Below are 57494 nucleotides of genomic sequence, written 5' to 3'. Positions count from 1 at the left end.
TGTCTCTCCTGTCGACAAACACCCCAGCGAACTGTCCTAACAGAATACTAGGAATCGCGTACATCACAGGAATGAGGGCGATCACGATTGGATCCGCCTTCCACGTATACCGAAACAAAATAAGGACTGCGACAAAATCAAACCAGTTCCCAAAGTTCGAAAGCATATTCGCAGTAAAAAACCTTACAAAATTTCCGTCTTTCCATAGCGATTTCTTCATATGAAAACCTCCTAAGTAACGTTCACTTAGGAGTATAACGAGTGATTATCAGAGGAATATCAGAGGGACGAAAGATGATCATCCAACAGCTTTCTGATTTTCGGTTCAAGATCAGAAAGCTTGTATTCATCCGCATACGCTTCCCACATGTTCTCGAATTGCTCTAACGCTTCAACTTGAAAAACATCTCTAAAATACCGAATTGTCATTAAGCTGATAAAGATTCCAGGCACATATTTCGCCTCTTTAAAAAGCTGAATACCCTCAAGAAAATGACTTTCTGCTTCCTCACCAAAAGCAAGACAATGAACCCCTTTTAAGATCGAAAAGCTCGCTCGTTCTCTTGAAAAAGGATACCTAAGAAGGAGCTCCTCCATCTCATGGATCTTCTTCTGTATTACTGAACGTTCTTGCTTTTTTACAAGAGCGAGATAGCTTTCCGTTAACGCAATCAACGGAATGAACCCTTCTAGCTTCTTTTCATGCACTTCTTTTTTCGATGTGATGAGCAGTTCTTCGGCTTCATCATGTTGTCCTGTAAAAAGAAGGAGTGACAGACGGTTCAAGAGTCGAATTTCTAAACGGTGATGCTCAGGTAAGGCTTTTGCCTTCAACGCTTTTGTAAAGAACTCGAGGCTCTTCTTCTTGTCACGCGTCGTGTAAGAATAAATATGTAGAAGGTAATAACATTTTTCCCAGAATGGATCTTCCTGCGTTTGGAACGACTGAAACTCCCCCTTCATAAACCGCAGATACAGCTTGCTTTGAAGATCGAGTTCGAAGCCAAACACCGCCTGATTTTCCTCAAGCAGCTTCAGCGCATCTCCCTGTCCATAAAGATGGTACTTATGAAAAAGCGTCTTCACATTCGAAGACACTTCTTCATCCTTAAGCAAAGGGCTATGCATTTCTTTATGAACCTTCAACCGGTATCCCTGTCCCCTAACCGTTTCGATGGTGAAAACGGAGGACAGCGGAGTAAGTTTTTTTCTCAACCGATACACGTGATCATCGACGGTCCGGTCTGTTGGTGCTTCCATCGCCCACACCGCATCAAGGAGTTCGTCTCTACTAAACACTCGGTTCTCACGTTCGTATAAGTAGCGGAATAGCTGATACTCTTTTGGCAGCAGGGTAACCTCTTCAGACCCATACCTCACTTTCAGATCACCTTTTTGTAACTGTATGTTTCCCATCCTCTCACCTTCGCTTAGTTGTTTTCACTCCACATATAATAAACAAAATTCATCTTTTCTCCGTTCATGCTAAAGCTTTCATCGTCGAAACCAACACATCTGAATCCATTCTTCTCTAACACTTTTTGTGATGCAATGTTGTTTGACGTCGTTTTCGCATGAATTCGTTTTACCCCCGTCCCTTTCACTTCTTCCATCAATGCTTTCAACGCTTGTTTTGCTACTCCCTTAGCGTAATCACGACCAATTCGGTATCCAAGATCGCCATGCATCTTTTCATCGACCGAGATGTTCATTCGCCCTACAATGTGTCCTTCTTGATTTCTTACTAAGTAAAAAGTAGCATCCCCTCTACTTTGTTCCGATAGGAGCGCTTCATGCCTTGTTAGAAAACCATCAAACTTGTAATAATCCTCTCCTCGAGTCGGGACCATTTCTTCAAAATAAGCTCGGTTTTCTATTTCAAAGCGAAACAAATCCTCTGCATCTCTTTCGGTCAATTTCGTTAGAGCAATTTCCATTACTCTTCTACACCTTCATAGAAAATAATCCGGTTTGAAAATGGATCGACGACTGTCATCTCGATTGTGCCCCACGGTTTCTTCTCTACCTTTGGGTTAGAGAAAGGATAGTCCTTGCTGTGGAGTAGCGCATGATAGCTTTCAAGATCACTCTTTTTCACCCGGACCGCTCCACCCGGCGAAGCGTCTCCGTAATGCTCGGATAAATGAATCGCCGCGTCGTCCATCGACACCTGCACGTATAGAGGCATATTGTCCGCAAATCGATGCTCCCAGTCCACTTGAAAACCTAGAAAGTCTACATAGAAGGCATACGCTTTTTCACTATCAAAAATTCGAAAGATCGGTGTGATCATATTGAATCATCCTTTCTACCAATTTTTTATACAGCCTGCTTCACCTCGGCTATCTCCCTACGCTTATCGAGAGCTGGGGTAATGAGATGATAGATTAGTGTTCCTAGTAATCCGATACCAAGTATGGTCCAAGCCATCACAACGGATGGGAGGATTGCCCCGAGTGTCACGGTCAATGAAGCGATCAACATCGATAGGTTAAATTTCAACCCGTTGAACGACATGTATGAGCTCCTCGCATCGTCTGGTGGGATGGAAGCCATATACGACTGTTCCACAGGCACTCGAAATACTTCCCCAATTGTCAAAATCGCCATCATCACAAACAAGATTACGAGGTTGTTTGAATAAGCGAGTGCACCGTACCCCGCCGTAAACATCAAGCAGCTCAATACGAGAACGGATTTGTCTTGAAGTTTGTGAGGGATACGCGTGACGAACAACATCAACACGACGACGAGGATCGTATTTTCACTCCGAAGAAACCCCATCGTTTTTACACCGTCAACTTCCCATAGAAGAAACTGCTGCGTCTCCATTTCTTCACTGAGTCGAATGCCGATATAGTTCGTAAGTTGAAATTCTAGCGAGAGGATTAAAACTCCTGCAATCGTGAAGAGGACGAACAACTTATCGCTCAGTACACTTTTATAAGTAGCGAACAGCTGAAGGATATGCTGATGCGGCTTCACGTTAGAAGCCGTCGGGACATAACTTTCATCGATGAAAAATGCGATCATGATGACGACGATCGCCGCTGAAACGCTCAGTCCCATGAATAACTGAAACAAGTAATCTTTGAAAAGGAACGCTCCAATAATCCCGCCGATCGCGATGGACAAGTTGTTTGCCCAGTACGTGATGGAATACATTAATTTTCGTTGCGGCGGCGTACTCACATCGATCAACATCGCCTGGTTAGCAGGACCTGCTAGTCCCCAGCTGATGCTGTTTACCGTCATCATCGCAAACGTGATCGTAGGTGACTCAAACCATGGTGAATTACAAACCATCATCGTTGTAAACGCAAAGAACCTGAGCGTTTCCGCAATGAGCATGATCCTCTTCCGACCGAATTGATCGCCGAAGTAGCCCCCTACAAACGTGATGCCAATTCCGACGAACACGTTGATTAATAGCAGCATTCCCGCAATCTTCGCACCGAAGTGAAATGCCAAATAGATCGACATAAACGGAAAGATCATACTGCCGATAAAACGACTAATAAACGATTCGATGATCCGAATCTTAATGTTCTTATGAAAATCTCTAAACCTCATCTTAACCTTCTTTCTACTTCTTCAAATCTTGCGGTCTCTCCACTGGAAAAAGTTGATAATTGTAGTTTACCAAACTTTTAGACTATTAAAAGTAGTAAAAAATAAAAAGAGCTTCGAAGCACACTGCTTCAAAGCTCTTTGACCTTACCCAACAGAAGGCATAGGCTCAATGAATTTCTTCCCTTTTTCATAGATAACACTCTTAGGGTGTTCGGAGACCGCCCGCTTCATCGGTTTGTTTCCGTTCGTTACTTGTACGAGGATCTCTTCGTCCGCTTCGAGCTCTTCACAAACCCGTTCGATAAACGCGCTTCGTTTTCTATTCGTGAGATAAGATTCTTCTAGCTCAATCGTTAACACGTACACTTTTTGATCAGGGAAGTGCGTGACTACTTTTTCAAGTAAGTGAGCGACTTTTACCTGTGGAAACATTCGAAGGTACTGTGAGAGCATTCGGATGACCTCACTTTTCACAACTGGCAGACGATACGCATCATCAGGTCTCACTTCGCTCCGTTCCTCGTCCGCTTTCTCGACGAGGTCGCTCCATTCCGCTGCACGTTGATCAAGTGATTCGATCTCACTATAAAGCCCTTTCGATTCATAGTACCTAGCCATGAGGGAAAGCGCATCAAAGCCGACACGATAGTCTCGTTTGATCGCTTCCTCTAACCATTCTAAGCATTTCACGTTTTCATCTTCGCAGTAAGCGTTCCCTAACCCCATCAAAACCGATACGTTCGACTTCGTCTCAGGGTACGTTTCCAACAATTGTTCATAGATCGGCACAGCCTTTTTCGTTCCATACACATCTTCAAAAAGCGTCGCTCGTTTGATCGCGTCGTCTACTGAGAGTGTCGGGTTAGACCCTAACTCTTCTAACTCAAGCTTGAGCTGCTGTTTCTCATACTTACGCTCTTTCCAATCTTCTTTCTCCACTCGAACAAAAACATCATCAAAGTACTCAATAAAATGGTCCTTACCTTCTAAATAAAGCTCAGCTGCCGGATAGGTGACGATCGGAACCTGACTCACCACGACTTCTAACTTGTTGAGCCGCTCAGAAAGGGATGGATGCGTATCATTGATCGAGGCCACACGCTTCATCGCCTTCATCAACACACTCTCTTGCCGAACCGGATCGTGATGATCCAACACGTCTTGCACCCGAGCGAACGGACGTGGACACTCTTTTTCTTCTAAGCCTTTGTCATATAACGTCTCCCAGAACTCATCGTATCGCTCTGCTTTGATTTCTGTGATCACTAACGCTTCAGCAACGGCATGTGGATCCGTATAGTGACTCGAAAAGCAGTCAGCTTCATGCTCTTCTTGTTTCGCTAATGCATGAGAGTAAGCATCGAACCGTGGGACAAACCAGCGAAAGAACCATCTGAATAAAAAACCGCCCCACACTTCGGATTCTTCGAACTTATCCAAAAGGGTGATCCACGTTTCACGCACCCGATACAACCATGTTCCGAACTGTCCATCCTTATTCGCCAGATGGCCCATCTCATGAGCGATGATGGCATCGAGATGTTCGCGTGACAGTGCTTGCATGAGCGGTAGTCCGAGGACGAGATAATTCTTGTACCAGCCGAAAATACCGAGACGCGGATGCTGCACAACGCTTGCGTTATAGTGATTGGTCAACAGCACTTCATGAACCTGTTTCGTTTTGTATTTGTATTGAATCTCATTAATCGTCTTAAATAGTTCAGGCGCATCTTCCTCTGATAGCGTGACGCCTTCAGGATGATCGAATCGAACCCACAGCGCTCGGGCCATGATGATACCTACAACCAATGTGATGATGCCAACTTTTATTCCGCCAAACGTAAAAGAGCCGCTAATAAAATTCACGATCGCAATCGAAAACAAACTAAGGATGATTCCAAACACCAAAAGGAGGTAACCGTACCCAATCAATGAAAATGCTGCTACCTTCCTCCTGTATGCACTCGGATTTTGTTTCGCTTCGATCTCCTTCTCTTTAACGAGCTTTTCAAATTCCACATTCGTCATTCCGCTATCTCCCTCACCTTAATTGAGCTAATTATATCAGGAGATTTTGGGAAAAAGATGGGCACTTTTACCCAACTCTATCGGGCGAAAACGAACTTTTTTAATCCTCGTCTTCAAGCGTCAGTCCCTCAACAAACTTACGATTCATCACCTTCTTCGTTTTTCGATATTCCTTGGACTTAAAGATGATATCAAAGTCATAATCCTCTGGGTAAAGATCGTTTGCCGAGATGTGCAGACGAAGCCGTTTATGATTATACGTTTTTTTCTCCCCCTGAACCTGTACGATGTAGTTGCCAAGATCATCGGGACCTTTATACACGATTCCCATTTCATCACTTGCTTGAACAATCACGTTGTCTCCTTGCTCAAACAACGTCACTTCCGCTTTTTCTTCTTTTTTCGCCGTTTTCCTGCCATACCGATTCACCGTTACCTGCTGCTTGTAATCACTCGTCGAAAGCACATCTTTTTCTACTGTAAAATCCTGTTCTTCGTTATACGTGATCTTGCTCGCATGCTTTAAGATATCAGGATGAAGCCCGAGCTTATGCGCGATCGCAAAGGCCTGGCTCTTTCCAGTCGTGTCGAGGAGTAATTGATACGTCGGCTTCAAGGTTTGGAGATCGAATTCCATTGCACCGTTGATAAACCCTTCCTTCTCTTTCGCATACTGCTTCATCTCACTATAGTGCGTCGTCGCAAAAATCGTTGCACCTTTGGCTGCGAGCTGATCAAGGATTGCAGTTGCGAGTCCCATTCCTTCACCAGGGTCCGTACCAGAGCCGATTTCGTCTAGTAATAGAAGCGAGTGGTCATTTGCTTTTCGTAAGATATCGATCAGGTTCACCATGCGCGAACTGAACGTGCTCAAGTTCTCTTCAAGACTCTGACCATCTCCAATATCAACGAAGATCTGCTGGTAGATCGGCAGCGCAGACGGTTCTTTCGTCGGAATCGGAATTCCGCACTGTGCCATCATGCAGAGCAGGCCGACCGTTTTCAACGTGACCGTCTTTCCACCCGTATTTGGTCCTGTAATGAGAAGCGCTTGTTCACCTTCAGTCATTTTTAGCGATAGTGGAACAGCTTTTTCACCTAAAAGTGGATGTTTTGCTGCTTTGATATCGATTGTGAAATCACTTGAGAATACTGGTGTCTTTCCATCGATTCTCCGGCTATACTTCGCTTTTGCAAAAATGATGTCGTACTGATGCATCGTTTCTAATGCGATGTTGATCTCACGCTCATAAGCGAGCACTTCACCAGTCAATCCGTAAAGGATCTGCTCGACTTCCTGCTCCTCCTGGAGAGCTAAGAGCTGCAGTTCATCATGGATCGCAGAAAGCTCATTCGGCTCGATGAAAAGCGTTGCACCTGATGACGATTGATCGATTACAGTGCCGGCTACCTTCTTACGATACTCTCGTTTGATCGGTAACGTCTGGCGACCGTTTTTCTCAACAGGACGTGCTTCTTGCATCCACTTTGCATATTTTTTCGCAAGCGTTTCAAGCCGTTCCTTCAGCTTCTCTTTCTTCACACTATGCTGCTTCCTGATTTTCAGCAAATTTTTAGATGCATGATCATCGACTTGGCCATGCTTGATCACCGCATGAATTTGTTCTTCTAGAGAACTTAGATCCTCGATTGAATCAGCATACAAGCTAATCGTAGGTGCGACTGTACCTTTATCCTTCATGAACCTCTTCAGCTTCGTACAGTGCTCTAGAAATGAAACGACTTCTGTGAATTGAATCGCTCGAATGAAAAGTCCTTTTTTCCCCTGCTCGATCAAGAGCCCTATGTCGTTCAAGCTATGAAGCGGCACACTTCCACTCACGTTTAAAATCGCGACGCCTTCTTCAACCTCTTCTAGCCATCTTTCGATGATGCTCTGGTTAATTGATGGCTTCAAGTGACGGATCGATTCTTTTCCTCTATTCGTTAAGGCGAATGTGCTGATCGCTTCGATGATTTCGTTGAATTCTAATGTTTCAAATGTTTGTGTATTCATGTTCTCCTCCTATAAAAAAAGCCACGACAAGCTTGTTAGCTCATCGTGGCTTATGATAAACAGATGGATTCCATACGAATCCCCTTTTTACCGCCCGAGACATCAAAAAAGCTATGACTGAATAAGCCAGTCATAGCGTTCTATGATGAAGTTCAGCTATGCTTATGCTTGTTCTTAACTGCCCTGTTGATTCCATAACGAAGTAAACGTCCCTCAGGCACGTTTTTTCTTCATTACAACAGGTGCTATCCAATTTGTGGATTAGTTAAGAACAACCACACTCATACATCATTCTCCTATTCTTGTTTAGGCGGTAAAAAGTTCTGTTACTGACAATCATATGCGACACCAGTTCGTTTGTCAATTTGACGAGAGGAAGTAAACCTCTGCCACATGCCAAACGAACTGAATCCCAAGCCTTAAGAAAAGAATAACGCCTCCAAAAAGAAAGATGTTGAACGCCCTCTTCCCTTCTTCCCTTTTCAAGGCATGTTCGATCCCAAACATCGTAAACAAAGAGGCTAACAACAGCGTCTTAATGGTCATACTTATGTTTAGTCTATCAATAAACAAATCATACATCCCAGCACTCATTGCAACGATTGCGAGAATGAGATTAACAGTTTTTAATACTAGAATGGTTATTCCCCCTCGGTAATTGGACTAACGCATCCTTACCTCAATTACTTCTTTCGTCTCAACATTTAACGTGAATTCCATCGTGTGAGGCGCCTCTCCATACGTATGCTCAACCGTTACATGCCAAATGGAATCATCTCTTTCAATCTCGACCCTCGGATTTTCTTTTAACGCTTCAACATATTCCCTTTCTGACACCTCTATTGTTTCACCGTCTCTTTTTAAAAAGTACTCCCCGTTCGTTTCGTGGGCGATCTGAAATCCACGATGCGCGTTCAACCATTCATGAACATCAGAGGACGTTTCTCTCGCGACGCCAAGGACTGTTTCTTCCGTGACATCGTGGTATCTTTCTAACACGTCAAAAAGGTAATGTTCATAAACGTCGCAATCTCCATCACACACTTCAACGAGTATCGCTTCAAAAGGTAAATCATCGTTCTCCACCTTATGTTTTCCAGCCGTATCGATGATGTATTTCTCCGTGTTTTCGACTGCGTAGCCTTCGCGCTGTCCTGATGAATGGAAGGTGTAGGAATCAGTATCTTCTTCCAGCATTCCCTTCTCGACCAGGTCGAGTTGAGCAAGAAAGAACTCCGCTTCCGTCAACGTCCCAGCATTTGATACGACGTATGCTTCTTGTTCAAATCGTTTCCGTTTCACAATAAATTCTTCATCATCTTCAGATAGCGAAACATCGTAGTGGACCTCTTCAGGACCATACCCATCTATCATTTGCATGTCGAAGTCTTCAAAACCACCTTCACTACTAATCGTCATATCAAAACCTGTGATCTTCCCGTTAAACTGGCCGTCATCTAGTTCCTTTTGAATGTTCTTCAATTCGTCTACCAAACTACCACTATAAAAATTCGTATCCTGTACGGCTATGTTCCGCGGCCATTCATAGTAGGTTGTTTGAAGAAACGGCAGGAGAAGCGATAAACAAAAAACGAGGAGTCCAAAGAACGCAGCTCCTCTTTTTGCTTTAGCATTTGTTTTTAACGTTCTCATAAACAACAAGAAAATAATAAAACCGATCGGAAGGATAACACTTCCGATTTCTAACCTGAATTCACCTAATAACACGAGACCGACGATCTTTGGCAATAAATATGGCTCAGGCTCCTCCGCTTTACGATAAAATACGATCATCCCTACGATCGTCATGATAACTAACAACAATTCGATCATTCTTTTTGACCCTTCCCCCTTAAATGCCCTTCACAAGTATTCTATTGATAAATGGTTCTTTTTCTTTTGTATATGTAGGCCGATCATCTTTATATTTAGATGCCAGATGCTGTTTCAATGCTTCGTATTCCTGTGCCGCATCTGGGTGAGCACGCAAATAATCGCGAAAAGCTAGCTTTTCTTTCCATTGAGATCCTTCGTATTCACATACGTGCACGTGTACCGTTCCTTTCCCCCACTCACCTTTCCGGAAAAACCGTCTGTCTTCAAGTTCAGGTTTATGAACGTACACAAATCCAGCGCGTTCTAGCGGAGCCTTCAGCGACTCGACCACTTTCAAATCATGAACGCCGACCGCTATGTCGATGATCGGTTTTGCGGAAAGGCCCTCCACCGAAGTACTTCCGATATGTTCGATTGCGAAAACATCCACCGCCTGAAGGATAGTCTGCTTTTCCTTCTCATACTGTTTCGGCCAATTTTCATCGTATTCAACTAAATGAACAGTAGGTTTTATCATCGCGAGCCTCCTCTTTTAACTACAGGCGCCTACATAGATAGCAATATTTTACATAGTTCTTCCACTTATTTACCATAACACAAAAGAAGTTTACGTTACTGCGAAAAAGATAATTAAAAAGAGAACGGAGGTGAAATCATGTCGACATTTTTAATCGGAGCTACAATCGTTTTTATTGCAATCAATCTCTACTATTTCTTCACAAACAAAGCCTACCGTAAGAGTACATTCAGTTCAGCTCTATTTCTTAAGCTCGTACTCGTTATGTTCAGTATGCTGGTAGGTTTTGCGCTGATTTATTATCTTCTTTCGCTTCAAAGCGTCATCTTAGTGCAAAATTTATCTTCTATGAAGCCGATCGATATTACCTTTCTGAACTTGCTGTATTTCAGTGGTGAAACACTCGTTTCCGTTGGTTACGGTGACATGCTACCGGTCGGGCCAGCACGCTTCTTTGCTATTCTCGAATCGATGCTTGGAATCCTATTACCAACCGCATACTTCATGAAGTCGCTAGACCTCTCGAAGAAATAGGGTGCCATGACAGTGCCTGGTACCACCCGCTTTTTGTCGAACACCTCGTTATAAGCGAAACGATTTACAAATCTGGTAAATCGTATTATGATACGTAAAGATTAATTCATACTAAACTTATAAGGATTGAGGTGTTTACTCAATGGAAGCAGCTGCAAACGTAAAGAAAAGACTATCAACAACGGTAGTAACACCGTTGAATCCTATACAGAAGCCGTTCGTTTCTTTAGGTATTCTAGTTTCGATCATCCTGTTCACTGTGATCGTGATGACTGTTTCTTGGACACAAGGAGCGCTCTTTGTCATTGGGTTAGCGTTAGGGCTAACATTGTTACACGCACGGTTCGGCTTCACATCAGCATTTAGAAGATTAACATCTGTCGGAAACGTGCAAGGGTTACAGGCACATCTATCGATGCTTGCCGTTGCGACGATACTTTTTGGTATTATCCTTGCAACAGGATTTAGCTTCTCAGGAAACACACCAGCTGGGTATGTGTTCCCTATTGGTGTCAGCGTTGTATTCGGTTCTTTCATTTTCGGAATCGGCATGCAGCTTGGAAATGGTTGTGCTTCGGGGACCCTTTATAATGTTGGCGGCGGAAACGCACCGCTCTTCCTAACACTAATCGGTTTTATTGTCGGTTCAACAATTGGCGCACTACACTTTCCATGGTGGACGAGTGAAGCGATGCCGAGTCTCGGTGCGATTTCACTCGCTGAAACTACCGGATTTGGCTATGTTGGAGGTGTGCTATTTCAACTTGCAATCTTTGCAGGTCTCTACGGCATTACTGTTCAAATCGCAAGGAAGAAGAACCCTCCTAGCATGAAGCCACTTCCTACGACGACAGGTATCAAAAAGCTCTTCCGAGGCTCATGGCCACTACTTGTTGCGGCGATCGTGTTAGCAGTACTAAATGCGTTAACACTAGCAGTTCGAGGAAACCCATGGGGCATCACATCAGCATTCGCTCTATGGGGCTCGAAAGTACTCATGTTCTTTGGCGTCGACGTAAGCAGCTGGGGATACTGGGCTGGACGTACGCAGCAGCTAACGGATTCTGTGCTATTCGACTCTACAAGCGTGATGAACTTCGGTATCATCCTCGGCGCATTTATCGCAGCAACGTCGCAAGGAACGTTCAAGCTAAAAGCGTTCACCCCTGGTGTGACGATGGCGGCATTGATCGGTGGCGTTTTGATGGGATATGGCGCTCGCCTTGCATTCGGTTGTAACATCGGAGCTTACTTCGGAGGTATCGCATCGATGAGCCTACACGGATGGGTATGGATGATCATGGCACTTGCCGGGACTTACCTTGCCCTCTTCATAAGGCCGTTGTTTGGGTTGTCGAATCCAAGTCCAAAAGATTCGATCTGTTAACCTCACGGTGCCTGTCACCACCCGGTTTTTGTCACAATTTGCGTATGTTCATTTTATCTTGGGTCATCCTAATCTTTAGAGGTGATCCTTGTGAAATTGAATAAGAAAAAATACGCAAATCAACCAGGTGCGATGAAAAAGTCTTACACGAACGAAGTTGACTTAGTCGACAACACCAATGAACAAAAAAACCAAGAAGGTCGACTTGCAAACACTAAAAAGAACAACTAACAAACGAAAGGCATAGCCAAACGAAGGCTATGCCTTTTCTATGTAAATCAATTCAAATTGATCTATACCATAAACTAAAAAAGCTATCACAATAATATAAGCTTCTAGGCGATTCCTATGTTAGAATGAATGGATTAAAGATTGGAGGGATGTGGATGGAACAAAAATCAGCTTGGTTATTGATCGCAATCGGTGCTTCACTTTGGGGGATTATTGGCGTATTCGTTACATATCTTTATGAACTTGGCTTTACGCCAATTCAGGTGGTTGCGATCAGGGTGTTAACAGCTGCCATCTTCATGTCCTCTTACGTTTTATTTAAAAATCGGAACTTATTCAACATAAGGTTGAAGGATAGTCGATACTTCATCGGAACCGGAATCATCAGCATCGTGCTCTTCAACTGGTGCTTGTTCAGTTCGATGGAAGAATCATCGATCTCGATCGCGTTCATCTTACTTTATACTGCACCAGCATTCGTTACGATTTTATCACGCTTGCTATTCAAAGAAGCACTGACGCCTCGGAAGATGACGGCACTCTTGATTACGCTTGTCGGATGCTCACTCGTCATCGGAATCTTCTCAAGTTCATCTTCATCCATCTCACTCTACGGACTCATACTTGGACTTGGCTCAGGCTTCTTCTATGCCCTATACAGCATATTCGGTAAGTTCGCTCTGAATAAATATGACTCGTTAACCGTAACAGTGTACACGTTTCTTTTTGCTACGATCGCCATCGTGCCTTTTAGCGGATTAGAATCAAAGATCGGTATGTTCACCAATCTAAACGTACTAGGCCTCATTATCGGGCTTGGCTTTCTCTCAACCATGCTCCCGTTCATCTTTTATACGAAAGGCTTGCAGCACGTGGAATCGAGCCGTGCTTCCATCATCGCGACGGTTGAACCAGTCGTCGCTTCGCTCGTCGGCTTCTTTATCTTCAACGAAACACTCTCGATGTGGCAATATATTGGGATGATCATGGTCATCAGCTCCGTCATTATCGTGCAGGAATCAAAGAAACAAAGCGCACCTCTCTATCACAACGCAGCTCAATAAAAAAAAGAGCTTGAATGCATCGCCGCATTTCAAGCTCTTTTCCTATCATACGTTTACGTTTGACCGAAAGTAACCACGAGAAACAAAAGTCCCATCGTAATCAACACTAATAAACTCACGATAAACGTAACAACAGAAGCGAACATATACTTTCTTTTATTCGAATAATAAATCGCACTCGCGATCGCCACTAGAAAAAAGATTGGCGAAATCATAAAACCAAACGAAAACATTGTTAACAAAGCGATTAATAAAAACAATAAAGGCACACCGTCTCAACTCCTATAACCCCACTTCCACCTAAGTCTACCATAAAAAAGAGCGTCAACTTTTCAGAAAGGATCTTCTTCGTTCGTTGAGACGTCTACTTACTCAGAGCCGAACTAAAGCGTTGCTTACGATTCTCCACTCCGGATTCTTTGGAATAAAGAATTAATATCCCGATCCCTACTAATAAGAAAGAGATGCCCAGCCATGACGTTAGAGCAAGGCTTTCTCCAAGAACGAACACGCCCAACAAGGCAGCCGTGAGGGGTTCACCCAATGCCAGGGTAACGGCTGTTGATGATGGGACGTTTACCATTCCCCTTGCAAACAAGAAATAAGCAAGACCGGTTGCGATGATTCCGAGGTGAAGGCTAACAGCCATCCCATTTCCTTCTGTGATCCACGATAGGTCATAGAGAAACAATAGTGGTGATAGGAAGATCGCGCTAAGCGAAAAGACTACGGCGACAATGGATAATGACGACTGGTTTTCGACTAGTTTTCTGCTAAAATGCGTATAACTAGCAAAAGAAAGCCCTGCCACCAACGCCATCGCGATCCCGTATGGGTCGACCACGACTGCTTCTTTGTTGATAAAAAGCATACAGCACCCGACGATCGAAAGGATCGTCGAATACCACCATACCCGTGCGGGACTTTTTTTAAAAAAGAGCCACTCGATTAACCCGGACAAAATTGGCGCACTCCCAATCGCAATGACCGTTCCGATCGCGACACCCGTCAACGTTACTGCGGAGAAAAAGAATGGTTGATAGCAGGCCATACAAAGGGATGCGAGCACCGTTTCTTTTATTGGCCAATTCTTTATTCTTAACTTACCTAAAAGAAGAACGATCAAAAGTAATGGGAGTCCGCCTAACGCTAAGCGGACGGCACCGATCACGACAGGATGCGCCGTTTCAGGAGCAAACGACTGTGCCGTTCCCGTTGTTCCCCATAAGATAGCCGCTAATAAAACTAAAAAAGGTGCGACCTTTTTTTCCATAACAATCACCTCAATAAAAAGACCTTAAACCCATTTTAGATGAATCAGTCTCGCTCATCTTTACTGAGTTTAAGGTTCTTTTTATCCATTCTTCATACTTCTGTACGTTTGTGGCGTAATGCCTTCTTGCTTTACGAACCATCGTGTAAAAGAAGAAGTGTTCTCAAAACCGATCTCCTGGCTCACATATGTGATCGTCCAGGACGTGTTACCTAATAGCTTCTTCGCTTCCTTCAAACGTAACTCCGCTATATAGCGCTTCGGGCTCTTCCCCGTTTTCTGTTTGAACCACGCTGAATAATAAGTAGGGTGATAGCGTTCGATTGCAGCTAACGTTTCTAAGCTGATGGACTCTTTGTAATGCCGATGAATATAGTCGACCGAAGGGGGTGTAGCGCTCTTCAATTTATTAGCAACATATCTCGTTAGATCTCTTAGTGCTGCTGAATCGTTTTGTTTATTCCGGATCTCCTCTAATAACAAGAAACGAATCGACGTCCACTGCTCATCCATTGGAACATACATGCTTTCTGTCTCCCACAGTAAAAAGTCCGTCGGGATATCTAAAATTAAAAATTCATTTCTCACCGATGAACGAAATTCATGATTATACGACGGTGGAAGGTAAAAGCAATGATCAGGAGTGAGGTGTAAACCGTGGTGCTTAGTCGAGATGTCTAAAGAGCCACTCAAAGGAAATAGAAATTGACCAAAGTCATGTTTGTGAGATGTCTTATCACTAGAATACGACCGTTTATCACAGACCACCTTGTTCGCTCTCAGCACCTGCATCCCCTCCTCTCTTCGCTTCTGGCCAGAAGAATTCTCTCAGTTAAGATTCATTGTAAAGAAAGAACAGAGCCTTTGACAACTAGTATTTCTTCCTGCATGGTGCCTGTCACTCCCCGTCTTTTGTCACTATTTGTCACATCCTTCTCCAAACAAAAAAGCCACCTTCTCTCATTTACAGAGTGAGGTATGGCTTTTTTCGTTCCATTCTTGATGTGAATTCCTATTTCTATGGTAGAAGCTGTTCTTCTAATGCTTCGGCTTCAGCTTTTAATTCTACTTCCTCTTTCAACAGTTGAAACAAGCCTTTCATCACAAGCTCATCCGGTTTTGATTTTCTTGATTCCTCCGAGATCCGATCGATCACATCTAGATAGTAATCTCCGTTCAACGAATGGACCTTATCGTATACCGCTTTCCACGCTTCCTCTCTTTTCCCGAACGATGTGAACGCACCTTCACGATCCATTCCGACTGAGAACGGTCGCATCATCTCATCATCAAGAAGAGGGTGACTGTTTCCTGAAAGAAAATCGTTCGCAAGAATATCGATCTGACGGACGATGTGCTGCCCAAGCTCCTCTGGACCGATCGTGCTTTCAGTAGAAATCATTAATCCTGTATAGGAGGTATAGATCGACTGCGTCATCCACATTAAGTCCCATTTATAAGGTGAAATCTGATCACCATATAAGTCGAGCAAATTTCTCTCAAGCCAGCTGAACAGCCTTCCTCTCATGCGGTGCGCCATGCTCTCTAACTTTTCACTACTCTGAGCGGTTTCCCCTCGCATGTGCATTTTCATATAAGACTTGTATTCGAGTATCCCTTCGAACTGCACTTGAAATTGTTTCGCAAACCGCTCATATGGAGGGAGATCATTAAGCCCAATCACAAACGCTCGCTCGAAGACAAGTTGCTGATAATGCTCGTAAATCGAAATGATCAAATCTTCCTTCGATGGAAAAAATGAATACAGTGAGCCTTTCGAAATTCCAACGCTATCAGCAATTTGCTGCATGGATGTATGTGTATAGCCCTTCGCTCCGATGAGCTCAACGGCTGCTTCTAGAATCGCTTTCCTTTTATCCAATTGTTTCACCTCGTTGTTCTCTTTCACGCCACGACATTGACCTAAATTATAACGTCTCTTCCCTGAAAGAGCGAATTCAAATCTGTTATTCCCTTTTCGAGGAGCACATTCATTTCTTGACATCTCCTATTATCTAAGTAAAATGACTAGTGAGTCAAGAAGTTCAAAAGTTTATTTGTAGGTATAGAAAGGGTATACAAAACATCATATTGACCAATCGGTCGGAACAAATTAGAGGAGGCCCCAAATGCTAAAGTGGATTCTACAACGATCAAAGCTATTCATCATATTCATCCTATTATTCGTTATCGTTGGTGTATTTACATTTATTCAACTGCCCCAGCGTGAAATCCCAGAAACGACCATCAACATCGGCACGGTGAACACCATCTACCCAGGTGCTACAGTCGATACGGTGGAACGCTCGATTACAAACCCGATCGAATCATCGATCAGTTCGATCGATGGCATCGCTGAAATCACCTCATCATCAGCAGCAGGTTTTTCTACCATCGTGGTAGAAGTGGCAGAGGGTGAAAGCAAGAAAGAAGTGTTTAGCGATGTTCGACAAGCGGTCTCAGACGCATCCACCTCTTTTCCTGAAGATGCTTTTGAGCCAGAAGTAAACGAATCAACGGCGAAGATGCCGATCGTTTCCTATCATCTAACGAGTGATAATCGAGAAAACCTCCTTTCCATGCAGGAAGAGTTGAACCGCTGGAAAGATGAAGTAAGTGAACTTTCAGGTGTGTCTGGCGTAACGATCAAAGGGCTGCCTGAAGAACAAATCGAAATCGAATTAAGACAGGAGGATTTGAAAGAATCAGGACTCACTGTCATCGATGTTCAAAACGCGATCAATAATGAATTCTACCCTACCCCTCTTGGTAAACAGGAAATGGACGATGAACTCGTTCAACTTTCTGTCGAAAACTACGATTCTCTTGACCAAATGGAAGAACTTTTTGTAGGGAAAAATCCCGCTGGCGACTCTGTCTTTTTAAAAGACATCGCGAGCGTCGAAGTGAAACCAAAAGAACTGACAGATATCATCACATATGAAGGAAAACCTTCTGTCTCGTTCACAGCGTATGTCGAGCAAGGCGAAGACATCCCGACTGTCGATGAACGCGTGAGCGAAAAAGTAGACGAGCTTGCGAATGGGTTACCCTCTAATGTTGAATTAGAACCCTATTATTCTCAGGCATCGATCGTGAACGACATTTTTGATGGGCTCTTCCTATCACTTGCGATTTCGGTACTCGCCGTTATCGTCGCGACATCATTAGGACTATCAGGATCAGGCGCACTCGTTGTCGCACTTGCTGTTCCGATCTCTGTCTTGATGGGCTTCATACCGCTGCCATTTGCTGAAGTTGACCTTAACCAGATCTCAGTGATCGGGTTGATCATCGCACTCGGTATCATCGTTGATGACTCGATCGTAATCAACGACAACATTCAGCGACGGTACAAGCTTGGCGATAAAGGGATGATGGGTGCTGTTAACGGCGTAAAAGAAATTTGGGTATCGATCGTCACATCTTCCCTTGCGATCGTCTTTACGTTTTTACCACTCATTTTCTTATCAGGCGGAAACGGTGCATTCATTCGCGCATTGCCGACCGTTCTAATTACAACAATTATCGCATCAACAATCGTCGCGCTTGTTTTCGTACCGATCCTCAGGTACTTCTTAAGCCGCAGGTCCAAGAAGCCGATGTCAGAGGCACCAGGTCTTTTAGGGAAACCACTTAACAAATTAGCAGACGTGTATGCAGATAAATTACTTAAGAAGTTTTCTAAAAAACCGATTCTCGTTTCGATCTTAGGGCTCTTGTTCACGACAGCGATCTTCGGGTTAGTTGTATTAACACCGTTTGAATTCTTCCCTGCAGCAGATAAGGAAGAAGTAACGGTCGACATTACGCTGCCAATCGGAACACCGATTGAAGAAACGCATGAAACACTTCAGGAAATCGAGGAACGCCTAAAAACAGATGATGGCGTTTATGAAACGAGCGTCTTCACAGGGACAGGAACGCCGGGACTTTTCAATAGCTCCCTAAGCAGCACTGGAGAAAACACCGGTCAGATCGTGGCGCGGGTCGATCGTGAAAATCAAACGACCCAGGGACTAATCGACGATTGGACAGATACCCTTCGAGAGGAGTTCCCTGATGCTGAAATTTTCATGGAGACGATTCAACAAGGACCACCAGTTGGTGCGCCAGTTACCGTCACTGTTTCAGGTCCTGAAATTGAGAAGCTCATCGATCTTAGAGATACATTAACGACCGAAATCGAGAACCTTGAAACTGATCTTGTGGTAGACAATGTCGGCGAATTCGAACCTTCACTCGACTATGTGCCAGATCGTGACGCTCTTGAAGAAAACGGCATATCGGTCAATCAGATCAGTCAGCAGCTGCGACTTTCAACGGCAGGTATTCCGTTAAAAGCGTTCGATAATGGGGTTGTAAAACGAGATATGACGATCGTCCTTGAAGGGGACGAAATCGATCTAACACAGTTAGAGGTTCCAGCCGCTTCTACAGGCGGTCCACCTGAACTCATCGCACTCGATGAACTCGTAACAACGGAACGAAATGAAAAGCTTCAAGTTATCCCTCATAAAGATGGAGAACGCGCGATCACGCTTCGAGCGTTTCCGGAGAATGAAGAAAATTATGAAGCGAATGTGAAGGAAATCGTAGAGGAGCAGCGTGATGGGCTAGGAGCTGACTACAGCATCACACTCGGTGGAGAAAATGAAGCACAAAGTGATTTCTTCTCAGAAATTACCGTTCTCTTCATTATCGTTCTATTCCTTGTGTATCTGTTGATCGCTCTTCAATTCAACTCACTTTCACTACCATTCCTAGTACTTGTTGCGGTATACCTTGCCATCGCAGGTGCGATTCTAGGACTATTTGTTACACAGACTCCGATCAGTTTCCTCGGTGTCATGGGGATGGTATCCCTCACAGGAATCGTTGTACGAAATTCTGTCGTATTGATTGAATTTATCGAGCAAGCATTGAAGAAAGGCATGGATGTAAAAGAAGCTGTCATCGAATCCGGACGCGTTCGCTTACGCCCGATCCTACTTACAGCGATCACGTCGATCGTTGCACTGATTCCAGTTGCCGTATCTGGTGACGCACTCTTTACACCACTTGCCGTTACCATCATTTCCGGTATCCTGTTCTCAGCTATCCTTACGCTGATCATGGTGCCGATGCTCTACCTCGTTTTCTATCGTTTGAGAAGAAGGAAAACGGCGCGAGAGATGTAAACTGATTATCATAGAAAAGCCTGAGGAGATGATCCTCAGGCTTTTAAGTATGTACGTATCTATTCACGATCCATACTAAGATTTCTTCGATGATTGGAGTGAATAACTAGATCTCCTACGCCCATCGCGATCAGTCCATTCAACACGCCAAACGAAGGTGCAACCATCAGACCACTTCCACTAAAAAAGCTTAGTAGCAGCATGATTGCACATCCAACGGTAACAACGATCCCTAAACAATATAAGAGTTGTCCTACAAACATATGACTTCCTCCTTTAACAAAAACCTTTCTTTCCAACTCCACTATTGTTCCAAATTTCCCTGAAGAAAACCAGCTCAATTCTGAATTCCATTACCATTTTCATCCATAAATCACTTACGCCAAACCTCACACCCATAAACGATACAGTTGTAGCCATATCGAACCACAGCCTCATTACTTTGAACTACAAAGTTTCCATAACTTTGATGATGAACTAGTTATTAATCATCATCTTCTTCGAACACGGAAGGGCTTTGTAGAAATTTGTTGAATCCTCTCCCTAACCCGAGTGAACCTTCCGGGAATCAATTAGAGGAGTGATCGAAACATGTTAAAGCAAGTCGCTGCACTCGCAACATCTGCAACTTTACTCTTTTCAGTAGCACTACCAGCATCAGCTGCGGAAACGGAAGGAAAGGAAAAGCCGTTTACGTATTCGAGCAAACAACAAGTTGCGCCACAAGAATTGATCGTCCATTTTAATGAATCAGTCAATTCTACATATGCGAAGGAAATCGTTAAAAAAGCGGGCGGAAATGTTATCGAAACAACCGATGACTTCTTTGTTGTAAAAGTGAACGGAAACGCAGCTCAAGCAATTAAAGCGCTAGAAAAGAACCCTCACGTTGACTATGCTGAAGAGAACTCCATGTTCCATGTGAGCTATACACCTAACGATCCATTCTTTAGTTCAGAACAATATGCACCACAAAAAGTAAAAGCACCCGCAGCATGGGACGTGTCTCAAAGCTCATCTTCAGTCAAAATTGCGGTCATCGATACTGGGGTTGATTACAACCACCCTGATCTATCAGGAAAAGTCATCAAAGGATATGACTTTGCAGACAACGACAATGACCCGATGGATGAGCACTACCACGGAACGCACGTATCCGGAATTGCCGCAGCAAACACAAATAACGGCATCGGAATCGCTGGTTTAGCTCCAAAAGCTTCTATCCTATCTGTGCGTGTTTTAGATGAAAGTGGAAGCGGATCTCTCGATGACGTTGCACAGGGAATCCGTTATTCAGCAGATCAAGGTGCACAGGTTATCAACTTGAGCCTCGGTGGAATCCTTGGATCTCAAACGCTTAAGGACGCAGTGAACTACGCTTGGAACAAGGGCTCTGTCGTGGTAGCAGCAGCTGGTAACGAAAGTACGCCGAAACCAAGCTACCCTGCTTACTACTCGAATGCAATCGCCGTAGCAGCGACCGACCAAAACGATATGATCGCATACTACTCAAACTACGGAACATGGGTGGATATCGCTGCACCTGGTTCTAGCGTTTACTCTACTATGCCTGGCAATAGCTATGACAACCTTTCTGGTACGTCGATGGCATCACCAGTCGTGGCAGGTGTCGCTGGACTCCTCGCATCTCAAGGACGCAGCGCCTCAGAAATCCGTACTGCTCTTGAAGAAACAGCTGATACCGTGACTGGAACGGGTACATTATTCCAAAACGGACGCGTTAATGCTGAAGGTGCGGTCAATTACTAATTGGTAAAACTTCGAGGGTGCCATCGTCTGGCACCCTTTTTCTTTAATATGATCGTCATTTCTTTAGCAACCATAAAAAAGCAAGTCCCCATGAAGAGGACTTGCTCTACCTTAATTATCTTAAGAACACATGGTTCCCAATAACTGTCGTAACTTCTTTGCCTTCTAAATAGCTACTCTGAGCTTTATCAGGGTTATAAAAGAAAAGTGATTCTCTATCATATCCTTGATAAGCGAGCGCTTCTTTTACTGCGCGCTTGGATTCATCGCCTGCTGATTGCTTGATCGTACCGTTCAATACCGGTGAAAACTGAATGCCATCATGGATGACACCATGAAGGGTATCTGGGAACTCATCGCTTTGAACACGGTTCAACACGACAGTCGCTACGGCCACTTTCCCTGCGTAGCTTTCTCCTTTAGCCTCTGCTTCTACGAGTCTAGCAAGAAGATCTGTTTCGTAGTCACTTGGCACGACTGGAAGCTCAAGCTCTTCTCCTGGATGAATCTCGTGCGTTGATTTATCGTTCATCGCCTGCAATTGCTTTGCAGGTACTCCGTAATTTGTTGCAATTTTATATAGTGATTCGCCCTTTTGGACGGTGTGTGTGTTTTCTTCGGCAGAACTTTGCGTTGGTAATGAGAATGCTAGAACGCAAGTTGCTGCGATTCCTGAGATCCACATTTTCTTAAACATGCGAAATCTACCTCCTAAAATCAGTCTAGTACCAAAGTAACACAGGAGGCGATCGCGTTTCATTATTAATTCTTTCCAGTCCTTCCAATGTAAAGAATAGTACGTGAAATGGGGAAAATACTCCAATACCTACCAAGTCACGCTTGTTCTTTCGTTTTGCCTAGCAAACCTTTTACTAATAAAAACAAAACGACCAGTATCGCTAAAAATGAGACGGTGCAAACGATCGTTAAAAACGGTGAATACCGTAATGCGTAAAGATAATAGTCGATGAGGTAGATTTCGGAATGGTCCGTAACAGCGTCAGGCGTAAACACCACTTCCTCCCGCCATTGATCCGAAAACGGTAAGTAACTCGCCGTCCATGATGAAAGCCAAAAAGTATATCCGAAAATCACTACTAGCGGAAACAAAAGTAGAATATGAAATGTCTTTCTCATCACAGCCATCCCCCCATTCATCTTTTTTTCATATAAAATAGCCACCAAAACAAGATGTAGCAATAGATCGAAACAAGGACAAACGCCCATACTGCGCCATTATGTAACGAGTAAATCAAGTACTCTAATTCAGTTCCTTCCATTCGTGCGATCATATTGATCGAAAGCAGCAGCGCTAACACGACCAGTATGATTGCAATTGAAGAAAGTGCTACTAACCTCCTTTTAAAAATCATCCTCACTGACATTGCGATGGTCCCAATCATCGTTAAATAATAGATGATCCAGAACCAGACGGGTAGTGTTTCCCCACTCATAATCGACCACCTCCTTGTATGAACGACTCACCGGACTACCCGCTACTAAGTTCTTCTAACCGCTTCAATCCTTCTTCACGGTCAAATGAGCTAAACCAGCGAAAATGATCATCATCAAGAATTCGAAAGTGCTTACTGATTAGATTCTGCTGCAGAACATATCTCCCTTTCCTCTCCACATCTTTCCACCACACCTTACCGCCCATCGTTTTGTCTACTGGATGCTCAATCTTCTTATGAGCGATGAGCTTGATGACTTCAATAGGCTCATCTCCTAACACGTGCTGCAGTACCTCACTCTGATGAAAGAGTGAGCAAACGGCAACCGTCACCGTCCAGCTTGCTAGCGCCCGGTTTTTCTCGATTTGAACGAGCGTTTTCTTCGACGTTCCTAGAACCTCTGCCATCACGTCTTGAGAGTACCCCTGCTCTTGCCTGATCAATCGTAACCTGTCTGAAACCAACTTCATTACTTCTTCTTTCGTCATCTTTACCACCTCGTTCCTTTTTTCACCTTTAGTGTAATATTACACCATTCGTGTGGTACCTGTCACCACCCGAATTCAGATTGCGGTGCCTGTCACCACCCGGTTTCGCTCGACCATTGTCGAAAGATGCAAAAAAGCTGTTCCACAAGGGAACAGCCTCACAACATTAGATGTTCTTCTCTATCACGATTATTCACTACCAGCCAACCTTCCGCTTCATTTATCATCCAGTCCCCGAACGTATTCAGAAACGAAAGAATCGCTTCTATCTCTTCCGTTGGGTTCACAGCGAGATGCAACGCTTTTCTCATCTCAGGCTCTTTTTCTGGATAATGCTTCGAGAACCGTTCGTATGCAGGGTACAAGTCTCTTGAATAAGTACGTTCCTGTTCGATGACGAAAGCGAACCCACAGCGAATGATCATTTTCATAACCCACACACAGCAATCTTTTACATCCTCAGGATCATCGTTTCCGACTAATTCTTCTTTCGCTTGGAGGATAATTGCCCTTATATGATAGATATGATCGTTCGCCAGCGCTTTGTCCGCTTTATACCGCGGTAACTGCTTCTGGAGGTTTTCTCCGTAGATGCAGATACTATGCGTTTTGATCATGAACGGAATGATTGCGAATCGACTCGTTTCTAATACATCATTTAACGAAAACACGCTCATCTCCACTCCGTTTACAAATGGAAAACGATCGACTACATCCTGTTCAATTTTGTTAACTAGACTCGAACTGAGCTTCTCTCCATCTGACACGGTAATGATGATCGTATCAAGATCTGACACCCCTTCGATTCCAAGGCCTCTTGGAACTGAACCTCTTACATAGATGCTGTGAACCTCACTACTCAAACTCGCTAAAACAGCTTCTCGATAATAGGATATCGCTTCCTTAAATGCTGGACTGACGTTTGCTAGTGATGAGGTATTGATGATCCTTCCTTCTTCATCAACACGGCATACATCACCAATTCTTCTCATTTCCTTCACGGCAGCACTCCTTTCTACCAATTCTATTATGTAACCTATTCGTTCTTCCTAGAAATTTCCCCTTGCATTTTTTATCTTCTTTAACACAAAAAAACTCCTAACGATTCGAATTCCTACTATAGTGGTAGTGAAGACTAGTATAGTAAAGAGTAGCTTGTATTCATTATACGATTCAAAAACGGGTATCGTTTCATAACCTTTTCTACCCAAGGAGGACAGTCATGCGGCGCAACATTATGAATGAACTTATACAGATGAAAGAACGTGACCTTGAAGTAAGAGAGCAGCTCTTGCGAGAAGGAGTTCTTTTCGAGGGATACCATATTGAAATGGAGAAAGTGCATATCGAAAACGGCCTTCGATTAACCAACATCATGGAAGAAATCGGCTGGCCGAACGAGGAGAAAGTCGGAAAGGAAGCCGCTGATGCTGCGTGGCTTATTCTTCAACACGCCATCAGCTTACCTCAGCTGCAGCGAAACGCACTTCCCATTCTTGAAAAAGAAATGAACGAAGGATACATCGAACCATTTCGCTGGGCTTATCTCTATGATCGGATTTTATTCTTCGAGGGAAAGCCTCAGCGCTATGGCACACAATTCGATTGGGATGAAGAAGGCAACATGCGCCCATGGAAAATAGAGGATGAAGAAAGCATCGAACAAAGGCGAGCGGAAATCGGCCTTCCTCCGATGCAAGAAGAGCTCGAACGGATTCAGAATGAGCTTGAAGAAAACAACGTGTCACCCCCTTCTTCCATGAAGAAGCGCATGGCAGAAGTCCATGAATGGCGCGAACGAGTGGGTTGGCTTTAAATGATTAGGGTCCAAGCGAGGTACAGAGAAATGAGTGCCACAGCGAACATAATTGTGGACACGAGTCGACTGTGCCTCAGCTTTATGCCATACGTCATAAAGAAAATTGCTGCAGCAAGCTTTGCGATGCTCTGCAACGTACTAGAGAAAGCTGAACTGCTGAATACGATCGCCGTAAGGAACGTCACGATGATCACCACTTTAAACCAAAGCGGTTCTCTCATAAAAGATTTAAAAAACCATGTGATCCTTCCCATCATAACCTCCTCTTTAGGTTCACTTGTCTTATCCCATTATAGTCGAAAGAAACTGAAAGAATGTGAAACATCCGAATGAAGCGAGACTAAAGGACAGGACAGCAAGTGAAAGAAGCGGGTGCTGACTTCTTGGTTGAGAAAGATAGATAATAGAAAGTAAGATTCCAACGATAAACGATAGGACGAAAAGTCCATCGATCGCGAATGAAAACTGAATGGTAAATCCAAACCCTGTTTACGAGCAGTAAAAGAGTCAACACTGTTCGTTTCATCATAACCTCCTCAAACACGTCTTACTAATAAGGACGGATATAAGAAGATAAAGTTTCATCAAATACAATATGGTAAAATCAGGGTAGGACACGATTGAGGTGAGGAGCTATGAAGAAAAAAGGATTTCTACTACTACGAAAATTATTGGTCGGAATAATTACGACAATTACCGTAACAGCACTTTTTGCAGGACTCAGTCCATCCGCATTCTCGTTAGGAGAGTTCACCTCTGACTTTAAAAACTGGTTTCCATATTTCTTTTTGGGAATATTCCTTTATGGTGTGTGGGCGTCCATCCTTAGCGATTCCCTAGCAAGATCCATGGCTTATACGACAAAAAAGCCTGAGTGGATTCTCTCGTTCATCATTCACTTTTTAGCAGGTACCGTTCTCGGGGCAGCCAGCCTCATTTCTGCAATCGTATTTTTTATCATCGATCGCGTTGTTCAACGAAGATGGCACGCCAAATTCGCGAAATAAGAAAAAAGGGGCTCTTCCTTAAGTGGAAGTGCCCCTCTTTTGCATATCCCGTTCTATTCTAAAACATCGCAGCCGTTTTTCTTAATATAGCCCTCTCCCCATGCGCACATCGCATCGAGGATCGGTTTTAAAGACCAGCCGTAATCTGTTAACGAATAGATCACTTTTGGCGGGACTTGATCAAAAACTTTGCGATTCACAACGCCGTCTTCCTCTAGTTCACGCAGCTGCTGTGTGAGCATTTTCTGCGTGATCTTTGGCATAAGTTTCTTCAATTCACTCGTACGTCGCTCTTTCTCGATCAAATGACACATAATAACGACTTTCCACTTCCCTCCGATGACATCGAGAGTCGCTTCTACCGAATTGTTATATGGCATGATGGTTCCTCCTAAGGTACTTTTTTGCACCTATGATCTATTTAGGTTTGTACACGTCTAATTACCGTTAACTAAACTAACATACCGGTAGTATATCCGAAAAGCAAAATGGTTTCTACAGGTACTTACAGGTACCTATAGCACCTCGAGGTTCCTTTATAACAATAAAGTGCGTACTTCACGGCAAGAAGCGTATGTCGCATAATAGTTTTTGCAGAGAGGGCGTGGCTTCATTTCGGCGCCGAACCACGTTCACTCAAGAACTAATTATGCTTTTAGGAGGACGATCCATGAGTTCACATACATTAGAAAAGAAGAAAGGCGGAATCGCAGCGCTACTCGCACTCGCGATTTCTGCATTTGGAATCGGGACGACGGAGTTCGTTCCTGTCGGCCTTCTGACGACGATCTCTGATGACTTAGGTATCTCGATCACGTTAGCAGGGTTATTGATTTCCGGCTATGCGCTCGGGGTTGCTTTCGGTGCACCTATTTTAACCGCATTAACAGACCGGATGAATCGAAAAACATTGCTCATGTCACTTATGGTTATTTTTATTCTAGGAAACGTCGTTGCTGGTATGGCAACCTCTTTTACACTTTTATTAATCGCACGAATCATCACCGCTTTCTCACACGGAATCTTCTTCTCGATCGGCTCAACGATCGCAGCGGACTTAGTACCTGAAGATAAGCGTGCGAGCGCAATTGCATTTATGTTCACAGGGTTAACGGTCGCAACCGTTACGGGTGTTCCACTCGGTACGTTTATCGGGCAAACGTTCGGCTGGCGCGCAACGTTCCTAGGTGTCGCGATGCTTGGTGTGATCGGCATCATCGCGAGCGCGATCCTGGTACCAAAGAACTTAAAAGAAGCACCACCTTCAACATTTGTCGATCAACTAAAAATCGTAAGCTCTGGCCGTTTGCTTCTTGCGTTCGCGATCACCGCGTTAGGCTATGGAGGAACGTTCGTTGCATTCACCTATTTAACACCACTATTAGAAAACGTGACTGGTTTTAGTTCCAAATGGGTCAGCGTGATCTTACTCGTATACGGTCTAGCCGTTGCGGTCGGAAACGTGGTCGGCGGGAAGGCGTCCAACAAGAGTCCGATCAAAGCACTCTTCTGGATGTTCATTCTTCAAGCGATCGTACTGGTGGCACTAAGCTTCACTGCACCGTTCAAAGTGATCGGTCTTATCACGATCGCTCTCATGGGTCTATTCGCGTTCATGAGCGTACCAGGCCTACAGCTGCTCGTTGTAAACCTGTCAGAAAAATATGTGCCATCTGCAGTGAATGTGGCTTCAGCCATGAACATCGCAGCATTTAATATCGGTATCGCGATCGGCTCTTTCGTAGGCGGACTCATCGTTGATTCGATCGGCTTGATCCACACTGCATGGATCGGCGGCGTCATGGTAGCCGGAGCCGTACTATTAACAGCTTGGCTTGGTAGATTAGAAAAAAACTCACAAAGTCAACTTTACAAAGCAAGTGCTTAAAATCGAAAGGAAAGTTCCTCGTGGAACTTTCCTTTCTTTTTACTTTCCAACACAAACTTTCTTACTACAACCATTTATAGTACAATCACAACGAATGGTATGAAACAACGAAAACACATCCAGAGGAGTTAATCATGAAACCAGCTATTCTAGCACTTTTTCTAGTACTGATCGTTCCAATAATCGTTGTTTATAAGAAGATAAATGAACACGATGCGATTTTAGAAAATAGACTGAAGGATCGTACAGGGATTAGGTAAAAATTGAACGTAGTGAACGTTATACTGAACATCATTCCGATTAAAACGGTCAGTGGCGAGTGCCTCTGACCGTTTATTATTTTATGGTGTTTTTTTAGTAACCTTTCTAAATTTATACTCCCCATGAAACCAGGTGCCCGTTCCATAAGTAGTCCCAAATATTAGTCCAGTTGTTGTATAATCTGTGAAATGATTGAGTCCTCCATGAAAGTAAAGGTCTATGCCCGCTTCCACTAATGCAATACCCATTCCGCCTAAAATGATTCCGTAAAAAAGGATATATTTCCACATACCCAACTTTCGAGTCTCACTCCATTCATTCAAGAACGCTTCTTCCTTAAAAATAATCGTCACCCGCTTTTCAGGGAATTGTACTGTTTATAACTGTGTTAACCAGAGAGCCCCCATCGTCATTGAAATTTGATGCTTTCCATTGTTGTTAGGACAAATCTATTCACTACGAACTCTCCAACTGAAACTGCTGCTGCGCGAGCTTGAAATAAAGAGCATGGTTCTGCATTAATTCGTCATGCGTTCCGGTCTCGATCACCTTGCCCTCTTCCATCACTAGGATTTGGTCAGCGTGAACGACGGTGGAAAGCCTGTGGGCGATGACGATGGTCGTTCGGTCTTTCATTAAGTTGTTGAGCGCTTTCTGCACCTGCACTTCTGACGTACTATCGAGACTCGACGTTGCTTCATCTAAAAGGAGAATCGAGGGATCTCTCACGATTGCACGCGCGATGGCGATCCGCTGTCGTTGACCACCTGATAGCTTGATGCCCCGCTCTCCGATTTCCGTATCGAACCCATTCGGAAGCTCCATGATAAACGGAAGTGCATAAGCCTGATCAGCTGCTTGTTTTAACACGTCGTCTGAAATCTCACGTTCCATTCCATATAAAATATTTTCTCGGATCGTTCCCGCGATAAGTGGACTCTCCTGGGAAACATAACCGATCTGATTTCGCCATGATTGGAGGGAGAATTCCGAGATTTCAGTATCTCCAAGTGTGATCGACCCTTTTTGCGGTACGTAGAATCGTTCGATCAGTGAAAAGGTTGTTGTCTTACCACTTCCACTCGGACCGACGATCGCCGTGATTTTACCTGGGGGAACACTGAACGATGCTCCTTTTAAAATCACTTCTTTTCCATATGAGAACTCCACATCGTTAAAGGCTAAAGGTTGAGATGGATTCGTAACTTCCTTTCCGATCAAGCGCTCTTCCCCTTCATGATCGAGCAGAAACTGCAGCCGTTCCGTCGCTCCCATCGCCTTCTGGATCGCAGTTAAAAATCTTGCCATCGAGCTGAACGGAATGATGATCTGAAAGAGGTATAGCAAAAAGGCAACGAGCTCACCTGCACTAAGTTCACCTGTTGAAACACGAACGCCTCCATACCCTACGATAACGACCAACACACCCATCAATAGTAACGTCATGATCGGCATGAGGAGCGCGTAGATCTTCGCTTCCTTCATACTATAAGAGAAAACGTTCTTAATGCCATCTTCCCCATTCTTCTCTTCAATGTTTTCAGCTAAAGAGAATTTCACGAGACGTATTTCTGAGAGTACTTGTGTGATCGTCGCCGTGAATTTGGCCGTTTCTTCTTGAAGTCCCTTCGACACTTTGTACATTCGTTTTCCGATAAAACGAATCCCAAGCATCATGATCGGAACGACGGTAAGCAGGATCACCGTCAATCGCCAATCAAGATAAAGCAGTATCGCGATCGATCCTACGATCGACAATGTACTCGTCAGCAAGTTGATGAGATGATTCGAGACGAGATCTTTGATCACACCTGTATCATTTACGATCCGGCTCGTTGTATCACCGACCCTATTGCTGTCAAAGAACGTCACCTTCATGGAAAGTACTTTTTTCATCAGTCTTTCGCGAAGACGCGCGACGACGGATTCTCCTATGTAAAGCAATAAATACATCGATAGCCCTGAAAAGATTGCTTGAAGCACAAACGCTGCGATCAAGAGACCGATGATTCCGTTCGATAATGTCCCTGACGAGAGCTGATCGACTAAATTTTTCGTAAAAAACGGTACGATCAAGCCAGCAACTGTCCCGATCAAACTCATCGTTACCGCGATCGTGACGAGTAATTTCGAAGGATTCGTTTCTTTTATTAAGGTGGCAAGGCCACTCCAGTTCATCCGTTTTTCGGAGGATTCTATTTGTTCACTCATAACGATCAGCCCCTTTCCTATCAGTATAGCTGGAAAAGTTTAAAAATCATAAAAATTGAGGATCCGACACAAAAAAGACTCTGCTAAAAACAGAGTCATGATAGTTTATTGATCCTTTTTTAGAAGATCCCATATTTTATCGCCATTCCACATCTCACTCGGGGCGTCTTCATAATTGATTTCAAAAGCTGCATGCCCACCAACAGCGTGACTAGCGCCGAAATTAATTCCCATACTACTCTCGGTAAAATACGTAAACGTTTCAGAATGTTGATCGGTTCCAATCCCATCAAGCGAATCCGCATTTTGAAGATCAGTAACAGTAGCATTTTCTTTCAGCTCTTTTTCGAACTCTTTATGGTGTGGATTAACAGGCTTGAATGCATCTGTTTTAAACAATTCAATAAATGATTCATCTGCATTAATGACATCTTTCAGTCTAATTTGTTGCATGTTTTCAAGATCAATATTTGTTGTGTAGAAAAGGTTGTTAGGATGCGCTGCTCCTTCTACGTAGCCAGTGCCTGCATACTGAACACTTAAGAAATAAGGACTTTCATACGAAACAGCATAATCGACTTCAAGGGTTAACCCTTCTGTACCGTCGTAAAAGTTCATCACTTTATAAGCTTCGTTAAAAAGAAGGTCATTTACTTCATCCTGCTTTGCTGAATCTGATGCGTTCGTAAGCTGAGGATACGAAATCGTTACACCATTCTCCGTATACACTTCTTCTTTAAGTGTGTAAGAAAATTCCGATGCATCAGGTTCAGCTTCACTAGAGGCTTCCTCCCCAACTTCCTCAGAGGTTGTGTCGTCGCTATTCGCTTCATTAGGTTCCGTATTGCTATCGTTTGTTTCATCTGATTGTGTTTCCGAATCGTTCGTTTCACTCTTCTCATCAGCGGTCGCTTCAACTTTCTTTTCTGGCTCTGAGCTAGCGCTTTCGTTTGCTTGACCACATGCAGAAAGAATGAGACTAAAAGACAAAAGGCTAACACCAAGGATCGTCGTTTTTTTCAATAAGCTATCTCCTTTAGAAGTTGTATAACCTAATCATACTCGAAAACGACGATAAAAATCATCCTTATTTGTGAAAATTTTCTAAAAGAAAAACAAAAACTCAACCCGTATAGGATTGAGTTTCATACCTTAAATAATACCCATCATCGCTAAGAAGATGATGGCGATCGTGGCGATCATCGGGATGATGAGTCCGACCACGAACACGTCTTTGTACGAATCTTTATGCGTAAGACCCGTTACTGTAAATAGCGTTAGAAGGGCACCGTTGTGTGGGAGGATCGAGGCACCAGAAGCAACGGATGTAATTCTGTGGAACGCCTCAAGACTCAGTCCGTTTTCAACAGCGATATTGTAATACTCCTCTCCAAGCGCCTCAAGCGCGATTCCCATACCTCCGGATGCTGATCCTGTGATCATTGCGAGAAGCTGAACTGCGAATGCTTCTGAAAAATATGGGCTGAGCGGAATCGAGAAGATCAAGTCTTTTACAGCCTCGAAACCTGGAGACGCGGTTACAACTGACCCAAATCCAACAGCTGCGCTCGTATTGATCGTCGCCATAACCGATCCTGATGCACCCTTGTTGATGGAACCGATGAAGTTTTTGAATTCTTTCCAGTTAAACGCCATGATGAGAAGAATCCCGATTAATAGGGCAACGAGGATACTAAGATCCTCAAATGCATTTAGCGTAACGACTACTGCGATAAGAGGGATGATGGAAAGAAGCCAGTTCGGTAGATCTTCCTCATCGATCGTATTCACTTCATTATCGCCTTCAGGCTCTGTAAACTTTTCATCCTTTTTCAGGAGCTGTTTCTCTCGGAATTTTAAATAGAAATAGCCTCCGACTGCCATGATCAATCCAGCCACGATACCCATGATCGGTGCTGCCATCGTATTCGTTTTAAACGTATTGATCGGAATGATGTTCTGAATCTGTGGTGTTCCTGGGATCGCCGTCATCGTGAAGGTGAAAGCCCCTAAAACAAACGTTGATGGAATCAGCTTACGCGATACGTTTGCGCGGCGAAACATCGCGACTGCAAGAGGATAAACTGCAAATACCACAACGAATAGACTTACTCCGCCGTATGTTAGCACTGCTGCTGATAACAGCATTCCTAGAATCGCACGTTTTTCACCGATAAGGTTTGAGATCTTATACGCGACAGACTGTGCGGCACCCGTGTCTTCCATCAACTTTCCGAAGATGGCTCCGAATAAGAAGATTGGAAAATATGATTTCGCAAACCCAACGAAACCTTCCATATAAGTAGATGTGTACGTATCGAGTATATTCATCCCGCTTAGTAATGCAACGATTCCGGATACGAGCGGTGCGATCCAGATAATCGACCAGCCAAGATAAGCTAGAAGCATCAACAGTGCAAGGCCAATAATAATACTAATCATGATGTCAAGTCCTCCTACCTAAAGATCAACTGTTTGCTCTTACTATGTCCAGCGGTGCCTGTCACTACCCGTTTTTTATCATTAATTGTCGATAGCATAAAAAACGCGCAAAACTGTTAGCCAGTTTTACGCGTTTCCCTTAACTATTTACTTTCGTTGATCAATGATTGAATTTGCAACATTGACAAGCTCTTCCTTTGTCATCGGCTCATCATTACCATTGCGTGGAACGACTGAACGGAGACCAAACATGACGTTACCATTTTCGCTCATCCACGTTAATTCACTGATACTTTCCCAATCGTTGAAGGAAGCACGAATGTCATTCTCAAGCTCCACATCCGTTTTTCCGAAGCTAACTTCTTTCCCTTTTACGTCCCGCTGCATCAAAGAAAGCTGCTCATTTCCTTTCGAATAAATTAACGTTACATCATTCGGTTCTAACTTTGTCTGCGCAGTCGCAGTAACTTCTTCAGCCTCGAACGGAATGCTTTCCATGTCTGGTGCTGATAATTCATCTCGAAATTCTTTAGATAGCTTTTCAACTTCACTCTTCACTTCTGGATTGGCCTCCACAAGCGAGTTGAGGTGATTTTCTGAGCTCGAACTGCCAGAATTACACGCAGCAAGTACTAAAAGAGCTGATAATAACATGACGAATTTTAGTTTCATTGTAAAAACCTCCTCTTAGACAGACGAAAGAAACAAAAGAAATGTTTCACTAAGGCTAAAAGAAATGGTTACGAGACGTTTCTTCAAACACTTTCCAATGTCCATTCATCATCGAGATGTACTCTCTCATCACAATGTAGTTCACTTGTTTTCCGTCTTCATTCTCCGTCAAAACAAAATATGTATCAGAACCTCGATAATCGATCGTAATCACGTCGTTTCCTTGAAACGTTCCCTCTTCCGTGATGATTTCTTTTAACGCGTTTTTCTCATTAATCTCTAGAAAGAAGTTGTAAGGACCTAGAAAATTTATAACCAACAATACAACGACGACTCCTGAAATGACGAGCAGTTTCTTCATTACAATTCCCCCAACCACTTTTTTTAGCACACTTATCTTAACATAATATTCCATATTTCATTTCACTTCACCCAAATAGACGGGTCTTTCCTCACTTCCTCAAATAATGTTTATTTAAGAAGGAGTCCACTGAAACAAAATTGAATAACACAATTATAATTGAGAAAGGAGGTACGGTTTAATGTCTAGTTTCATCTCTCATATTGCTACTGTTGAAATACCCGTCAGCAACCTTCCATCGTCTATTTCATTTTATCAAGAAATACTAGGCGTCCATATTCATTTTCAAGGAGAACGAAACGCCATGCTGACGTTCAATCAACAAGGAGTTCCGACAATCTTTTTGGTCGAAACGGAATCAACGGAAAAACTCTCTTTTCAAAACTTTCATACCGAAGTCGTACATAGCATCCTCGATTTTTACACAAACGACTTAGAAGGCTTTTACCATTGGTTGAAGGAGAAAGAAATCGAAGTGGGTCCATACAACGTGAATCCTGATAACGGATTTGGCGGGTTCGGTTTTAAAGATCCAGACGGGAATTTACTTAGTGCTACGAACGTTCTTCATCCTGGGCAATAATAAAACAATCCCCGGCCTGGGGATTGTTCTCATTTCATCATTTCCTTTAATTCACTGGCAGAGCTTTCGTTCGCTTCAATCGGTCCATCCGCTTTTACAGAAGGCAGAATGTAGTTTTCTAAAAGTGGATCAACGTCCATCCCACTTGAGGTTTGCACAACTAAGAGATTTAAGTCTGGCACCATTACGAGGTACTGCCCATATAGGCCCATTCCTCTAAAGGTGTCATGGCCATTCACTTCTTTTAACCAGAAGTAATAACCGTAATCATCACCATCAAAATTCCCTCCGGTCGAAACGTGCGCTTTCGTACTTTCTTCTACCCATCCTTTAGGAAACAGCTGCTCACCTTCCCATTCCCCATCGTTCAAGTACAGATAACCTAGTCTCGCCATGTCGCGAGGTGTCATTAAGACGCCAGTGCCTCCGAAAGACGTGCCTGAACGATCCGTCGGCCATTCAACGTTCTCGATTCCAAGTGGCTCGAATAAACTCTCTTCTGCAAAGTCAGATAGTGGTTTCCCTGTTGCTTCTTGCAGAACACGTGAAACAACTCTTGCGTCTCCTGTGCTGTAGTTCCATTCGTCTATGTTTTCACGTAAAGGCCGATTCAAGATGTAGATTGCAGGGTCATTCCCTTTCATGAACGCTTCCCACGTTTCCGATTCATAGAAACCTTTTTGCGTTTGCTCGGTAAAATCGAGTCCAGAGCTCATCGTCAAAAAGTGCTTGATCGTCACGTTTTCTTTATGAGGGTTCATTGATTCGATGTTTTCTTTCGGTATGTACGTCATCACTTTTTCTTCGACACTGTTGAGCGCGCCCTTTTGAATCGCCACTCCTGTAAGGGCAGATGTTAAGCTTTTCGTTACTGAATAAATCGGATGCGGCTTATCTTGATCAAACTCCCCACCATAGTTTTCAGCTACGATATACCCATTTCTAATGACGAGAAACCCCTCCATTGGAATGTTTTCAGAATCAACATGCTCAAACATCTCAACTAGCTTAGATGAATCCATTCCAACACTTTCAGCTGAAGTCGTACGCCACTCTTCAGTTGGCCAATACGAATCAACAGGTTCTGATTGCTTCCCTGAACTTTCTTCCACCACTTCTACAGAATTTGAGTTCGAACATCCTGTAAAAAGTAAGCAGAACCCTATAAGCCAAAAGTAAATCGACTTTTTTGTAACTCTTACCACTCGCATCCCTCCTCTTAGCCTTTACCTTCTCCTAATGATTCTCCTTTCCTTCCGATACATAAAAAAGACACCCTCATAAAAGGGTGTCTTGCATAGTTCACTTAAAACGTTTGTGCTGCATCCTTCGCACGCGCAATACCGTTTTCTTTAATTTCTTCTGCTTTATCAGGCATCAATGCATGTCCTTCGATATACACGTGCTCAAGCGTTGGCACACCGTAGAACTGCATCATAACGCCAAGGTAGCGATGGCCCATTTCCATCTCAGCCGCTGGACCTTCTGAGTAGATTCCACCGCGAGCTTGGATGTGCATTGCTTTTTTGTCCGTTAGAAGACCAACAGGACCTTCAGCCGTATATTTGAACGATTTACCAGCAACAGATACCGCATCGATATACGCTTTTAGTACCGGTGGGAAGAAGAAGTTCCAGAACGGCGTAACGAATACATATTTATCTGCATCGATAAACTGTTCACATAGCTCTGATAGACGGTTTACCTTTGACTTTTCTTCCTCTGAAAGCTCTTCAAACCCGCTTCCTTTTTGAAGCTTACCCCAACCGCTGAATACATCAGCGTCGATTTGAGGAATGTGCTCTTTATATAAATCCATGTGGATGATTTCGTGATCAGGGTTTACCTCTTTGTATTGGTCGATAAAAGCCTTTCCAGCTGCCATGCTGTAAGAATACGTCTCATCATGAGGATGAGCAGTGATATACATTACTTTCGTCATGTTTAACTTCCTTTCTGTTTTTCTTTAAGGCTCGCCATAGTATGTGTTAATCGGACTACTCCCAATCCCTCGAGCCAAAGAGTTTTTAATTAAGATATCTTGAAACAAAGATAATGATAATAGAAAGTAATCAAAGAATCAACTAATTTGATTCACTCATATAAAAAAGATGAGAATCTCTTAACGGAATTAAGAAATCCTCACCTTTATATTAGAAATTACGCTTTTCGATACGCACGTCGTTCCGCGTAGGAAACACATTTATAACAAACGGGTTTACGGTTATCTTCTTCGTCCAAATAGTACTGAGGGCGGACCGGTTTTTGTTTACAGATCATGCATTTCTCTAAACCGAACATTTTTCGAAAGAAGCTCTTCATATGATCAGCTCTCTTCTTAGATGATAAGACCTTACTCTATAGTATACATCCCTATGCGGTTTAAGTGCGAAAATGTAGATTATGCTACTGAATCGGCATGAATGCTACGCGCCAATTTCCATCTTGATCTTTTACCATCTGATACCCTTGTGTTCCACGTTCATTATGAAATTCGATATACCCTGTAATCTCATCACTCTGAACGAATTTTCCATTTTGAATGCCCTCTATATTTGCCAACACACTTTCTCTCGTTCCTCTATCACGATCTGGAATCTTATCATCTTCTGCTTTAGACCACGCGACATGCCCTTCACGATCGGTATAAAGAGCATAATGAACATCATGATTTTGCTGTAACGATGCGTATAGATGCAGCTTAGCGATGCTAAGTGGATTAAGATCTGCAAGATGTCCTTCATTAAAATCTTCTGCGAAATGTTCGTATGCCGTCATTTCATGTGCATCTAGGAAAACATCTTCCATTGCCTGCACTTCAACTTCTTTTTCGTTATCTTTCATTTTCCCCCCTTCCACACTCGAAACATCTCCATCACTACAGCCAACAAGCAAACCGATCCCTACTGTAATCGGTACAATTAAACGTTTCACTAAATTCCTCCTTCGAATAATGCTACTAACAAAGTTCGATCATTCACCCTGTAAACCTTCCATAATCTTCAAAATACGCACTAAAAAACGAGAGCATCGATGCTCTCGTTCTTACCTACTTTATCTCATATCTTCCATCTTCAATACCTTTATATGAACCGACCGTTCCAGATCCGCTTCTTCGTAAAATGACGTGTGGAACTCCACACGTCATCCTTTACCTTCTATGCTTTTTTTGGCTTTTTCTGAAACTTGCTCAACATTTCGTACACGATCGGTACAATCAATAGGGTTAGGAGCGTCGAGCTCGCAAGACCACCGATAACGGTAAGTCCAAGACCTTTACTGATGATCGAGCCACCTTCAAAACCGAGTGCGAGTGGTAGCAGCGCACCGATCGTTGCCAGAGCTGTCATCAAGATCGGACGTAAGCGTGTCATCCCAGCATCGAGCAATGCTTCACGCGTTGAGTATCCCTCTTTTTCTTTCTGAATAACGCGGTCGATCAGGACGATCCCGTTCGTAACAACGATTCCGATCAGCATCAGTGCACCGATCATAGCGGATATACTCAATGTTTCTCCACCAACTAGCAGCCCTAGAACTGCTCCGATAATCGTGAACGGTAGGGAGAACAGGATTGCGAATGGCGCAAGTGCTCCTCCGAAGAAGATGACGAGCACAACATAGACGATCGCAATCGCCGCAAGCATCGCAAGACCTAGCTGACCAAACGATTCATTGATATCTTCTGTAACCCCGCCGATCGAAATGTCGATCGTATCAGGATGGTCGATCTTATCCAACTCCTCTTTTACAGAAGCAGAGACGGATCCGATATCATCCGTTGTTGCTTTCGCTGAAACGCTGCCGTACACTTTTCCATCACGGCGCGTGATCGTGTCTTCTGTTGTTCCTTCTTCAACTGTAAACAGCTCGTTGATTGGAACGGATACACCCATTGGCGACTGAATTTCCTTATCTGTTAACTCTTCAAATGTTTCATAGTCGTCTTTCTCAACTTCAATGAAGACTTGAAGCTCTTCTCCATCTTCTTTTACCGTCGTAATTTCTGAACGCTGCCCGTTCTGACCGAGCTCCATACCGACTTGACCGGCGGTTAGCCCTAGCTGACTGAGCTTCTCTTGATCTGCGACGAGCGTGTATTCTTCATACGACTCAGCGAGACTGGATTCGGCTTCATTTAGATCATCTTGATCATTGAGGACGCCTTCCACCTCTTCTACATATGGCTTAATGTCATCCATCGTATCACCAAATATTTGAACCTGGATATCGTTACTAGAACCTGTAGAAGAGAATTCCTGGTTGTTCCATTCCCCTTTGTCCGTCATGTTTTTCAAATCTTTGATCACTTGTTCTTTTTCTTCAGTGAAGTTTTCCGTATCATCCGCATACATCACAAAGAATGCCGCCTGGTTGGATGCACCAGGGTTCATCGGATTTTCTCCACCAACAGAGTATTGAATGATCTCAACATCGTCTCGACCTTCAAAATACTTCTCCGCTTCAAGTGCGATCGACTCGACATCTTCAAGCGTTTGTCCAGGTGCAGGACTGAACGTCGGCATCACCATCTTCTCTTCTTCACCTGGTAAAAAGCTAACGCCAACTAGCGGAATCATCGCGATACTCCCTACAAGGACACCGATCGCAACGATCGAAGAGATGATCTTATGATTTAGAACACTATTTAAAATTGAACGGTACCACGTAGCGAGCTTCCCTGGACCATCCTTATGGCTTTTCATTGCCTGTTCTTTATTTAAAAGCGAGTGCGACATCATCGGTACGATCGTAACCGCAACGATTAATGAAGCGAGTAGTGCAAATACTACCGTCAATGCGAATGGAAGGAACACTTGACCTACGACACCTTCAACGAGTCCGAGCGGTAGGAAAACCGCGATCGTCACGATCGTTGACGATAGAATCGGCATGAACATTTCCTTCGTCGCGGATCGAATCAGTTCCTTACCTTCTAACTTCTCTTCTTTTAATGACATCCGCCTGTATATGTTCTCAACGACAACAATCGAATCATCGACAACACGTCCGATCGCAACGGTCATCGCACCGAGCGTCATGATGTTAAGCGTGATTCCCATTTGATTCAATACGAGTAACGCGATGAATAGAGATAGCGGGATCGATACGACCGAAATCAACGTTGTTCGAATGTTACGCAGGAACAACAGAATGACGATGATCGCAAACAGTCCGCCGAACAATGCTTTGTTCAACATCGTACTTACGGATTCTTCGATCGGCTCGCCCTGGTCGAACGTAAAGATGAAGTCGATACCGTCTAGTTCATCTTCAAACTCAGCAGCTTGTTCCTTCACTTGATCGACAACGTCGACCGTATTCGCTTCTTGCGATTTGATTACTTGAACCGTAATCGATTCTTCCCCGTTCGTACGTGAAATCGACTCGGCTTCTGCAACGATTTCAAAATCAGCGATCTCACCTAACGCAACGGTTGGAATGCCTTGCTGTGCTTGAACAGCTTCAGCACCTCCCTGAGCTCCTTGACCTGACGGCGTTCCAGGAGCACCTTGTTGCGGAGCGGTTCCTTGCGGCGCACTCTGCGATGGAATCATTGGAATTTGGAGTTTTTCTAAATCATCGATCGTTGTGATGTTTCCATCGATCACAACGGATTTCTGTGTATCATCAAACGTGTATAGTCCAAGCGGGAACGTCACTTTTGAACCTTTGATCAAGTTCGTAACCGTTTCTTGGTCCATGCCTCGTTCAGAGAGCGCTTCGTCATCAAACTGAAGCTGAACTTCTCTCACTTCTTGACCAGCAACCTGAACATCGCCAACACCATCTAACCCTTCGAGTGCAGGTGCGATCGTATCTTCAACAGTCGAAGTGAGCTCAGCAAGATCACCATTTTCATTCGTAACACTCATACTGATAACAGGGAACGCATTAAAGTTCACTCGCGACACATCAGGCGTCTCAGCGCCATCAGGTAACACTACTTCATTTACTGCTTCTTGAAGTTCGTCCTCTGCTTCATCTAAATCTTTGCTAAAATTATATTCGAGCTGTAAACTCGAAGCATTTTGGAACGAGCTTGAACTTACGGATTTCATTCCGCTTAAATTCTGCACTTTCTGCTCGATCGGTTCTGATATCTCATCAGCCACCTCTGCAGGTGTCGCACCTGGATACACGGTCGTAACCGTAATGATCGGTGGATCGATATTTGGAATCGTTTCTAATTTCATATTCAATCCGGAATATAGACCAGCAGCTGTAATGATGATGGTCATAAGCCAGACAGCAAATTTATTATTCATCGAAAAGTTTATAATCTTGCTCATACGTTCTCTCCTTCCCCTTTTTGACCAAGTAGTCATTCTGTTATAAAATATACATGACCACTCGGTCAGAGGTCAAGGAAGAAATGTTCATTAACGTGATAAAAGGTGGTCAATATATGGAACCAAAAAAAATAATGATTATAGAGAATGCCATCAAGCTTTTTGCGAAAAAAGGATTCAGCGCAACGTCTGTTCAAGAGATCGCAAAGGAATGCGATATCTCGAAAGGCGCATTTTACCTTCACTTTAAATCGAAAGACGAATTGCTATTCCAAGTCCTCATGTACTATTGGAACAGAATGCAGCGTAAAGTGAATGAAGTCGCAACCGAGCCGATGTCTCCAAAGGAAAAATTTACGTACCAGCTCAAAGTCTTTATGGAAGAAATCGCAGATCACCGGGAGTTCATCATCATGCAATTCCGTGAGCAGGCGATTCCGTTCAACGAGTCAATCGAAGAACTCATCAGAAAGATGCGCTTCAATTCGTACCTTTTTTACAAAAATCATCTCCTTGCGATTTATGGAAAAGAGTGCGAACCATACGTGTGGGAAGCGAGTCTTGCTGTTCAGAGTTTAATGAAAAACTACATCGACCTTATCATTCTAGATAATATTGAGTTCGATTATTTAGAAGTGGCATCTGCAGTCACGAGGAAAACCGACTATTTGATGACCGGATTTTCAGAAAGTAGTGACCAACCAGTCATAACAGAGGAAGTCATCGAACAGATCATGCCTGAAGGATTTAATCTGCATGACCTCGAAGAAATTAAAAATGTGCTCACACTCATTTTAGAAAAAGAAAGTGATGAGAATCTGATCGATACCGCGACGATCCTTTTAGATGAGCTAGCGAGAACATCCCCAAGACAAGCGGTCATAAAGGGCATGGCGTCCAATCTCGATAAATACGATCGCTACTTGGATTTCGCATCACGTTTACGAAACTACTTTCTATAACGTAACGAAGGGGGTTTAGTCATGATTACCATCAAGAACCTTACGCGCCAGTTTTCAAATGGAAAAGGGATTTTCGATGTGTCGTTCGATGTGAAAAAAGGCGAAGTATTCGGCTTCCTCGGTCCAAACGGTTCCGGAAAGTCGACGACGATCAGACACCTGATGGGTTACATGAAGCCGCAAAAGGGAAGCGCGACAGTGTTCGAGTACGATGCGTGGAGCGAGCAGGCAAAAGCACGCGAACATGTTGGCTATTTACCAGGGGAAATCGCCTTTTTAGACGGTATGAAAGGGACAGAATTTCTCGACATGATCGCAGGTATGCAGGGAAAACAGGATAAGGAAAAGCGAGAGGAATTGATCCGTCGCCTCCAATTCGATCCGAAAACCCCGATTCGTAAGATGTCTAAAGGCATGAAGCAAAAAGTTGGGATCGTAGCGACGTTCATGCACGACCCGGACATCTACATTCTCGATGAGCCGACATCTGGACTCGATCCTTTGATGCAGCGCGTCTTCGTTGAGCTTGTGCTTGAAGAAAAGGATAAAGGGAAAACGTTCCTCATGTCATCCCACAGCTTTTCAGAAATCGAACGAACGTGTGACCGAGCCGCCATCATTAAAGACGGGCGAATCGTTACCGTGAAGGATATTCATGAGCTGCAGTCGATGCAGCGAAAATTATTCGACATTACCTTCTTCAACCCTGAAGATGTAGAAGCGGTGAAATCTTCTACTCTATCGATTGAGAAGACAGATGGAAACATGGTACGGATTGAGGTGCAAGGGAACTATGACGCGTTTTTTAAAGAACTCGCAAACTACCCTATTAAAAACGTAAGCGCTGCAAACCAGAGCCTCGAGCAGATCTTCATGGACTATTACAATGCTGAGGAGGTGAACGGATGAGCGCTTCACTCTATAAACAGATGATGAAATCAAACTTAAAAAGCATCATGAGCTTCGGCATCGCTTCTGCTGTCTACGTCATCTTAATGACATCTCTCTTTCCGATGATTTCCGACAACATCGATAAAATTCAAGAGCTAACAGCCATTTATCCTGATAGCTTGAAGAATGCGTTCGGACTCGAATCGTTCGGCACTTACGGAGAGTTCATCTCAGCAGAATACTACGGACTATTCTTTTTATTCATCTTAGGAATCTTCAGCGTGATGACCGCGATACAACTGATCGCAAAGCTAGTCGACCGAGGATCAATGGCTTACTTACTTTCTACCAAAGTATCCCGCGCTGAGGTCGCAATCACGCAAATCGCCGTTCTCATCACTGGTCTTGTTATCATTATTTTTCTAAACTTTGCAGGCGGGTTTGCCGCTGGAGAACTCCTGATCGACGACCAATACGCGATTGGGATGGGCGACTTTTTCGAGATCAACTTTGTAGGGTTCTTACTTTTCTTTGCGGTAGGAGGCTACTCCATCCTCATCTCTTCCCTTTTTAACGATGAGAAAATGGCGTTTGCAGCAGCTGGCGGGGTAACGTTTTTATTCTACGCATTAGATATGGCGGGTAAGATCGTTCCAGACTTAGATTGGCTACGGAACCTTACGCTCTTCTCACTCTTTGAACCAGCGAAGATCGCGAACGGCGATGTGAACGTCGCGTTCGTCTCTGTCACACTCTTCGGATTAGGATTACTCGCATACGTCGCAACCGTGTTCGTGTTTCGAAAACGAAATTTACCGCTGTAGGTGCATCAAGAAAGAGCTTGGAGGCGATGCTTCCAAGCTCTTTCCGTTGTTACTTCGAACTTGTGGAGATAAACATAGAAGCGTCCTGCTTCATGAAAATACCACTTCCATGATGAAACGTCTTGATCTCATTTGATCGAAAACCAACCTCTGAAAGCTTCTTCTTGAGCTCTTCATGCGAAAAGCCGTTATGCACCTTCGGATGAGCAATCTTCTCATTTTTATCAAAATCGACGATGATTAGCTTCCCTCCATCATTCAGGGTGGTGAATAGCTTCTGTAAAATAGTCGTCGTATCGGGGATGTGAAGTAGCACGAGTGACATGATGACGATGTCTGACTTTATTTTTGGCGTTTGTTCCATAAAGTCTGAATGAAGAACCTTCGCGTTGCTTATACCATTCCTAGTAATCTTACCTTCCGCAACGTCGAGCATCTGTTTTGAGGAATCCACTAACATAACGGAATCTACTAAATCCACGAGAGCTAAACCAACAAGACCAGTTCCGCTCCCATAATCAAGCAGCGATTTTGATTTGCTGTTGTGTAAGTGTTCCCTGAATTCGTTTACGATGACATTTGCAAGTTCCTTCCGTTCTTCCGTATCGTAGCGCTTCGCCAATTGTTCGAAAACGTTTTCTTCCATCGTTGAATCCTCCTAGTGTCATGCTTTCTTCCAACCATTCTATCAAAAGACAACCAATTCTACCTTTTCGGGACTTCTATCATGAACCATTCCGACTGTTCGGACGTCTCTCTTCTCTCTTCCAATCTTTAATGAATAGAAAGCATGATGCGATCTCTGTGCGTTTTATTCACATCGTTAGCCCTATAGGTAAAATGCCATCCCCTTAAACCGTTGTAAACATCTCTGGGTCCTTTTACATGAAATCCTTTAAACCTCGTCACTACACTCTAACCTCTCCTTTATCTTCACTTAACAATCTTTCAGTAGATTGATAGTGAACAACAACAAAAGGAGCTGTTTTACTTGAAAAAACTTATGATGACTACGGTAACTGCCATGGTCGCACTCGGTCTCATCATTCAACCTGCCAATGCTTTTGCAAAAAAAGAAGAGATCGTCAACGTTGCACACAGAGGAGCGTCTGGCTATGCGCCTGAAAATACGATGGCAGCTTTCGAGAAAGCAGTAGACATGAAGTCCGACATGTTTGAACTCGATGTACAGCTTAGTAAAGATGGCGAACTCGTGGTGATTCACGATACATCCGTTGATCGTACGACAGATGGTTCTGGAAAAGTGAAGGATCTTACACTCGAAGAGCTTCGCTCTCTTGATGCTGGCAGTTGGTTCGATGAAGCTTTTACAGGTGAGAAAATTCCAACTCTAGGAGAAGTGCTTGATGAGTACCGCGGTAAAATCGGGATATTGATCGAGATCAAGTCGCCATCCCTTTACCCAGGAATCGAACAAAAAGTAGCGGATGCACTAACAGAAAGAAACATGCATAAGCCAAACAACAATAAAATTATCGTCCAATCGTTTGATCATGACTCCGTTCAAACGTTTCATAGCATCCTGCCTTCTGTTCCATTAGGCGTCCTCGTTTACAACCCGGATCATCTAACAGATCAACGTTTAGAAGCATTCTCAGAGTATGCTTCCTACGTAAACCCATCGAAGAGCTTAGTCGATCGTGAACTCGTAACAAGAATTCATGACTACGACATGGACGTTCACCCTTGGACAGCAAGAGACCGTGAATCTGTACAAGCCCTCAAAGAAGCTGGCGTCGATGGCATCATCACCGACTACCCTGATTACGTAGATTAAGTACGGTGCCTGTCACCACTCACATTTTGTCGAATAAATTGCTTGCCGCTCTGTTTACTTTTTAATGGAAATGGGAACCAATAGAGGAAAAGGAAGGAGTTGTTGAATATGAGTAAGAATACTTCTTTATTACTTGCGATTGGACTAGCTGCCGGCACGCTGCTTGCGGGCTGTGGAGATAATTCTACAGGGGAAGAAGACGGTAATACGAATACGTCAGAAGAGTCCTCTATGAATGATGATGCGGTAACGGAAGATAGTTCAGGTCAAGGTGGTGCTGGAGACAGCAACACTGCTGGTGAAGGAAGTGAGGTTGACCTCCAAACGGGTGTCGATAAAGTTCTATTTGACCTTGACTCTCTTAGCACAGTACTAGAAGAATCACCTGATGATGTTGCGAAGATGAACGAACTTGGAAACCAGATCGACTCACACTGGGATCTTTTTGAAGAGAAGCTCGAAAAGGAATATCCCGATGAATATAAGGATATTGAAAGCGACCTCTATCCATTGATTGACGAAACAAAGAAAGACGAGCCAGATGTTGAGAAAGTGAAAGAGCTATTAGATGCAACAAAAACGAAGATCACGTCCTTTAAAGATAACATGACGATGGAATAACGAGTACAAAGAAGCTGTCCTCCACATTCGGAGAACAGCTTTTTATTATACGTTACCTTTATCACGAACAGAAACATCCTCTGCACAATCAAAACAATACAATTCCTTATCTTCACCAACTACGCCATCCAAAAACCCATCTCTACAAAACAGCTCTTTCCCGCACTCGGTACATGTTCCTACACGTTCATTCATATGAATCCTCCTATGCTTACTTCTCCCAGAGCTCAATGCGCCTGCCTTCTGGGTCATCAATCCATATGAACGAACCATATTCACTTTTTTCAAGATCTTTCACTAACGGCACACCGACTTTCTCAAGGTGCATCATACACGCTTCGATGCTTTCGACCTGAAAGTTTACCATCACTTGTTGACCCGCAGGAAAATACCCATCGTCTTCTGAAAAAAATGAAAAGATCGTTTCGTTTCCTTCTTGCGGCTTAATGACCGTTCCATTCCAGGATTCCATCTCGATCCCCAACACGTCTTTGTACCACTTTGAAAGTGCAGCTACATCACCTGTTCGCCAGAACACGCCTCCAAATCCTTTTATCTTCATGTCATCACCTCAGCAACTTGATTTATTTCTTCATCACACTTTCGCTCCAAAAAGGCAGTATTCCTTTTTAACCAAACAAACTCCCCTGTCACTAGACAGAGGAGTATATAAATAAAGCTTAATATAGTTTTCCGTGACGATAGAGCGTATTACAAAGTTTTGTCACCGCATGCATGTAGCAATTTTGACGAAGCGGGAACGGATCATTAAAGAATTGAGGCAACACTTGATCCATCGTTTCCTTCATCTTTTTAACAAGCATCGTGTTCACTTCTTCTTCACTATAGAACTGCGTTTCTCTTCCTTGTAACCATTCGAAGTAAGAAACGATTACACCACCTGCGTTTGCGAGGATATCTGGAATGATCAATACGCCGTTCTGACTCAAATAATCGTCCGCCTTCATCGTGATCGGACCGTTCGCACCTTCGACGATCAAGCGTGCTTTCACATCTTGCATGTTGTCTTCATGAATTTGTTCTTCAAGAGCAGCGAGAATCAGAACGTCGGTATCAAGGTAAAGAACGTCTTCGCGGTCTCTAATGTCCGCCTCGATTCCGTAATTGTTCAGCGCTTCATCTGTTGTAGGCAGGTCTCCTTCATTTTCAGAAGTAAAAGCAACGAGCGCATTGATGTCGAGTCCTTCTTCATTATAAAGGGTTACGTTTCGGTCGCTCACGGCCACAACTTTTGTTTTGATGTAATTGCAATTGTAAGCTTCGAGTGCCGCAACAGAACCTACATTACCGAACCCTTGAATGCCAACGGTCAAATCGCGATCTGCATGCTCCATCGCTGTTTTCGCAAACAAGTTCTGGTTTCGCTCAAACCAATCTTTATTGTCATTCAAAAAGTCGTGCATTAAATAGCGGAACGTATAGTAAACGCCTTTACCGGTCGCTTCTCTACGTCCTAGCGAACCACCGTTCAAGTGGCTTTTCCCTGTAAAACTTCCTCGATACGCTTGACCAGGATGGATCGATTTGAATTCACCCATCATCCAATCCATCTCGCGCTCTCCTGTACCAACGTCTGGAGCCGGGATGTCTTTGTCTGGACCAAGGATATCACTGAAATAGTGAACGTATTTCTTTGAAATCGTATGTAGTTCCTTTTCAGAGTACTCCCTCGGATTGATCACAACGCCGCCTTTTCCTCCACCGAACGGCACTTCGTGAAGCGCATTCTTAAGCGTCATCAGTGTAGCGAGGTTAACGACTTCATCTTCATCGACCGATTCATGAAAACGAATTCCCCCTTTATAAGGACCAAGCGCGTTGTTATGCTGAACACGGAACGCTGGGATCCTCAAAATCTTCCCATTCTCCATCGGTACACGTAGAAATGATTTCTGAATTTGGTTTGGTGTAGAAAGAATTGCTTCAAGAGAATCAAACGCCTTCTCTCTCTCTTCCCCGGTAAAGTTCGGCATAAATGTTTCATCTTCTAATAATGCATCCAATGATTCTTGTACTACTGCTCCATATTTACTAGCCAATGTTCATCACCCCTCCAATTTACCTATTCATTTATAAGTTACCCGACTGTATATAGTTCAAACGGGGTATGGTGCCTGTCACTCTCCGAATTTTGTCAAATTTTGACGAAACTAATAGCCCCAAGTCTCATAGGGACTGGAGGCTATTAGTTTCACCTTAACTTGTAGAAAGTACACCTCACCCGATCAACCTTACCCCAAACTTCTCTTCCAACCATTTCGGCACAACAAACCTCACTGTCACGAGTGGATCGACAACCTGACACACTTCGACTTGCCCCACCGCACTCATCAGCATCGTCACGTCACTCACCGACATGCCTGTTTTTCGACATATTCGATTGATCATCAGCTCAGTTGCAACCTTAACAGCTTCATCAAGCGTTTCTGCTGAAGCGATTTGCGTTACGACTTCATCGTTTTCTAACATTGGCTGTGTAATGCCTTCATCCTTCACCACTTCAAACGTCACTGTCGCTTTTCCTTCTACTTCGATCCCAGAAACGCTCACTTCTCCATCACCCATCGCCGCGTGAAAATCACCAAGTCCAAACAATGCTCCTTCCACTGCAACAGGGAAATACAGCGTTGCTCCTTCCGTGACCATCTTATTGTCCATGTTTCCTCCATGGGCACCCGGCGTTCCGCATGACACGCCCTCCCCTTCAGGTGCGACCCCAATCACGCCGATCATGGGATTTAGCGGAAGTTCAATCTCGTTAAACACGGCTTTCCCATCCTTTATCGGAATCATCTTCGCTTTCATTTCCTCAAGCCGATGCCCCATGACACCGAGATCAGGACCCACGACCATCACACCGCGGTCACCGATCTCGAGCTTCTCAATTTTCACTTTCAAAACGTCACCGGGCTCAACACCTTCTATATAAATAGGACCTGTCGCTGGGTTAACACGGTTCCAATCGATTCCCGTAATCTCAGTGTCTTCCGACTGAATTTGATTTTCAAAACAATCGTATGTACTGATTTCGATCGTATCTCCTACCTTTACCTTTTTCACTGGAGCATGAGCTTTATTAAAGTCATAAATAACAGAATCAGTTGAAAGCGTGTGCATCATTTTACCTCCTCAAAGTAATAAGTGTACGTTTTCCTCTAGTAAAAATTCCCCGCAACAAATGGTACAAATACAATGCGCGCGGGTTCCTTCTTCCCTTCCTTTCATACTAATTCGTTCGAAAACGCTTGCAAACCTCCTCCTTCCTTCTCTATCATTCTAAAAAAGTACAATTCTATCGATCGATAGTCGAGAAATCACCCAGGTCATTAACTAAACATCGTTAAAATTCTTTTATTATCGTAACTTATCGTTTGTTTTCGACTGTAACAATCGACCCAAAAACCTTAACACTTCTCTAACAATCTATTAATAGACCCTTAACCGTTATCTAGTAAAGTACACATTGTGAGAAAAAAGAAACACGGGAGGTACTCAAATGAATTTTAAAAACTTCAAGAAAAAAGCAATCCCATTCGCAGTTGTTTCAACGCTCGCATTCAGCAGCTTTGCTGGTGGCGCTCCTGAAACAGAGGCGAAATCAGATAAAGATCTAAAAGTTAATGGTGAAATCAAAAACGTTATCTTCTTAATCGGTGACGGAATGGGTCCTGTGTATAACACGGCATACCGTTCATTCATGGATGACAAATCAACGCCTTATATGGAAGAAGTAGCATTCGATAAGCAGCTACTTGGGCAGCAGCAAACGTACTCTTGGGATCATGAAGAAAGCGTAACGGACTCAGCTGCAGCAGGTACTTCAATGGCCGCTGGTATCAAAACATACAACGGCGCAATCTCTGTTGATATGGAAAAGCAAGAAGTTGAAACTGTGCTAGAGCGCGCTAAGAAAGAAGATAAAGCGACAGGGCTTGTATCAACATCTCAAGTAAACCACGCTACTCCAGCATCATTCGGTGCTCACGATGAGTCCCGCCACAACTACAATGCGATCGCTGATGATTATTTCGATGAAAAAGTCGATGGCGAGCATAAAGTAGATGTCATTCTTGGTGGTGGTACAAAGTACTTCGAACGCGCGGATCGTGACCTTGCTGGTGAGTTTGAAGAAGCTGGATACAGCTACGTAACAAATAAAGAAGATCTTATGAGTGACGATAACGAACAGATCCTTGGCCTTTTCGGTGAAAAAGGAATGGACAAGATGATCGACCGCGACGAAGAAACGCCTTCACTAGCTGACATGACAACAACTGCACTCGATCGCCTTAGCAAAGACAAAGACGGCTTCTTCCTAATGGTAGAAGGAAGCCAAATCGACTGGGCTGGTCACGACAACGATGTTGTTGCAGCGATGAGTGAAATGGAAGACTTCGAACAAGCATATAAAGAAGCAATCGAATTCGCGAAAAAAGACAAGCACACGCTAGTCGTTACAACTGCTGACCACTCAACTGGCGGCTTCGCAATGGGTCGCGACGGTGAATACAAGTGGGATCCAGCTCCACTAAAAGCTGCTAAGCGTACGCCTGACTTTATGGCAGAGCAAATCGCTGAAGGTGCTGACGTAGAAGAAACGCTTAACAAGTATATCGACCTAGAGCTTACTGAAGAAGAAATCAACTGGGTAAAAGAAGCTACGAAAGCTGAAAAAGACAAAACAACTGAAATCGACAATGCGATCGAGAAAATCTTCGACCTGCGTTCAGGAACTGGCTGGACAACTGGCGGCCACACTGGTGAAGACGTAAACGTGTATGCTTACGGTCCTGGAGCAGAAAACTTCATCGGTCTTCATGACAATACAGAGACGGGTCAAATGGTGAACGACCTTCTCATCAAGCAGAAGAACGAAGATGATGATGAAGATGATGACGACAACGAGCGTGACGACGATTAATTAAGGGCATACTAAGAAAAACGTTCCCGCTGCTCATACGGCAGCGGGAATTTTATAAGCAGGAGGTCTTTCTCAATGAAAACTATCGGATTCTTTCTAGCAGCTTCCCTACTCCTTGCCGGATGTGCGACTGACGCTGAGCAAGGCGCAGACAATAATACGCAATCTGAAACAGCGCAAGAAGACAATCAGCAAAAAGATGAAAACAAAAAGGAAAATAAATCAGCCAAAGCTCCCGATAATCCACAAGCACCGGATGACAGCTCACTAACGAAGGTTGGCGATTTCCATGAGGATGAAGATGGATCCGTTACGTTAAAAGCACTCTCAAACTATAACGAAACGACGAAAATCGGAGACGTTGAACTCACTATTTCAGACGTTAAAGTGATGAACTATTCGCCTTCGATGGACTTGATCGACTTCTTCCATCCTTATTCCGATGACGAAAAGAACTTTAATTATGTAAAACTGCACGTAACAGTGAAGAACACTTCAGATGAACCAGTTGATTTTGCTCCTGTCTCCGTGCTCGAAACGAGTGAAGGAGAGAAAAAAGGGTTTGAGGAAGACTTTTACCTCGAAGAACTTTATGGGGTATACGAAGGTAACGAAGAACGTACTGGCGAATTGGGATTTGTGCTTAACGAAACAGATATCGCTGAACTTTCCTCCCTAACTGTAAAAACGAGTGACGTGTTTGATGAAGATAAGAACTCCAAAGCTAAGGCAAAAACAATTGACATTCCGATCGAAGACTCCTGATACCAGGGGTCTTTTTTTAGCGTATTAAAGCACGTTTCGCAGATAAATTCCTTTTTTCGCGGATATCTACTCGATTATCGCAGATAAAATAAAATTTCCGCGGAAATAATGAGAATTTCGCGGATAACCCCCTCAAAATCGCGGATATCCACTATTAACACTCATCCATCCCCACAAGAAACGATCGATTAAACGCTTAAACAGCTCGATATCCCTTCGTTACGTACCAGATCAGATAGCTAATAAACGAAAATCCTAACGTACCGAACAAAATGACCGACTGAAGCTTGTACCCTTTATTTGCGACCATCCACTCTGTAGCCATATGAAAAACCGCTGCCAAATCTAGCATCTCTATCTCCTCCTGAGTTAGGTGATACTAGATTATAAGCAAACGGTTCGTCATTTATGCCTATCAATTATGGAAAGTTTTCAATCGCTCTGTTAGTTCCATGAATGTCTCGCGGTCACGCTCATCTAATGCTTTATCTATTTCTTTCATAAGTAGCTCTTCTCTATGTTTAATAGCGTTATTGTGGACATGTTCTAGTAGCTCTGCGATTACTTCCTGACTCTGCTCCGACACTTGGTTTGAATAGATTTTTCGATGATCCATTGTTTCATCCTCCATTCTATTATTAGAAACGCAGCTACAATTGTTATCGCTGTTACTATAAATCTAACCGATTTTACAAAACTTTAAACTTCACAATGCAGATTCTTTTAACTTTTCTGACTTTAAGGAGATTTTACTAGACTTTCACTTCTTTTACAACGGCTTGAAACGCTTGTTCTAAATCATCGATAAGGTCTTCTACATCTTCTATACCCGCTGAGTAGCGAATTAATCCTTCTGGTATGCCCATGGCCGCTCTCTCTTCAGGTGTGCATTCGACATGACTCGTCGTTCGTGACGGTCCCACCGTTGTCTCCACGGCTCCAAGATTTGCGGCTCGGTTTGCAAACGTAAGCTTCGGTAAAAGATGCTTCACCGTTTCCACACCGCCTTTCACCGCAAAGCTGAACATCCCGCCGTAATCCTTCATCTGCTGTTTCGCGATCTCATGCCCCGGATGATTCTCGAGTCCAGGATAATATACCTCTTCGACAAGTGCCTGTGACGTTAAGTACGTCGCGACCTTCATCGCGTTATCGCACTGCTTCTGTACACGAAGCTTGAGCGTTTTCATCCCTCGCAGCAAGAGATAGGCACTCATCGGATCCATCGTCGCTCCGTTGATTTCCCGGTAATGATAGATTTTTTCGACCAAGTTGTTATTTCCACAAACGACCCCGCCGAGTGCATCAGCATGACCACCGAGAAACTTCGTAGCACTATGGATCACGAGATCCGCTCCGAATTCGAGCGGGTTCTGATTGATCGGTGTAGCAAACGTGTTATCGACAACAACGAGCGCCCCCACTCTGTGAGCGGCTTTTACCATCCGCTTGATATCCGTAATCTTTACCGTTGGATTCGTCGGTGTCTCGAGATATAGAATGCGGCATCCCTTCTCGACCTCTTCCTCAATGAGCTCATGATTTCCCGTTTCACAAAGCATCACATCGACGTTTAACATCGGAAGAAATTCCGTGAAGATTTTATTCGTGCCACCATACGTATCTTTGATCGACACGATTCGATCTCCTGGAAAAAGAAACGTTGCGAGCGTATTGCTGATCGCCGCCATCCCTGTCGAGAAACTCGTCGCCGCTTCCGCTCCTTCAAGCGCCTTCACCTTATCTTCAAACGCCTGAACAGTCGGATTCGTATTCCTACCATAGATATGACCCTTCTTATTTCCAACCGCAACCTCATACCACTCGTCCATGTCATCATATCCATACGCTACGCTATGAACGACCGGAACTTGCGTCGCACCATGAGAGAGGTATTCTTTCTCCCCTGCCCAGACGGACGATGTCCCCATTCCTGGTTTTTTCACAATCGATCTCCTCCTTTTTCAGACTGCATCGTTCCCCATCATCGACACGCCTTTTGCATCGATTAGCTTTCTTGAAAAATTCGCAAGAACTTCGCTTCCGCTCTCCGTGACTCTGATCGATTCGCTGATTTCAATCCCAAAATCGTGATACCAGATTCCAGGAATAAGATGAAACGTCATATTCGGTTGTAAAATTGTTTGATCACCTTGTCGAACGCTCGCCGTATGTTCACCCCAATCAGGTGGATAGTTTAGTCCGATCGAATAGCCGAGGCGTGAATCCTTCATGATGCCATGCCGAGCAATCGACTTCCGCCAAACTTCTTCAACCTCTTCGCACGTTACGCCAGGTTTTACGAACGCGAGCGTCTCATCGAGCCCTTCTACCACGACTTTTCCAATGTCTCGAACTCTCTCATCTTGCGTCCCAACTGAGACCGTTCGCGCCATCGGACAATGGTATCGTTTGTAGCAGCCAGCAATTTCGATAATGACGAGGTCATTGTTTCGATACCGTTTATCAGACCATGTGAGATGCGGTGTACACGTATGTTCCCCTGATGGTAACATCGGAACAATCGCTGGATAATCTCCGCCAAATTCAGGTGTTCCACTGATGAGACTGCTATAAATATCAGCCACGACGTCACATTCTCGAACGCCCTCAGAGATCGTATCGACCGCTTTTTGCATTCCGAGTTCAACGAGCCTGGCTGCATTTTTCATATATAGAATCTCTTGATTCGATTTCACCATCCGAACACGGTTCACAAGGAGGGTGGCATCTTTCCACTTCGCGTCAGGAAGGTTTCTTTTCAACGATTCAAACGCTAAGGCGGTGAAGTAATATGCGCCCATCTCTACCCCGATGTGACGCGTACTTTGATCAAGTTCTTCAAGTGTTTTCGCAACAAAATCCATCGGATGCTTCACGTTCGAATGAACGTAATCATCGGTATACGTTACGAGGTTCTCATGGTGAAGCCATGTCGTTGCCTTCGCACCATTGCCGTCCATCTTTCTTCCGATCCAAAGCGGCTGCTCTTCATCGATGATCACGACGACCATTTGATCCACGTAAAATGACCAGCCGTCATACCCCGTTAAATAATTCATGTTCGCAGGGTCCGTTATAAGCAGAACTTCAAGACCTTCATCGAGCATCCTTCTCTTCGTCAGCTGAATGCGTTCCTGGTACTCTCGCAACTCAAATGGCATCATTGGGACGTCGCCTCCCTAAAACTATTGTTTAAATTTTCAGTTAACTCATACTACCATCATCTCGCCTTACGACACAACTCCCTTTTTACAAAAAATAATAAGGTCACGCATCAAAAAAGCAGACCCATTCATCATGGATCTGCCTTAACCTTTTTACATTACCTTTCGATTCATCTCCAACCTATAAAACCTTTTATCCACAGCCAGAACAGGAAAAGATTTCGGGAGGTCTTCCAACCCCACCCGAACAAAATCATTTTTCTCATAAAATCGATGTGCCGCTAAAAATTGCGGCGTTGTACCAAGGTATATGTCATGAACTTCATTCTCCCTCGACCACTTTATCGCTTCTTGTAGCAATCTTTTTGCGACAAAAAAAGGCCCCCCTCGATAATCCTTATGTACAAACATCTTACGTAGTGCGAGCTGGTTGTTATCGATGTCGAGTAGGCTAATCGTACCCACTACACGTCCATTATAGATCGCAAGCCAGAAGTTCCCTTTCCCTGTTTGATAAAACGACGCGATCGCATATAGATCAGGCTGTTCTTCTACTGTAATTGGGATTTGAAATTCATCTTGTTGGATCGTAGAAATCAAATCCACCACTTGTTCTTGATAGTCTTGATCATACCGCTGTACGACTAGATTCATTTTCATTACGTCACCTTTTCACTCTAAATAGTTCCCTACTCTCTCTACCTCAACCAAACCGCTTTCTTCTAAAAACTGTGAAACGAGGTGAACGTGAGCAGACCCTATGATGAGAAGTGTTCGAGCACCAGGCTCACAGAGCTCTGCTAGATTGTGATAGATAATCAAGTTCCTCTGATACCACCATCGAACCCAATCGATGCCAACGTATTGCTCATCTTTTCCGATACGAGCGATGTTCATATACATCTCGTGATTCTTCATCACTTCTTCAGGAGAATTCATCTCATGTAAAAGCTCGAGTATCGTTCTGTTTTCCAGACTTTTATGAGAATGCGAGCGATACGTTTTGTTGATATATTCATAAAGCTCAGGCTGCTCTTCTTTTGCCCAATCATATACCTCACTTAGCGCTCGATTTCCGACCGTATCCATCCAATCGACCGCATATACTTTTTTATGCTCTAATTGAGACGCGATACGAAAGCCAAGTTGATGCACTTCATCGACCCTGAGCTCTCCATTACCATTCACGTAATCCTTATACTCTTGATTAAGCCCAGCATTCTCACTCTTTACAATTTCGAATGCTAGCTTTGTAGGCTCAAACCGTTTTAATCGGTCAACAACGTCGGTCATTTCTGCTTGTCTCTTTTCCGTTTCCAAATCATCCGTATCCACCTTATAAAGGTCTTTCGTATACTTCATATGAAACGTTCCGAACACCAGAACTTTTGGCTTACCCAACACACATGCTCCTTCCTATCCTAAAGAATCGGCATCACTAACCTTTTTATAATAATGTCTACAACCTCTTCTATTCGTCGGTTCTCAGTTGAAATATATTCCCCGAATCCTCCAGAAGAAAAAGCCTCTATACACAGATCGGTTTGGTAAAAACACCAACTTCCATAAGCTTCTCCCCGATTCAAGAGTCTAGTCGTAATCGTTTCCTTACTAGCTGTTAAGCAAAAATGAAACGTCTCAGGATCGATTCGTTTAAATCCATCAAATATATAATGAAAATAATCAGGTTTCCGAATCGTCATCGGGACGATGAGGTGTTTATCATATTTCTCTGCCGTCCGCTTTGCAATCAAGACGGTGAACTCTTTCCATAATTCCAAGTCTTGAAAATCACCAGTGAGTGCCTCTTCTTCTTTGATCGATGAAGGAAGCAACGCACTGAGCATCCCTCCGACCACTTCTGGGTCAAAAAGCATACTGTTATCGATTTTGTTTAGAAGCTCATTGGCAACAGTCGTTTTTCCAACTCCAAACGCGCCATTGATCATGATGATCATCGCTTAACTCAACGCCTTTCCGGAAAAGATATTTTCCGTCTCTTTGACGACTTGAACAGCAGTATTTCCACTCAATACTTCATCACAATAAAAATCAGTCACGCTTATTCACTCCTGTTTGGTTTTCAAAAAATTGATTGACTTGCTCCGAGTCTTCAAGCTTTGGCTGAGCAAGGTCGATCAGTTCATCTTCTGAAGCAGCTTCAAAAAGATTCTCACCATACCAAGCTTGTAACTCATCTCTCGTAACCGACAATACCTCGCCATCGTAATCAGCAGAAACAACCTCAGCATTTTGAATCAACGTGAAAAGAAACGTTGCATTGAATAGAAACGTTTCTCTTTGCTCTTCTTCTGGTAGCGCTTTTGAATAATAAGCTGTTAAGCCATATGGCTCGCTTTTTGTTTGCAGCGATAAACTTTTTAACTCCGTGCTACCAGGCAGCATTCGTAAGATCGCACCAACCGCTCCGTTGTCTCCTATGTATGAATCTTTGTACTGAAAAAGCGTTTCCTCGGCTGGTTCAGCAGAACGACAGCCGCTGACGATGATTAGCAATACTATAAAAACAAGCTTAATTCCCTTCATCTATTATTTCCTGTAAACCACTGAACGGCTTTAGCTTGTCACATTCTATAACGATTGCGGTCATGCCATCTTCCGTCGACGTCTCATG

At 43.7% G+C, this 57494-nt stretch carries 64 protein-coding genes (2 of these 64 running past the window's edge); 18 read left to right on the top strand and 46 right to left on the bottom strand.

Features of this window, described 5'->3' with window-relative positions:
- From PFZ69_RS10300 to PFZ69_RS10255, 10 genes are all read right to left on the bottom strand, one after another.
- Window positions 1-220 carry the 5' end (the start) of an MFS transporter gene (locus PFZ69_RS10300; RefSeq protein WP_270180993.1) on the bottom strand. The gene continues 1046 nt to the left of window position 1, outside the view, so the window shows 220 of its 1266 coding nt (coding positions 1-220); it begins with the start codon at window positions 218-220; its stop codon lies beyond the left edge, outside the window.
- 59 nt (window positions 221-279) lie between these two features.
- Entirely contained in the window at window positions 280-1416 is a 1137-nt protein-coding gene (locus PFZ69_RS10295) for a winged helix-turn-helix domain-containing protein (RefSeq protein ID WP_270180992.1), read from the bottom strand.
- 14 nt (window positions 1417-1430) lie between these two features.
- Entirely contained in the window at window positions 1431-1937 is a 507-nt protein-coding gene (locus tag PFZ69_RS10290; protein ID WP_270180991.1) for a GNAT family N-acetyltransferase, read from the bottom strand.
- Window positions 1937-2293: a glyoxalase superfamily protein gene (locus PFZ69_RS10285; protein WP_270180990.1), complete on the bottom strand. Its 357-nt coding sequence runs from the start codon at window positions 2291-2293 to the stop codon at window positions 1937-1939. The genes PFZ69_RS10290 and PFZ69_RS10285 overlap by 1 nt, the downstream gene beginning before the upstream one ends.
- 26 nt (window positions 2294-2319) lie before the next feature.
- Complete coding sequence (locus PFZ69_RS10280; RefSeq protein WP_270180989.1) at window positions 2320-3573, bottom strand: MDR family MFS transporter; 1254 nt, start codon at window positions 3571-3573, stop codon at window positions 2320-2322.
- 144 nt (window positions 3574-3717) lie between these two features.
- Window positions 3718-5601 carry a M48 family metallopeptidase gene (locus tag PFZ69_RS10275; RefSeq protein WP_270180988.1) on the bottom strand — a complete coding sequence of 628 codons (1884 nt, stop codon included), beginning with the start codon at window positions 5599-5601 and terminating at the stop codon, window positions 3718-3720.
- A 100-nt stretch (window positions 5602-5701) separates the two neighbouring features.
- The gene (locus PFZ69_RS10270) at window positions 5702-7618 is read right to left on the bottom strand and encodes an endonuclease MutS2 (protein ID WP_270180987.1); all 1917 of its coding nucleotides are present in this window, start codon (window positions 7616-7618) and stop codon (window positions 5702-5704) included.
- Between the two features lie 360 nt (window positions 7619-7978).
- On the bottom strand, window positions 7979-8191 hold the full coding sequence (locus tag PFZ69_RS10265; protein ID WP_270180986.1) for a hypothetical protein: 213 nt from the start codon (window positions 8189-8191) through the stop codon (window positions 7979-7981).
- A gap of 90 nt (window positions 8192-8281) precedes the next feature.
- Complete coding sequence (locus PFZ69_RS10260; protein WP_270180985.1) at window positions 8282-9451, bottom strand: hypothetical protein; 1170 nt, start codon at window positions 9449-9451, stop codon at window positions 8282-8284.
- Between the two features lie 19 nt (window positions 9452-9470).
- Window positions 9471-9971, bottom strand: a complete 501-nt coding sequence (locus tag PFZ69_RS10255; RefSeq protein ID WP_270180984.1) for a GrpB family protein — start codon at window positions 9969-9971, stop codon at window positions 9471-9473.
- A 138-nt stretch (window positions 9972-10109) separates the two neighbouring features.
- On the opposite strand from PFZ69_RS10255, the gene PFZ69_RS10250 reads away from it, so the two are divergent.
- From PFZ69_RS10250 to PFZ69_RS10235, 4 genes are all read left to right on the top strand, one after another.
- On the top strand, window positions 10110-10505 hold the full coding sequence (locus PFZ69_RS10250; protein ID WP_270180983.1) for an ion channel: 396 nt from the start codon (window positions 10110-10112) through the stop codon (window positions 10503-10505).
- Window positions 10506-10647: 142 nt separating this feature from the next.
- The gene (locus PFZ69_RS10245) at window positions 10648-11892 is read left to right on the top strand and encodes a YeeE/YedE family protein (RefSeq protein ID WP_270180982.1); all 1245 of its coding nucleotides are present in this window, start codon (window positions 10648-10650) and stop codon (window positions 11890-11892) included.
- 96 nt (window positions 11893-11988) lie between these two features.
- The gene (locus tag PFZ69_RS10240; RefSeq protein ID WP_270180981.1) at window positions 11989-12123 is read left to right on the top strand and encodes a hypothetical protein; all 135 of its coding nucleotides are present in this window, start codon (window positions 11989-11991) and stop codon (window positions 12121-12123) included.
- Window positions 12124-12278: 155 nt separating this feature from the next.
- Window positions 12279-13187, top strand: a complete 909-nt coding sequence (locus PFZ69_RS10235) for a DMT family transporter (RefSeq protein WP_270180980.1) — start codon at window positions 12279-12281, stop codon at window positions 13185-13187.
- A gap of 53 nt (window positions 13188-13240) precedes the next feature.
- On the opposite strand, the gene PFZ69_RS10230 is transcribed toward PFZ69_RS10235, so the two are convergent.
- The 4 genes from PFZ69_RS10230 to PFZ69_RS10215 form a co-directional block, all read right to left on the bottom strand.
- Window positions 13241-13456, bottom strand: coding sequence for a hypothetical protein (locus PFZ69_RS10230; RefSeq protein ID WP_270180979.1), 216 nt, complete (start codon window positions 13454-13456; stop codon window positions 13241-13243).
- A 95-nt stretch (window positions 13457-13551) separates the two neighbouring features.
- Entirely contained in the window at window positions 13552-14460 is a 909-nt protein-coding gene (locus PFZ69_RS10225; RefSeq protein WP_270180978.1) for an EamA family transporter, read from the bottom strand.
- Window positions 14461-14541: 81 nt separating this feature from the next.
- Entirely contained in the window at window positions 14542-15252 is a 711-nt protein-coding gene (locus PFZ69_RS10220; RefSeq protein WP_270180977.1) for a helix-turn-helix domain-containing protein, read from the bottom strand.
- A gap of 226 nt (window positions 15253-15478) precedes the next feature.
- Window positions 15479-16351: a TetR/AcrR family transcriptional regulator gene (locus PFZ69_RS10215; RefSeq protein WP_270180976.1), complete on the bottom strand. Its 873-nt coding sequence runs from the start codon at window positions 16349-16351 to the stop codon at window positions 15479-15481.
- A 238-nt stretch (window positions 16352-16589) separates the two neighbouring features.
- Between PFZ69_RS10215 and PFZ69_RS10210 the strand changes: the two genes are divergently transcribed.
- Window positions 16590-19640 carry an efflux RND transporter permease subunit gene (locus PFZ69_RS10210; RefSeq protein ID WP_270180975.1) on the top strand — a complete coding sequence of 1017 codons (3051 nt, stop codon included), beginning with the start codon at window positions 16590-16592 and terminating at the stop codon, window positions 19638-19640.
- Window positions 19641-19699: 59 nt separating this feature from the next.
- Here PFZ69_RS10210 and PFZ69_RS10205 read toward each other — a convergent pair whose 3' ends face one another.
- On the bottom strand, window positions 19700-19903 hold the full coding sequence (locus tag PFZ69_RS10205; RefSeq protein ID WP_270180974.1) for a hypothetical protein: 204 nt from the start codon (window positions 19901-19903) through the stop codon (window positions 19700-19702).
- Window positions 19904-20231: 328 nt separating this feature from the next.
- On the opposite strand from PFZ69_RS10205, the gene PFZ69_RS10200 reads away from it, so the two are divergent.
- On the top strand, window positions 20232-21410 hold the full coding sequence (locus PFZ69_RS10200; RefSeq protein ID WP_270180973.1) for a S8 family peptidase: 1179 nt from the start codon (window positions 20232-20234) through the stop codon (window positions 21408-21410).
- A gap of 115 nt (window positions 21411-21525) precedes the next feature.
- On the opposite strand, the gene PFZ69_RS10195 is transcribed toward PFZ69_RS10200, so the two are convergent.
- The 5 genes from PFZ69_RS10195 to PFZ69_RS10175 all read right to left on the bottom strand — a co-directional run bounded on the left by PFZ69_RS10195 (window position 21526) and on the right by PFZ69_RS10175 (window position 24353).
- A complete protein-coding gene (locus tag PFZ69_RS10195) occupies window positions 21526-22107 on the bottom strand; it encodes a cell wall hydrolase (protein ID WP_270180972.1) in 582 nt (193 codons plus the stop codon).
- Window positions 22108-22244: 137 nt separating this feature from the next.
- Entirely contained in the window at window positions 22245-22547 is a 303-nt protein-coding gene (locus PFZ69_RS10190; protein WP_270180971.1) for a DUF4306 domain-containing protein, read from the bottom strand.
- Window positions 22548-22564: 17 nt separating this feature from the next.
- Window positions 22565-22864 (bottom strand): hypothetical protein, encoded by a 300-nt coding sequence (locus PFZ69_RS10185; protein ID WP_270180970.1) that lies wholly within the window; start codon window positions 22862-22864, stop codon window positions 22565-22567.
- A gap of 35 nt (window positions 22865-22899) precedes the next feature.
- Window positions 22900-23352: a helix-turn-helix domain-containing protein gene (locus PFZ69_RS10180; RefSeq protein ID WP_270180969.1), complete on the bottom strand. Its 453-nt coding sequence runs from the start codon at window positions 23350-23352 to the stop codon at window positions 22900-22902.
- Between the two features lie 158 nt (window positions 23353-23510).
- Window positions 23511-24353 (bottom strand): nucleotidyltransferase, encoded by an 843-nt coding sequence (locus tag PFZ69_RS10175; RefSeq protein WP_270180968.1) that lies wholly within the window; start codon window positions 24351-24353, stop codon window positions 23511-23513.
- A 221-nt stretch (window positions 24354-24574) separates the two neighbouring features.
- Between PFZ69_RS10175 and PFZ69_RS10170 the strand changes: the two genes are divergently transcribed.
- Window positions 24575-25168, top strand: coding sequence for a DUF6624 domain-containing protein (locus PFZ69_RS10170; protein WP_270180967.1), 594 nt, complete (start codon window positions 24575-24577; stop codon window positions 25166-25168).
- On the opposite strand, the gene PFZ69_RS10165 is transcribed toward PFZ69_RS10170, so the two are convergent.
- Complete coding sequence (locus tag PFZ69_RS10165) at window positions 25165-25425, bottom strand: hypothetical protein (RefSeq protein ID WP_270180966.1); 261 nt, start codon at window positions 25423-25425, stop codon at window positions 25165-25167. The two genes, PFZ69_RS10170 and PFZ69_RS10165, sit on opposite strands and share 4 nt — an antisense overlap.
- A gap of 381 nt (window positions 25426-25806) precedes the next feature.
- Between PFZ69_RS10165 and PFZ69_RS10160 the strand changes: the two genes are divergently transcribed.
- Entirely contained in the window at window positions 25807-26178 is a 372-nt protein-coding gene (locus tag PFZ69_RS10160; RefSeq protein WP_270180965.1) for a hypothetical protein, read from the top strand.
- Between the two features lie 53 nt (window positions 26179-26231).
- Here PFZ69_RS10160 and PFZ69_RS10155 read toward each other — a convergent pair whose 3' ends face one another.
- Window positions 26232-26561 carry a winged helix-turn-helix transcriptional regulator gene (locus tag PFZ69_RS10155; RefSeq protein ID WP_442865180.1) on the bottom strand — a complete coding sequence of 110 codons (330 nt, stop codon included), beginning with the start codon at window positions 26559-26561 and terminating at the stop codon, window positions 26232-26234.
- Window positions 26562-26848: 287 nt separating this feature from the next.
- Here PFZ69_RS10155 and PFZ69_RS10150 point away from each other — a divergent pair, with 287 nt between their 5' ends.
- Together PFZ69_RS10150 and PFZ69_RS10145 are read left to right on the top strand one after the other, a co-directional pair.
- Window positions 26849-28066, top strand: a complete 1218-nt coding sequence (locus tag PFZ69_RS10150) for an MFS transporter (RefSeq protein ID WP_270180963.1) — start codon at window positions 26849-26851, stop codon at window positions 28064-28066.
- A gap of 134 nt (window positions 28067-28200) precedes the next feature.
- Window positions 28201-28326, top strand: a complete 126-nt coding sequence (locus PFZ69_RS10145) for a hypothetical protein (RefSeq protein WP_270180962.1) — start codon at window positions 28201-28203, stop codon at window positions 28324-28326.
- A gap of 81 nt (window positions 28327-28407) precedes the next feature.
- Here the strand turns inward: PFZ69_RS10145 and PFZ69_RS10140 are convergent, their stop codons facing one another.
- The 6 genes from PFZ69_RS10140 to PFZ69_RS10115 all read right to left on the bottom strand — a co-directional run bounded on the left by PFZ69_RS10140 (window position 28408) and on the right by PFZ69_RS10115 (window position 34013).
- A complete protein-coding gene (locus PFZ69_RS10140; protein ID WP_270180961.1) occupies window positions 28408-28650 on the bottom strand; it encodes a hypothetical protein in 243 nt (80 codons plus the stop codon).
- Between the two features lie 133 nt (window positions 28651-28783).
- The gene (locus PFZ69_RS10135; protein WP_270180960.1) at window positions 28784-30538 is read right to left on the bottom strand and encodes an ABC transporter ATP-binding protein; all 1755 of its coding nucleotides are present in this window, start codon (window positions 30536-30538) and stop codon (window positions 28784-28786) included.
- A gap of 105 nt (window positions 30539-30643) precedes the next feature.
- Complete coding sequence (locus tag PFZ69_RS10130; RefSeq protein ID WP_270180959.1) at window positions 30644-31561, bottom strand: hypothetical protein; 918 nt, start codon at window positions 31559-31561, stop codon at window positions 30644-30646.
- Window positions 31562-31690: 129 nt separating this feature from the next.
- Window positions 31691-32980: a GntP family permease gene (locus PFZ69_RS10125; RefSeq protein WP_270180958.1), complete on the bottom strand. Its 1290-nt coding sequence runs from the start codon at window positions 32978-32980 to the stop codon at window positions 31691-31693.
- A 147-nt stretch (window positions 32981-33127) separates the two neighbouring features.
- Complete coding sequence (locus PFZ69_RS10120; protein WP_270180957.1) at window positions 33128-33652, bottom strand: hypothetical protein; 525 nt, start codon at window positions 33650-33652, stop codon at window positions 33128-33130.
- 55 nt (window positions 33653-33707) lie between these two features.
- On the bottom strand, window positions 33708-34013 hold the full coding sequence (locus tag PFZ69_RS10115) for a hypothetical protein (RefSeq protein ID WP_270180956.1): 306 nt from the start codon (window positions 34011-34013) through the stop codon (window positions 33708-33710).
- Window positions 34014-34194: 181 nt separating this feature from the next.
- Here PFZ69_RS10115 and PFZ69_RS10110 point away from each other — a divergent pair, with 181 nt between their 5' ends.
- A complete protein-coding gene (locus PFZ69_RS10110) occupies window positions 34195-34596 on the top strand; it encodes a VOC family protein (protein ID WP_270180955.1) in 402 nt (133 codons plus the stop codon).
- 29 nt (window positions 34597-34625) lie between these two features.
- Here the strand turns inward: PFZ69_RS10110 and PFZ69_RS10105 are convergent, their stop codons facing one another.
- The 4 genes from PFZ69_RS10105 to PFZ69_RS10090 form a co-directional block, all read right to left on the bottom strand.
- The gene (locus tag PFZ69_RS10105) at window positions 34626-35801 is read right to left on the bottom strand and encodes a serine hydrolase domain-containing protein (protein ID WP_270180954.1); all 1176 of its coding nucleotides are present in this window, start codon (window positions 35799-35801) and stop codon (window positions 34626-34628) included.
- 101 nt (window positions 35802-35902) lie between these two features.
- Window positions 35903-36538, bottom strand: a complete 636-nt coding sequence (locus PFZ69_RS10100) for an FMN-dependent NADH-azoreductase (protein WP_270180953.1) — start codon at window positions 36536-36538, stop codon at window positions 35903-35905.
- A 464-nt stretch (window positions 36539-37002) separates the two neighbouring features.
- Window positions 37003-37530, bottom strand: coding sequence for an RNA polymerase subunit sigma (locus PFZ69_RS10095; RefSeq protein WP_270180952.1), 528 nt, complete (start codon window positions 37528-37530; stop codon window positions 37003-37005).
- Between the two features lie 224 nt (window positions 37531-37754).
- Window positions 37755-40889: an efflux RND transporter permease subunit gene (locus PFZ69_RS10090; protein WP_270180951.1), complete on the bottom strand. Its 3135-nt coding sequence runs from the start codon at window positions 40887-40889 to the stop codon at window positions 37755-37757.
- 116 nt (window positions 40890-41005) lie between these two features.
- Between PFZ69_RS10090 and PFZ69_RS10085 the strand changes: the two genes are divergently transcribed.
- The 3 genes from PFZ69_RS10085 to PFZ69_RS10075 are packed head-to-tail and all read left to right on the top strand — an operon-like array spanning window position 41006 to window position 43566.
- Window positions 41006-41851 (top strand): TetR/AcrR family transcriptional regulator, encoded by an 846-nt coding sequence (locus tag PFZ69_RS10085; RefSeq protein ID WP_270180950.1) that lies wholly within the window; start codon window positions 41006-41008, stop codon window positions 41849-41851.
- Window positions 41852-41872: 21 nt separating this feature from the next.
- Window positions 41873-42760 (top strand): ABC transporter ATP-binding protein, encoded by an 888-nt coding sequence (locus PFZ69_RS10080; protein ID WP_270180949.1) that lies wholly within the window; start codon window positions 41873-41875, stop codon window positions 42758-42760.
- Complete coding sequence (locus tag PFZ69_RS10075; RefSeq protein WP_270180948.1) at window positions 42757-43566, top strand: ABC transporter permease subunit; 810 nt, start codon at window positions 42757-42759, stop codon at window positions 43564-43566. The genes PFZ69_RS10080 and PFZ69_RS10075 overlap by 4 nt, the downstream gene beginning before the upstream one ends.
- A 49-nt stretch (window positions 43567-43615) precedes the next feature.
- Here the strand turns inward: PFZ69_RS10075 and PFZ69_RS10070 are convergent, their stop codons facing one another.
- A complete protein-coding gene (locus PFZ69_RS10070; RefSeq protein ID WP_270180947.1) occupies window positions 43616-44212 on the bottom strand; it encodes a class I SAM-dependent methyltransferase in 597 nt (198 codons plus the stop codon).
- A gap of 345 nt (window positions 44213-44557) precedes the next feature.
- Here PFZ69_RS10070 and PFZ69_RS10065 point away from each other — a divergent pair, with 345 nt between their 5' ends.
- On the top strand, window positions 44558-45364 hold the full coding sequence (locus PFZ69_RS10065) for a glycerophosphodiester phosphodiesterase (protein ID WP_270180946.1): 807 nt from the start codon (window positions 44558-44560) through the stop codon (window positions 45362-45364).
- Between the two features lie 108 nt (window positions 45365-45472).
- The gene (locus tag PFZ69_RS10060) at window positions 45473-45985 is read left to right on the top strand and encodes a hypothetical protein (protein WP_270180945.1); all 513 of its coding nucleotides are present in this window, start codon (window positions 45473-45475) and stop codon (window positions 45983-45985) included.
- A 45-nt stretch (window positions 45986-46030) separates the two neighbouring features.
- Here PFZ69_RS10060 and PFZ69_RS10055 read toward each other — a convergent pair whose 3' ends face one another.
- The 4 genes from PFZ69_RS10055 to PFZ69_RS10040 all read right to left on the bottom strand — a co-directional run bounded on the left by PFZ69_RS10055 (window position 46031) and on the right by PFZ69_RS10040 (window position 49126).
- Window positions 46031-46180 (bottom strand): hypothetical protein, encoded by a 150-nt coding sequence (locus PFZ69_RS10055; protein ID WP_270180944.1) that lies wholly within the window; start codon window positions 46178-46180, stop codon window positions 46031-46033.
- 16 nt (window positions 46181-46196) lie between these two features.
- Window positions 46197-46547 (bottom strand): VOC family protein, encoded by a 351-nt coding sequence (locus PFZ69_RS10050; RefSeq protein WP_270180943.1) that lies wholly within the window; start codon window positions 46545-46547, stop codon window positions 46197-46199.
- 118 nt (window positions 46548-46665) lie between these two features.
- On the bottom strand, window positions 46666-48045 hold the full coding sequence (locus PFZ69_RS10045; protein ID WP_270180942.1) for a Glu/Leu/Phe/Val family dehydrogenase: 1380 nt from the start codon (window positions 48043-48045) through the stop codon (window positions 46666-46668).
- 178 nt (window positions 48046-48223) lie between these two features.
- Complete coding sequence (locus PFZ69_RS10040; RefSeq protein WP_270180941.1) at window positions 48224-49126, bottom strand: acetamidase/formamidase family protein; 903 nt, start codon at window positions 49124-49126, stop codon at window positions 48224-48226.
- 376 nt (window positions 49127-49502) lie between these two features.
- Here PFZ69_RS10040 and PFZ69_RS10035 point away from each other — a divergent pair, with 376 nt between their 5' ends.
- Together PFZ69_RS10035 and PFZ69_RS10030 are read left to right on the top strand one after the other, a co-directional pair.
- Window positions 49503-50927, top strand: a complete 1425-nt coding sequence (locus tag PFZ69_RS10035) for an alkaline phosphatase (protein WP_270180940.1) — start codon at window positions 49503-49505, stop codon at window positions 50925-50927.
- A gap of 75 nt (window positions 50928-51002) precedes the next feature.
- Window positions 51003-51692, top strand: coding sequence for a DUF4352 domain-containing protein (locus PFZ69_RS10030; RefSeq protein WP_270180939.1), 690 nt, complete (start codon window positions 51003-51005; stop codon window positions 51690-51692).
- 196 nt (window positions 51693-51888) lie between these two features.
- On the opposite strand, the gene PFZ69_RS10025 is transcribed toward PFZ69_RS10030, so the two are convergent.
- The 9 genes from PFZ69_RS10025 to PFZ69_RS09985 all read right to left on the bottom strand — a co-directional run.
- On the bottom strand, window positions 51889-52044 hold the full coding sequence (locus PFZ69_RS10025; RefSeq protein ID WP_270180938.1) for a hypothetical protein: 156 nt from the start codon (window positions 52042-52044) through the stop codon (window positions 51889-51891).
- Window positions 52045-52107: 63 nt separating this feature from the next.
- Complete coding sequence (locus PFZ69_RS10020; RefSeq protein WP_270180937.1) at window positions 52108-52308, bottom strand: IDEAL domain-containing protein; 201 nt, start codon at window positions 52306-52308, stop codon at window positions 52108-52110.
- Between the two features lie 136 nt (window positions 52309-52444).
- On the bottom strand, window positions 52445-53641 hold the full coding sequence (locus tag PFZ69_RS10015) for a cystathionine gamma-synthase family protein (RefSeq protein ID WP_442865179.1): 1197 nt from the start codon (window positions 53639-53641) through the stop codon (window positions 52445-52447).
- Window positions 53642-53656: 15 nt separating this feature from the next.
- Window positions 53657-54856 (bottom strand): M24 family metallopeptidase, encoded by a 1200-nt coding sequence (locus tag PFZ69_RS10010; RefSeq protein WP_442865178.1) that lies wholly within the window; start codon window positions 54854-54856, stop codon window positions 53657-53659.
- Between the two features lie 156 nt (window positions 54857-55012).
- Entirely contained in the window at window positions 55013-55519 is a 507-nt protein-coding gene (locus PFZ69_RS10005) for a GNAT family N-acetyltransferase (protein ID WP_270180935.1), read from the bottom strand.
- A 12-nt stretch (window positions 55520-55531) separates the two neighbouring features.
- Entirely contained in the window at window positions 55532-56260 is a 729-nt protein-coding gene (locus PFZ69_RS10000) for a DUF5694 domain-containing protein (RefSeq protein ID WP_270180934.1), read from the bottom strand.
- Window positions 56261-56280: 20 nt separating this feature from the next.
- A complete protein-coding gene (locus PFZ69_RS09995) occupies window positions 56281-56817 on the bottom strand; it encodes an AAA family ATPase (RefSeq protein WP_270180933.1) in 537 nt (178 codons plus the stop codon).
- A 94-nt stretch (window positions 56818-56911) separates the two neighbouring features.
- Window positions 56912-57406, bottom strand: coding sequence for a DUF4825 domain-containing protein (locus tag PFZ69_RS09990; RefSeq protein WP_270180932.1), 495 nt, complete (start codon window positions 57404-57406; stop codon window positions 56912-56914).
- Window positions 57393-57494, bottom strand: the end of a protein-coding gene (locus tag PFZ69_RS09985; protein WP_270180931.1) for a cupin domain-containing protein. It continues 273 nt past the right edge of the window; 102 of the gene's 375 nt are visible here — the last part of the coding sequence; its start codon lies off the right edge, out of view; the stop codon is at window positions 57393-57395. The genes PFZ69_RS09990 and PFZ69_RS09985 overlap by 14 nt, the downstream gene beginning before the upstream one ends.

Source organism: Alkalihalobacillus sp. CinArs1, from assembly GCF_947387515.1.
Classification (GTDB): domain Bacteria; phylum Bacillota; class Bacilli; order Bacillales; family Guptibacillaceae; genus Guptibacillus.
This window is presented reverse-complemented; position numbering and strand designations above follow the sequence as displayed.

What these genes read in the sequence shown, in the direction of transcription:
- PFZ69_RS10005 (WP_270180935.1), bottom strand. Translation starts at nt 55,519, where the DNA reads ATGAAAATGAATCTAGTCGTACAGCGGTATGATCAAGACTATCAAGAA.
- PFZ69_RS10245 (WP_270180982.1), top strand. Translation starts at nt 10,648, where the DNA reads ATGGAAGCAGCTGCAAACGTAAAGAAAAGACTATCAACAACGGTAGTA.
- PFZ69_RS10025 (WP_270180938.1), bottom strand. Translation starts at nt 52,044, where the DNA reads ATGCTAGATTTGGCAGCGGTTTTTCATATGGCTACAGAGTGGATGGTC.
- PFZ69_RS10010 (WP_442865178.1), bottom strand. Translation starts at nt 54,856, where the DNA reads ATGCCATTTGAGTTGCGAGAGTACCAGGAACGCATTCAGCTGACGAAG.
- PFZ69_RS10040 (WP_270180941.1), bottom strand. Translation starts at nt 49,126, where the DNA reads ATGATGCACACGCTTTCAACTGATTCTGTTATTTATGACTTTAATAAA.
- PFZ69_RS10280 (WP_270180989.1), bottom strand. Translation starts at nt 3,573, where the DNA reads ATGAGGTTTAGAGATTTTCATAAGAACATTAAGATTCGGATCATCGAA.
- PFZ69_RS10165 (WP_270180966.1), bottom strand. Translation starts at nt 25,425, where the DNA reads ATGGGAAGGATCACATGGTTTTTTAAATCTTTTATGAGAGAACCGCTT.
- PFZ69_RS10195 (WP_270180972.1), bottom strand. Translation starts at nt 22,107, where the DNA reads ATGTTTAAGAAAATGTGGATCTCAGGAATCGCAGCAACTTGCGTTCTA.
- PFZ69_RS10120 (WP_270180957.1), bottom strand. Translation starts at nt 33,652, where the DNA reads ATGAAACTAAAATTCGTCATGTTATTATCAGCTCTTTTAGTACTTGCT.
- PFZ69_RS10275 (WP_270180988.1), bottom strand. Translation starts at nt 5,601, where the DNA reads ATGACGAATGTGGAATTTGAAAAGCTCGTTAAAGAGAAGGAGATCGAA.
- PFZ69_RS10285 (WP_270180990.1), bottom strand. Translation starts at nt 2,293, where the DNA reads ATGATCACACCGATCTTTCGAATTTTTGATAGTGAAAAAGCGTATGCC.
- PFZ69_RS10035 (WP_270180940.1), top strand. Translation starts at nt 49,503, where the DNA reads ATGAATTTTAAAAACTTCAAGAAAAAAGCAATCCCATTCGCAGTTGTT.
- PFZ69_RS10200 (WP_270180973.1), top strand. Translation starts at nt 20,232, where the DNA reads ATGTTAAAGCAAGTCGCTGCACTCGCAACATCTGCAACTTTACTCTTT.
- PFZ69_RS10030 (WP_270180939.1), top strand. Translation starts at nt 51,003, where the DNA reads ATGAAAACTATCGGATTCTTTCTAGCAGCTTCCCTACTCCTTGCCGGA.
- PFZ69_RS10125 (WP_270180958.1), bottom strand. Translation starts at nt 32,980, where the DNA reads ATGATTAGTATTATTATTGGCCTTGCACTGTTGATGCTTCTAGCTTAT.
- PFZ69_RS10185 (WP_270180970.1), bottom strand. Translation starts at nt 22,864, where the DNA reads ATGAGTGGGGAAACACTACCCGTCTGGTTCTGGATCATCTATTATTTA.
- PFZ69_RS10290 (WP_270180991.1), bottom strand. Translation starts at nt 1,937, where the DNA reads ATGGAAATTGCTCTAACGAAATTGACCGAAAGAGATGCAGAGGATTTG.
- PFZ69_RS10075 (WP_270180948.1), top strand. Translation starts at nt 42,757, where the DNA reads ATGAGCGCTTCACTCTATAAACAGATGATGAAATCAAACTTAAAAAGC.
- PFZ69_RS10115 (WP_270180956.1), bottom strand. Translation starts at nt 34,013, where the DNA reads ATGAAGAAACTGCTCGTCATTTCAGGAGTCGTCGTTGTATTGTTGGTT.
- PFZ69_RS10150 (WP_270180963.1), top strand. Translation starts at nt 26,849, where the DNA reads ATGAGTTCACATACATTAGAAAAGAAGAAAGGCGGAATCGCAGCGCTA.
- PFZ69_RS10050 (WP_270180943.1), bottom strand. Translation starts at nt 46,547, where the DNA reads ATGAAGATAAAAGGATTTGGAGGCGTGTTCTGGCGAACAGGTGATGTA.
- PFZ69_RS10055 (WP_270180944.1), bottom strand. Translation starts at nt 46,180, where the DNA reads ATGAATGAACGTGTAGGAACATGTACCGAGTGCGGGAAAGAGCTGTTT.
- PFZ69_RS09995 (WP_270180933.1), bottom strand. Translation starts at nt 56,817, where the DNA reads ATGATCATCATGATCAATGGCGCGTTTGGAGTTGGAAAAACGACTGTT.
- PFZ69_RS10080 (WP_270180949.1), top strand. Translation starts at nt 41,873, where the DNA reads ATGATTACCATCAAGAACCTTACGCGCCAGTTTTCAAATGGAAAAGGG.
- PFZ69_RS10220 (WP_270180977.1), bottom strand. Translation starts at nt 15,252, where the DNA reads ATGCAGGTGCTGAGAGCGAACAAGGTGGTCTGTGATAAACGGTCGTAT.
- PFZ69_RS10180 (WP_270180969.1), bottom strand. Translation starts at nt 23,352, where the DNA reads ATGACGAAAGAAGAAGTAATGAAGTTGGTTTCAGACAGGTTACGATTG.
- PFZ69_RS10295 (WP_270180992.1), bottom strand. Translation starts at nt 1,416, where the DNA reads ATGGGAAACATACAGTTACAAAAAGGTGATCTGAAAGTGAGGTATGGG.
- PFZ69_RS10210 (WP_270180975.1), top strand. Translation starts at nt 16,590, where the DNA reads ATGCTAAAGTGGATTCTACAACGATCAAAGCTATTCATCATATTCATC.
- PFZ69_RS10070 (WP_270180947.1), bottom strand. Translation starts at nt 44,212, where the DNA reads ATGGAAGAAAACGTTTTCGAACAATTGGCGAAGCGCTACGATACGGAA.
- PFZ69_RS10260 (WP_270180985.1), bottom strand. Translation starts at nt 9,451, where the DNA reads ATGATCGAATTGTTGTTAGTTATCATGACGATCGTAGGGATGATCGTA.
- PFZ69_RS10085 (WP_270180950.1), top strand. Translation starts at nt 41,006, where the DNA reads ATGGAACCAAAAAAAATAATGATTATAGAGAATGCCATCAAGCTTTTT.
- PFZ69_RS10090 (WP_270180951.1), bottom strand. Translation starts at nt 40,889, where the DNA reads ATGAGCAAGATTATAAACTTTTCGATGAATAATAAATTTGCTGTCTGG.
- PFZ69_RS10250 (WP_270180983.1), top strand. Translation starts at nt 10,110, where the DNA reads ATGTCGACATTTTTAATCGGAGCTACAATCGTTTTTATTGCAATCAAT.
- PFZ69_RS10270 (WP_270180987.1), bottom strand. Translation starts at nt 7,618, where the DNA reads ATGAATACACAAACATTTGAAACATTAGAATTCAACGAAATCATCGAA.
- PFZ69_RS10110 (WP_270180955.1), top strand. Translation starts at nt 34,195, where the DNA reads ATGTCTAGTTTCATCTCTCATATTGCTACTGTTGAAATACCCGTCAGC.
- PFZ69_RS10060 (WP_270180945.1), top strand. Translation starts at nt 45,473, where the DNA reads ATGAGTAAGAATACTTCTTTATTACTTGCGATTGGACTAGCTGCCGGC.
- PFZ69_RS10205 (WP_270180974.1), bottom strand. Translation starts at nt 19,903, where the DNA reads ATGTTTGTAGGACAACTCTTATATTGTTTAGGGATCGTTGTTACCGTT.
- PFZ69_RS10190 (WP_270180971.1), bottom strand. Translation starts at nt 22,547, where the DNA reads ATGAGAAAGACATTTCATATTCTACTTTTGTTTCCGCTAGTAGTGATT.
- PFZ69_RS10160 (WP_270180965.1), top strand. Translation starts at nt 25,807, where the DNA reads ATGAAGAAAAAAGGATTTCTACTACTACGAAAATTATTGGTCGGAATA.
- PFZ69_RS10020 (WP_270180937.1), bottom strand. Translation starts at nt 52,308, where the DNA reads ATGGATCATCGAAAAATCTATTCAAACCAAGTGTCGGAGCAGAGTCAG.
- PFZ69_RS09990 (WP_270180932.1), bottom strand. Translation starts at nt 57,406, where the DNA reads ATGAAGGGAATTAAGCTTGTTTTTATAGTATTGCTAATCATCGTCAGC.
- PFZ69_RS10100 (WP_270180953.1), bottom strand. Translation starts at nt 36,538, where the DNA reads ATGACGAAAGTAATGTATATCACTGCTCATCCTCATGATGAGACGTAT.
- PFZ69_RS10225 (WP_270180978.1), bottom strand. Translation starts at nt 14,460, where the DNA reads ATGGAAAAAAAGGTCGCACCTTTTTTAGTTTTATTAGCGGCTATCTTA.
- PFZ69_RS10255 (WP_270180984.1), bottom strand. Translation starts at nt 9,971, where the DNA reads ATGATAAAACCTACTGTTCATTTAGTTGAATACGATGAAAATTGGCCG.
- PFZ69_RS10135 (WP_270180960.1), bottom strand. Translation starts at nt 30,538, where the DNA reads ATGAGTGAACAAATAGAATCCTCCGAAAAACGGATGAACTGGAGTGGC.
- PFZ69_RS10170 (WP_270180967.1), top strand. Translation starts at nt 24,575, where the DNA reads ATGCGGCGCAACATTATGAATGAACTTATACAGATGAAAGAACGTGAC.
- PFZ69_RS10145 (WP_270180962.1), top strand. Translation starts at nt 28,201, where the DNA reads ATGAAACCAGCTATTCTAGCACTTTTTCTAGTACTGATCGTTCCAATA.
- PFZ69_RS10235 (WP_270180980.1), top strand. Translation starts at nt 12,279, where the DNA reads ATGGAACAAAAATCAGCTTGGTTATTGATCGCAATCGGTGCTTCACTT.